Source organism: Pseudomonas sp. BS3767 (assembly GCF_900099665.1).
Lineage (GTDB): Bacteria > Pseudomonadota > Gammaproteobacteria > Pseudomonadales > Pseudomonadaceae > Aquipseudomonas > Aquipseudomonas cerasi.
Window position 1 is genome coordinate 400610 of record NZ_FNCX01000004.1, and the last position, 57671, is coordinate 458280.

Annotated in this window: 47 protein-coding genes, 2 tRNA genes and 1 pseudogene (2 of these 50 running past the window's edge); 40 read left to right on the forward strand and 10 right to left on the reverse strand. The window is 60.3% G+C overall.

Features of this window, described 5'->3' with window-relative positions:
• Together thiC and cytX are read left to right on the forward strand one after the other, a co-directional pair.
• Window positions 1-778, forward strand: the 3' end of a protein-coding gene (gene thiC, locus BLR16_RS14735) for a phosphomethylpyrimidine synthase ThiC (RefSeq protein WP_060708598.1). Its footprint begins 1112 nt before the window's first position; 778 of the gene's 1890 nt are visible here — the last part of the coding sequence; its start codon lies beyond the left edge, outside the window; the stop codon is at window positions 776-778.
• 295 nt (window positions 779-1073) lie between these two features.
• Window positions 1074-2363 carry a putative hydroxymethylpyrimidine transporter CytX gene (gene cytX / locus BLR16_RS14740; protein ID WP_060708599.1) on the forward strand — a complete coding sequence of 430 codons (1290 nt, stop codon included), beginning with the start codon at window positions 1074-1076 and terminating at the stop codon, window positions 2361-2363.
• Here the strand turns inward: cytX and BLR16_RS14745 are convergent.
• Entirely contained in the window at window positions 2332-3078 is a 747-nt protein-coding gene (locus tag BLR16_RS14745; protein WP_003431957.1) for an RsiV family protein, read from the reverse strand. The genes cytX and BLR16_RS14745 overlap by 32 nt on opposite strands.
• Window positions 3079-3285: 207 nt before the next feature.
• Here BLR16_RS14745 and BLR16_RS14750 point away from each other — a divergent pair, with 207 nt between their 5' ends.
• The 11 genes from BLR16_RS14750 (at window position 3286) to BLR16_RS14800 (ending at window position 13539) form a co-directional block, all read left to right on the forward strand.
• Window positions 3286-3903 carry an NUDIX domain-containing protein gene (locus tag BLR16_RS14750; protein WP_003366260.1) on the forward strand — a complete coding sequence of 206 codons (618 nt, stop codon included), beginning with the start codon at window positions 3286-3288 and terminating at the stop codon, window positions 3901-3903.
• Complete coding sequence (locus BLR16_RS14755) at window positions 3894-4346, forward strand: DUF1249 domain-containing protein (protein WP_003431956.1); 453 nt, start codon at window positions 3894-3896, stop codon at window positions 4344-4346. The genes BLR16_RS14750 and BLR16_RS14755 overlap by 10 nt, the downstream gene beginning before the upstream one ends.
• Before the next feature lie 196 nt (window positions 4347-4542).
• Window positions 4543-4950 carry a hypothetical protein gene (locus BLR16_RS28610; protein ID WP_158226018.1) on the forward strand — a complete coding sequence of 136 codons (408 nt, stop codon included), beginning with the start codon at window positions 4543-4545 and terminating at the stop codon, window positions 4948-4950.
• Window positions 4947-5312 (forward strand): hypothetical protein, encoded by a 366-nt coding sequence (locus tag BLR16_RS14765; protein WP_085990815.1) that lies wholly within the window; start codon window positions 4947-4949, stop codon window positions 5310-5312. Before BLR16_RS28610 ends, BLR16_RS14765 begins: the two co-directional genes overlap by 4 nt.
• An 87-nt stretch (window positions 5313-5399) precedes the next feature.
• Complete coding sequence (cpdA, locus tag BLR16_RS14770) at window positions 5400-6206, forward strand: 3',5'-cyclic-AMP phosphodiesterase (protein ID WP_072365015.1); 807 nt, start codon at window positions 5400-5402, stop codon at window positions 6204-6206.
• Between the two features lie 88 nt (window positions 6207-6294).
• On the forward strand, window positions 6295-6912 hold the full coding sequence (locus BLR16_RS14775; protein ID WP_003366268.1) for a YqiA/YcfP family alpha/beta fold hydrolase: 618 nt from the start codon (window positions 6295-6297) through the stop codon (window positions 6910-6912).
• An 85-nt stretch (window positions 6913-6997) separates the two neighbouring features.
• Window positions 6998-8902 carry a DNA topoisomerase IV subunit B gene (gene parE / locus BLR16_RS14780; RefSeq protein WP_003431952.1) on the forward strand — a complete coding sequence of 635 codons (1905 nt, stop codon included), beginning with the start codon at window positions 6998-7000 and terminating at the stop codon, window positions 8900-8902.
• Window positions 8899-9876, forward strand: coding sequence for an esterase-like activity of phytase family protein (locus tag BLR16_RS14785; protein WP_074806784.1), 978 nt, complete (start codon window positions 8899-8901; stop codon window positions 9874-9876). The genes parE and BLR16_RS14785 overlap by 4 nt, the downstream gene beginning before the upstream one ends.
• Entirely contained in the window at window positions 9873-10394 is a 522-nt protein-coding gene (locus BLR16_RS14790) for a retropepsin-like aspartic protease family protein (protein ID WP_054081306.1), read from the forward strand. Before BLR16_RS14785 ends, BLR16_RS14790 begins: the two co-directional genes overlap by 4 nt.
• A gap of 10 nt (window positions 10395-10404) precedes the next feature.
• On the forward strand, window positions 10405-12660 hold the full coding sequence (parC, locus tag BLR16_RS14795) for a DNA topoisomerase IV subunit A (RefSeq protein WP_074806788.1): 2256 nt from the start codon (window positions 10405-10407) through the stop codon (window positions 12658-12660).
• Between the two features lie 183 nt (window positions 12661-12843).
• Entirely contained in the window at window positions 12844-13539 is a 696-nt protein-coding gene (locus BLR16_RS14800) for a PqiC family protein (protein ID WP_024661443.1), read from the forward strand.
• Between the two features lie 394 nt (window positions 13540-13933).
• Here the strand turns inward: BLR16_RS14800 and BLR16_RS14810 are convergent, their stop codons facing one another.
• Window positions 13934-15478 carry a HAMP domain-containing protein gene (locus BLR16_RS14810; RefSeq protein ID WP_003431947.1) on the reverse strand — a complete coding sequence of 515 codons (1545 nt, stop codon included), beginning with the start codon at window positions 15476-15478 and terminating at the stop codon, window positions 13934-13936.
• 130 nt (window positions 15479-15608) lie between these two features.
• Between BLR16_RS14810 and serB the strand changes: the two genes are divergently transcribed.
• Window positions 15609-16823 (forward strand): phosphoserine phosphatase SerB, encoded by a 1215-nt coding sequence (serB, locus tag BLR16_RS14815; RefSeq protein ID WP_003431946.1) that lies wholly within the window; start codon window positions 15609-15611, stop codon window positions 16821-16823.
• A 66-nt stretch (window positions 16824-16889) separates the two neighbouring features.
• Here serB and BLR16_RS14820 read toward each other — a convergent pair whose 3' ends face one another.
• From BLR16_RS14820 to BLR16_RS14835, 4 genes and pseudogenes are all read right to left on the reverse strand, one after another.
• Window positions 16890-18674 carry a hypothetical protein gene (locus BLR16_RS14820; RefSeq protein WP_024661604.1) on the reverse strand — a complete coding sequence of 595 codons (1785 nt, stop codon included), beginning with the start codon at window positions 18672-18674 and terminating at the stop codon, window positions 16890-16892.
• Between the two features lie 255 nt (window positions 18675-18929).
• Window positions 18930-19793 (reverse strand): archaetidylserine decarboxylase, encoded by an 864-nt coding sequence (gene asd / locus BLR16_RS28895; RefSeq protein WP_024661605.1) that lies wholly within the window; start codon window positions 19791-19793, stop codon window positions 18930-18932.
• 156 nt (window positions 19794-19949) lie between these two features.
• Window positions 19950-20762 (reverse strand): annotated as a pseudogene (locus BLR16_RS28900) (rhodanese-like domain-containing protein); the annotation flags it as partial.
• Window positions 20763-20807: 45 nt separating this feature from the next.
• A complete protein-coding gene (locus BLR16_RS14835; protein ID WP_003431943.1) occupies window positions 20808-22343 on the reverse strand; it encodes an HDOD domain-containing protein in 1536 nt (511 codons plus the stop codon).
• Window positions 22344-22550: 207 nt separating this feature from the next.
• Here BLR16_RS14835 and motA point away from each other — a divergent pair, with 207 nt between their 5' ends.
• Together motA and motB are read left to right on the forward strand one after the other, a co-directional pair.
• A complete protein-coding gene (gene motA, locus BLR16_RS14840; RefSeq protein ID WP_003342993.1) occupies window positions 22551-23402 on the forward strand; it encodes a flagellar motor stator protein MotA in 852 nt (283 codons plus the stop codon).
• 3 nt (window positions 23403-23405) lie between these two features.
• A complete protein-coding gene (gene motB, locus BLR16_RS14845; RefSeq protein ID WP_074806795.1) occupies window positions 23406-24461 on the forward strand; it encodes a flagellar motor protein MotB in 1056 nt (351 codons plus the stop codon).
• Window positions 24462-24522: 61 nt separating this feature from the next.
• Here motB and rsgA read toward each other — a convergent pair whose 3' ends face one another.
• The gene (gene rsgA, locus BLR16_RS14850; RefSeq protein WP_003366295.1) at window positions 24523-25554 is read right to left on the reverse strand and encodes a small ribosomal subunit biogenesis GTPase RsgA; all 1032 of its coding nucleotides are present in this window, start codon (window positions 25552-25554) and stop codon (window positions 24523-24525) included.
• A 108-nt stretch (window positions 25555-25662) separates the two neighbouring features.
• Here rsgA and orn point away from each other — a divergent pair, with 108 nt between their 5' ends.
• Complete coding sequence (orn, locus tag BLR16_RS14855) at window positions 25663-26199, forward strand: oligoribonuclease (protein WP_003366297.1); 537 nt, start codon at window positions 25663-25665, stop codon at window positions 26197-26199.
• 94 nt (window positions 26200-26293) lie between these two features.
• Complete coding sequence (locus tag BLR16_RS14860; protein WP_003343002.1) at window positions 26294-26905, forward strand: trimeric intracellular cation channel family protein; 612 nt, start codon at window positions 26294-26296, stop codon at window positions 26903-26905.
• A 101-nt stretch (window positions 26906-27006) separates the two neighbouring features.
• Here BLR16_RS14860 and queG read toward each other — a convergent pair whose 3' ends face one another.
• A complete protein-coding gene (gene queG, locus BLR16_RS14865) occupies window positions 27007-28095 on the reverse strand; it encodes a tRNA epoxyqueuosine(34) reductase QueG (protein ID WP_074806881.1) in 1089 nt (362 codons plus the stop codon).
• A 63-nt stretch (window positions 28096-28158) separates the two neighbouring features.
• Between queG and BLR16_RS14870 the strand changes: the two genes are divergently transcribed.
• The 12 genes from BLR16_RS14870 (at window position 28159) to BLR16_RS14925 (ending at window position 43204) form a co-directional block, all read left to right on the forward strand.
• Window positions 28159-29649, forward strand: coding sequence for a bifunctional ADP-dependent NAD(P)H-hydrate dehydratase/NAD(P)H-hydrate epimerase (locus tag BLR16_RS14870; protein ID WP_074806799.1), 1491 nt, complete (start codon window positions 28159-28161; stop codon window positions 29647-29649).
• The gene (gene tsaE / locus BLR16_RS14875) at window positions 29637-30107 is read left to right on the forward strand and encodes a tRNA (adenosine(37)-N6)-threonylcarbamoyltransferase complex ATPase subunit type 1 TsaE (RefSeq protein WP_010439884.1); all 471 of its coding nucleotides are present in this window, start codon (window positions 29637-29639) and stop codon (window positions 30105-30107) included. The genes BLR16_RS14870 and tsaE overlap by 13 nt, the downstream gene beginning before the upstream one ends.
• A gap of 2 nt (window positions 30108-30109) precedes the next feature.
• Window positions 30110-31537, forward strand: coding sequence for an N-acetylmuramoyl-L-alanine amidase (locus BLR16_RS14880; RefSeq protein ID WP_197676929.1), 1428 nt, complete (start codon window positions 30110-30112; stop codon window positions 31535-31537).
• Window positions 31537-33483: a DNA mismatch repair endonuclease MutL gene (gene mutL / locus BLR16_RS14885; protein ID WP_060708606.1), complete on the forward strand. Its 1947-nt coding sequence runs from the start codon at window positions 31537-31539 to the stop codon at window positions 33481-33483. Before BLR16_RS14880 ends, mutL begins: the two co-directional genes overlap by 1 nt.
• A complete protein-coding gene (gene miaA, locus BLR16_RS14890) occupies window positions 33484-34455 on the forward strand; it encodes a tRNA (adenosine(37)-N6)-dimethylallyltransferase MiaA (protein ID WP_003431938.1) in 972 nt (323 codons plus the stop codon).
• A 92-nt stretch (window positions 34456-34547) separates the two neighbouring features.
• Window positions 34548-34808 (forward strand): RNA chaperone Hfq, encoded by a 261-nt coding sequence (gene hfq / locus BLR16_RS14895; RefSeq protein WP_002551819.1) that lies wholly within the window; start codon window positions 34548-34550, stop codon window positions 34806-34808.
• A 12-nt stretch (window positions 34809-34820) separates the two neighbouring features.
• A complete protein-coding gene (hflX, locus tag BLR16_RS14900; RefSeq protein WP_002551820.1) occupies window positions 34821-36122 on the forward strand; it encodes a ribosome rescue GTPase HflX in 1302 nt (433 codons plus the stop codon).
• Between the two features lie 96 nt (window positions 36123-36218).
• Window positions 36219-37424, forward strand: coding sequence for an FtsH protease activity modulator HflK (hflK, locus tag BLR16_RS14905; RefSeq protein WP_003366313.1), 1206 nt, complete (start codon window positions 36219-36221; stop codon window positions 37422-37424).
• Entirely contained in the window at window positions 37424-38293 is an 870-nt protein-coding gene (hflC, locus tag BLR16_RS14910) for a protease modulator HflC (protein WP_003366315.1), read from the forward strand. Before hflK ends, hflC begins: the two co-directional genes overlap by 1 nt.
• A 270-nt stretch (window positions 38294-38563) precedes the next feature.
• The gene (locus BLR16_RS14915; RefSeq protein ID WP_003431936.1) at window positions 38564-39751 is read left to right on the forward strand and encodes an ATP phosphoribosyltransferase regulatory subunit; all 1188 of its coding nucleotides are present in this window, start codon (window positions 38564-38566) and stop codon (window positions 39749-39751) included.
• A 54-nt stretch (window positions 39752-39805) separates the two neighbouring features.
• On the forward strand, window positions 39806-41098 hold the full coding sequence (locus BLR16_RS14920; protein WP_003366319.1) for an adenylosuccinate synthase: 1293 nt from the start codon (window positions 39806-39808) through the stop codon (window positions 41096-41098).
• Between the two features lie 171 nt (window positions 41099-41269).
• The gene (locus BLR16_RS14925) at window positions 41270-43204 is read left to right on the forward strand and encodes a methyl-accepting chemotaxis protein (protein ID WP_058416242.1); all 1935 of its coding nucleotides are present in this window, start codon (window positions 41270-41272) and stop codon (window positions 43202-43204) included.
• Between the two features lie 124 nt (window positions 43205-43328).
• On the opposite strand, the gene BLR16_RS14930 is transcribed toward BLR16_RS14925, so the two are convergent.
• A tRNA-Leu gene (locus BLR16_RS14930) sits at window positions 43329-43415 on the reverse strand.
• A gap of 160 nt (window positions 43416-43575) precedes the next feature.
• Window positions 43576-43662, reverse strand: a tRNA-Leu gene (locus BLR16_RS14935).
• 225 nt (window positions 43663-43887) lie between these two features.
• Between BLR16_RS14935 and rnr the strand changes: the two genes are divergently transcribed.
• The 10 genes from rnr to BLR16_RS14990 all read left to right on the forward strand — a co-directional run.
• Window positions 43888-46527 carry a ribonuclease R gene (gene rnr, locus BLR16_RS14940; protein WP_074806806.1) on the forward strand — a complete coding sequence of 880 codons (2640 nt, stop codon included), beginning with the start codon at window positions 43888-43890 and terminating at the stop codon, window positions 46525-46527.
• On the forward strand, window positions 46524-47285 hold the full coding sequence (gene rlmB / locus BLR16_RS14945; protein WP_003317206.1) for a 23S rRNA (guanosine(2251)-2'-O)-methyltransferase RlmB: 762 nt from the start codon (window positions 46524-46526) through the stop codon (window positions 47283-47285). Before rnr ends, rlmB begins: the two co-directional genes overlap by 4 nt.
• 214 nt (window positions 47286-47499) lie before the next feature.
• Window positions 47500-47925 carry a 30S ribosomal protein S6 gene (rpsF, locus tag BLR16_RS14950; protein WP_002551828.1) on the forward strand — a complete coding sequence of 142 codons (426 nt, stop codon included), beginning with the start codon at window positions 47500-47502 and terminating at the stop codon, window positions 47923-47925.
• A gap of 28 nt (window positions 47926-47953) precedes the next feature.
• Window positions 47954-48184 (forward strand): 30S ribosomal protein S18, encoded by a 231-nt coding sequence (rpsR, locus tag BLR16_RS14955; protein WP_002551829.1) that lies wholly within the window; start codon window positions 47954-47956, stop codon window positions 48182-48184.
• Window positions 48185-48223: 39 nt separating this feature from the next.
• Window positions 48224-49120, forward strand: coding sequence for a YybS family protein (locus BLR16_RS14960; RefSeq protein ID WP_003366336.1), 897 nt, complete (start codon window positions 48224-48226; stop codon window positions 49118-49120).
• Window positions 49121-49139: 19 nt separating this feature from the next.
• A complete protein-coding gene (rplI, locus tag BLR16_RS14965; RefSeq protein WP_003317208.1) occupies window positions 49140-49586 on the forward strand; it encodes a 50S ribosomal protein L9 in 447 nt (148 codons plus the stop codon).
• Between the two features lie 123 nt (window positions 49587-49709).
• Window positions 49710-51104 carry a replicative DNA helicase gene (gene dnaB, locus BLR16_RS14970; RefSeq protein ID WP_003366338.1) on the forward strand — a complete coding sequence of 465 codons (1395 nt, stop codon included), beginning with the start codon at window positions 49710-49712 and terminating at the stop codon, window positions 51102-51104.
• Between the two features lie 107 nt (window positions 51105-51211).
• Window positions 51212-53521 (forward strand): YgiQ family radical SAM protein, encoded by a 2310-nt coding sequence (locus BLR16_RS14975; RefSeq protein ID WP_074806809.1) that lies wholly within the window; start codon window positions 51212-51214, stop codon window positions 53519-53521.
• A gap of 494 nt (window positions 53522-54015) precedes the next feature.
• Window positions 54016-57294 (forward strand): transglutaminase family protein, encoded by a 3279-nt coding sequence (locus BLR16_RS14985; RefSeq protein ID WP_024663740.1) that lies wholly within the window; start codon window positions 54016-54018, stop codon window positions 57292-57294.
• Window positions 57295-57383: 89 nt separating this feature from the next.
• Window positions 57384-57671: the 5' end (the start) of a circularly permuted type 2 ATP-grasp protein gene (locus BLR16_RS14990; RefSeq protein ID WP_074806816.1), read on the forward strand. It continues 2208 nt past the right edge of the window; the window shows 288 of its 2496 coding nt (coding positions 1-288); the start codon lies at window positions 57384-57386; its stop codon lies beyond the right edge, outside the window.

The following is a 57671-nucleotide window of genomic DNA, read 5'->3' on the forward strand; positions in this document are numbered from 1 at the left end:
AGAAATCTGCGAAATCATGAAGGCCTACGACGTCAGCTTCTCGCTGGGCGACGGCCTGCGTCCAGGCTCGATTGCCGATGCCAACGATGCGGCGCAGTTCGGTGAGCTGGAAACGCTGGGCGAACTGACCAAGATCGCCTGGAAGCATGATGTGCAGACCATGATCGAAGGCCCTGGCCATGTGCCGATGCAGTTGATCAAGGAGAACATGGACAAGCAACTGGAGTGCTGCGATGAAGCGCCGTTCTACACACTGGGCCCGCTGACCACCGACATCGCGCCGGGTTACGACCACATCACCTCGGGCATCGGTGCCGCCATGATCGGCTGGTTCGGCTGCGCCATGCTGTGTTACGTCACGCCCAAGGAGCATCTGGGGCTGCCGAACAAGGATGATGTCAAAACCGGGATCATCACCTACAAGATCGCGGCTCATGCGGCGGATCTTGCCAAAGGCCATCCGGGTGCGCAGATCCGCGACAACGCCTTGAGCAAAGCGCGTTTCGAGTTCCGCTGGGAAGACCAGTTCAACCTCGGCCTGGACCCGGACACCGCGCGTTCGTACCACGACGAAACCCTGCCCAAGGATTCGGCCAAGGTCGCGCATTTCTGCTCCATGTGCGGGCCTAAATTCTGCTCGATGAAGATCACTCAGGAAGTCCGCGAGTACGCCGCCAATCAGCGCATCGAGGCGGTAGACGTCGATGTTGCTAAAGGCCTGGCCGAGCAGGCCGAGCGCTTCAAGCAGGAAGGCAGCCAGTTGTACAAGAGGGTGTAGGTGGCGACAGGTGCACGACAGAGCACCGCTAGCGGTTATCGCTACGCTCCAGCATTGGGCTTTACGACTCGGAGCGTCGCACGATAGTTGAGATTATCGTTCCGCACGCGCCAGCGTGGGAATGAAGTTCTCGACGCTCTGCGTCGTCAAGAGGACGCGGAGCGTCCAGAACGGCATGCGACGCAGAGCGCCGCACGATAATTGCGATGATCCCACGCTCTGCGTGGTGGCGCTGTTCTGGAAGCTCCGCGTCCGATCCCGAATCACCGATCAACACCCCATACGAGACACAAACGTGAACACACCCGGCACCTATTCTCCTGACACCCCTGTACCCGCCAGCCAGCGGGTGTTCGGCGCGCGGGATCTGTTTTCCCTGTGGTTTTCCCTCGGCATCGGTCTGATGGTGTTGCAGACCGGGGCCTTGCTGGCGCCGGGGCTGGGCATGTCCGGCTCGATGCTGGCGATTTTCCTCGGCACGCTGGTGGGCGTCTTGCTGCTCGCCAGCGTTGGTGTGATCGGCAGCGATACCGGCCTGTCGTCCATGGCCGCGCTCAAGCTCAGCCTGGGCAGCAAGGGCGCGTCGCTGCCAGCGGTATTGAACCTGCTGCAACTGATCGGTTGGGGCTCGTTCGAGATCATCGTCATGCGCGACGCAGCCAGTCTGCTCGGCGCGCGGGCTTTTGCAGAGGGCAGCCCGTGGAGCAGTCCGCTGCTCTGGACGCTGTTATTCGGCGCACTGGCCACGCTGCTGGCAGTCAGCGGGCCATTGACCTTCGTGCGCCGTTTTCTGCGCAAGTGGGGCCTGTGGATACTGCTGACGGCGTGTGCATGGCTGACCTGGAATCTGCTGGCCAAGGCTGATCTGACCGCGCTGTGGGCAACCTCCGGCGATGGTTCGTTGCCGTTTGCCTCGGGGTTCGACATTGCCATCGCCATGCCGCTGTCCTGGCTGCCGCTGATTGCCGACTACTCACGTTTCGGGCAACGCGCGAAAAGCGTCTTCGGCGGTACGGCTGCAGGCTTTTTCATCGGCAACTTCTGGTTGATGAGCCTGGGCGTCGCCTACACCCTGGCGTTCGCCCCGAGCGGTGAGGCCAATGCTTTGCTGCTGGCACTGGCCGGCGCAGGTCTGGGGATCCCGCTGCTGCTGATTCTGCTGGACGAAACGGAAAACGCGTTCGCCGATATTCACTCGGCTGCGGTCTCCACTGCTCTGCTGTCACGCATCAAGGTCGAGCATCTGGCGTTGGTGATTGGCGTGATCTGTACGCTGATTGCCTGTCTGGCACCGCTGGCGCAGTATCAGAACTTTCTGTTATTGATCGGCTCGGTATTCGCGCCACTGTTCGGCGTCGTGCTGGTTGACCATTTCATTCTGCGTGGTCGCAGTGGTCAGGCGGCGGAGGGCGGTTTGCGCTGGATGAGCCTGCTGGCGTGGCTCGGCGGGCTCAGCACCTATCATCTGCTGGCCAATCTTTATCCCGAAGTGGGCGCAACACTGCCAGCGCTCATTGTCGCTGGCGTGTTGCAGCTGCTGATCGGCGGTGCGATCAGCCGCGGCCGGGGAACAGTTCCGGCTTGAGGATGCCATTTAGCTGAGGATAAGGAATCTTCAGCTCGATGTGGCCCATCGAATACGGCGCGATGGTATCGACCGAGTACTTGAGGATCACTGCGCCGTAGGTCAGCGCAATATGCGGCGTGCGCTTGAACGGCCAGGTCTTCATGAACTCGCTGTCTTCATTCATCTTGGTCGATACCAGCCAGCCCTGGTGGGCCAGTTGGGCTTTCTGCCAGAACTCGCTTTCCTTGCCCGGGATGATCATGTCAGCCAGGGTCAGGACTTTCTGCTGCTGACGCGAATAGTTGATGAACGCCCGGCCAGGGTTGCCGTGGGCACCGCCGGTATCCAGATAGCTGGACAGTTCGACCACTACGATACCGTCATGCTGTTCGCGTACTTTGGCCTGCAGATAGCTGCTGTTGCGACCCTGGGCCTGGCTCAGGAACTTTTCCTGATAGGCTTTGATCGACGCAGGCGGCGATGCGCTGCTGTCGGCAACGGTCAGTTGCAGCAACGTCTTCTGAACGATGGCGTCCAGTCGCGGCTCATCTGGGAAGTGCACGGTATCGATGTTTACCAACGGGCAGTCGGCCGTGGTGCAGCCCGGCTTGATCAGCTCGGAAGCATCGCGCTGGACTTGCAGCGGTGTGCGCATGTTGGGCGTGAAGAGGCTTTGGCAGGCGCCGAGCAACAGGGCCAGGCAAGCCAGTGAAGTGATCCTCAATAACGACATGTTGATCCTTGGCAGTGTCAGTAAAGGCGGTTGCGTTGTACGTATGCAGGCTGGTTGGACTGTAAACAACGTCTTCGGTTCGATCATGGCAGATTAGAATTGTTTTAAGCCCCGGCCGTCTACCCTGCATGTTCAAGGGGGCTGCATCTGACTGCCGATGCGCGTTAGGATGGCCCGATGTCAAAAACGGCGGCAAGCGAGAAACCCATGACCCAGACCACACGATCTGCACCAAGCGCTTTTGAAACCATAAAGCGTGAAAACTGCTTCAAGGGCTTCTATAAGCTGGACAAGCTGCATGTGCGCCACGAATTGTTCGCGGGCGGGATGAGCAAGGAAATCAGCCGCGAACTGTTCGTTCGCCACGACGCCGTCTGCGTGCTGCCTTATGACGCCAAACGTGACGAAGTCGTGCTCATCGAGCAGTTCCGCGTAGGCGCCATGAAAAAGACCAACAACCCCTGGCTGATCGAGCTGGTCGCAGGTCTGATCGACAAGGATGAACAGCCGGAAGAAGTTGCTCATCGCGAGGCAGAAGAGGAAGCTGGGCTGAAGTTCGAGGCATTGTGGCCAATCACCAAATACTTTCCCTCGCCGGGTGGCAGCGACGAGTTCGTTCACCTGTTTCTGGGGCGTTGCAGCAGTGAAGGGGCGGGCGGATTGCACGGGCTCGAGGCCGAAGGTGAAGACATCCGGGTAACAGTCTGGTCATTCGATGACGCATTGCAGGCGATGAAAGACGGAACAATCAAGAACGCATCGACGATCATCGCCTTGCAATGGCTGGCGCTGAATCGTGCAGAGATAAGGGGTTTATGGTCGTGAATCCAGTGCGCGAACGCTACCGTGTCGATCTTGCCGGACTGCAGGCTGCGTGCGAGGCCAACTACGCGCGCCTGATGCGCCTGCTGCCCGACATGCGCAACGAACAGCGCTCACGCCGCGTCGCCGTTACCCAGGGTGATCAGATGCTGGGCGTGCTGGCAGTCGAAGTGTTGCTCGACTGCCCGTACACCACCACCTTGCAGGTCTGCCAGGAGCACAGCCTGCCCTGGCTGCCGGTGCCCAAGCTCGAAGTACAGGTCTACCACGACGCCCGCATGGCCGAAGTCATCGGCGCCGAACATGCGCGGCGCTTCCGGGGCATCTATCCCTACCCCAACGCCGACATGCACCAACCAGACGAAAAGGCCCAGCTCAACCTGTTTCTCGGTGAATGGCTGAGCCACTGCCTGGCGTGTGGGCATGAGTTTGAGGCCGTGCGCTGATCCATTCGCAATTCTGAATTTTTTATCTCAACCGGCCTCATGACTTGTTTATTCAGTTGTAAATGACTTTGGCCGTCAGTGTTTATGCCTCAGGCATGTAGGTCGTGTCTGAATATATTCAAAGCGAGCAGCGTGTCCTTGAATTTGAAATTCCATGGCTTACATTCGTCATCACTTTCATTTACAGGCATAACGAATGAGCTATTTAGGGAGCCATCTGAATCATTGTCGGGCTGTGCCTTTCAACGGGTACGACACATGGCTTGTAGTGGTAAGCGGTGACGGTCCTAATATCTGTGGGCATGCCTTGTTGAAAGCGGGAGAGTTTTATTTTCATATTGCCGGGTTGACCGAACGGCCGTACTTCATGAGTGAAACTGATTACGGGCGTTATCTCAATGAATCCTCGAAAACAGAGCTGTTCCGTCGAAGAGTACTTCTGAACAAACCCGATGTGGCGCAGCGCAAGCTTGAGGAGCTTAGCGCCAAGCCGTGGCACTGGTTTGGCATCCCCAATAATTGTGTTTCTTATGTCGAAGAGATTTTCAATGCTGGCGGCTCTCGGGAATCCATGATTACCAATTGTCCAGTGAGATGGCGATGATTATCTATCGGGCTTTGATTGGTGGTTTCACTGGACTCATCTTCGGCCTTCTCCTATATGTCGGACTGATAACCCTGACAGGCAGCGCTCTGCGCTGGGAACACTTTCTATATACGGCCATTACCGGAGTGGTCATCGGTATTCTGTCTTTGAGGCTCATGCCATGGATCGTTCATCTGGCTGGATTGGCAGGAATGATTCTTGGCGTTGTACTGGAGCTTTTGTTGGCGGGATATCTCTGGCCTGGAATGCCTTATGAGCGGGTGCTGAGCCATCTCTTGGGTGCGGGACTGGCAGGCATGGTGTCGGCCGGACTTATTGCTTCGATTGTGCTCAAGCACCGAGCGAATCAGCAAATGTGACCAAATGCTCGTCTGCACGCACTTTCCCGGTTTACCCGCCCGTTGCCACATCACATAATCGCGCTGAATCCTCTCTGGGAGACGGTCTTGCCGAGCGCAGCCCTTTCATCGTCAGTTTTGCTGGTGCAGATATCCGACAGTCACCTGTTCGCCGAGGCGGACGAGGCGTTGTTGGGCATGAGCACGCGGGACAGTCTGGAAAAAGTCGTTGATCAGGTGCTGGCCGAGCAGCCGCACATTGATCTTGTGGTCGCCAGCGGCGATATCTCGCAGGACGGCAGTGTCGAGTCTTACGAAGCGTTTCGTCGGATAAGCGGGCGGATCGACGCGCCTGCGCGCTGGTTCGCCGGTAATCACGACGAACTGCCGCAGATGGAGCAGGTTGCGCAGCCTAATGGGTTGCTCGACCCGGTGGTGGATATCGGCCAGTGGCGGGTGACGCTGCTGGATTCGGCAGTGCCCGGTTCGGTGCCTGGTTTTCTCGCGGCTACGCAATTGCAGTTGCTGGAGCAGGCGCTGAGTGAAGCGCCTGAGCGGCATCACCTGATCTGCCTGCACCATCACCCGGTGGCAATTGGTTGTGAGTGGATGGCGCCGATCGGCTTGCGCAATGCCGATGCATTGTTTGCCGTGCTCGATCGTTTTCCGCAGGTTCGCGCGATACTGTGGGGCCATGTGCATCAGGAATTCGATCAGATGCGTAACGGCGTGCGCCTGCTGGCGTCGCCTTCGACCTGCATTCAGTTCGCCCCGGGCAGTGTGGATTTCAAGGTCGACACCGCAGCGCCGGGCTATCGCTGGCTACGACTGCATGACGACGGGCGGCTGGAAACGGCTGTTTCCCGAGTGGTCGGCCTGGAGTTCGAGGTCGATTACGGCGGCACCGGTTATTGATTGGGCTGGCGGATACGTTTCCGGTGAGGTGTTGTAGCGTAAGTCCCTGTAAACTACACGGCTTTGCCTTGCACTCGGGAGCGACAGCGTGACGAGCGACACACCTTCACTGCTATACATCCATGGCTTGAACAGCTCGGCCCTGTCGAGAAAGGCCTGTCAGTTGAGTGCGCTGATGAAGTCTCTGGGTCTGGCTGATCGTCTGCAAGTCCCTGAACTGCATCACCATCCGCGCCAGGCCATGCTCCAGCTTGAAGCGGCTATCACGGCGCTGGGACGGCCATTACTGGTCGGCAGCTCCCTCGGCGGCTACTATGCGACTCATTTGGCGCAGCGGCACGGCCTCAAGGCGGTGCTGATCAACCCGGCAGTCAATCCGCATCAGCTGTTCGACGGGTTTCTCGGCGTGCAACAGAACCTGTACACCGGCGAGCAGTGGCAGTTGACCGAAGACCATATTCGGGCGCTGGCCGAGCTGGAAGTACCCGCGCCACAGGACCCGCAGCAGTTTCAGGTGTGGCTGCAGACCGGTGACGAGACGCTCGATTACCGTCGCGCCGAGAAGTTTTACCGGGCCTGTGCCTTGCGCATTCAGGCGGGCGGCGACCACAGTTTTCAGGGCTTTGCCGAGCGCATGCCGGCACTGCTGACGTTTGCCGGATTTGCTCCCGATCTGTTGCAGAAGATCGACCTGTCGGCGCTGTAAGTGCGGCAGGTGATGGATGTCCGGTCACATGAATGCAAGAACATTGAACCCCCGAAATTCCATGAAAGATTGATAACGAGAACCCATGGCCAATCCCAGCGCTAGCTCTTATAACGCAGACGCCATCGAAGTCCTCTCGGGCCTCGATCCGGTTCGCAAACGTCCGGGCATGTACACCGACACCTCGCGGCCCAACCACCTGGCTCAGGAAGTCATCGACAACAGCGTCGACGAAGCCCTGGCCGGTCACGCGCGTTCGGTACAGGTCATCCTTCATGCCGACAATTCGCTCGAAGTGTCGGACGACGGCCGCGGCATGCCGGTGGACATCCACCCGGAAGAAGGCGTGTCCGGCGTCGAGCTGATCCTCACCAAGCTTCACGCAGGCGGCAAGTTCTCCAACAAGAACTATCAGTTCTCCGGCGGCCTGCACGGCGTGGGCATTTCCGTCGTCAACGCGCTGTCCACCCAGGTTCGGGTGCGGGTCAAGCGTGATGGCAACGAATATGAAATGACCTTCGCTGACGGCTACAAGGCCACCGAGCTGGCGGTCGTCGGCACTGTCGGCAAGCGCAACACCGGGACCAGCGTCTATTTCGCCCCCGATCCGAAGTATTTCGATACGCCGAAGTTTTCCGTCAGCCGTCTCAAGCATGTGCTCAAGGCCAAGGCGGTTCTGTGCCCGGGCCTACTGGTCAGCTTCGAAGACAAATCCAGCGGCGAGAAAGTCGAGTGGCATTACGAAGACGGCCTGCGCTCCTACCTGCAGGACTCTGTCACCGAATTCCTGCGCCTGCCGGACGAGCCGTTCTGCGGCAGCTTCACCGGTAACAAGGAAGCGGTCGACTGGGCGCTGCTCTGGCTGCCCGAAGGGGGCGACAGCGTTCAGGAAAGTTACGTCAACCTGATCCCGACTGCGCAGGGCGGCACCCACGTGAACGGCTTGCGCCAGGGCCTGCTGGATGCCATGCGCGAGTTCTGCGAGTTCCGCAACCTGTTACCGCGTGGTGTGAAGCTGGCCCCGGAAGACGTCTGGGAACGCATTGCCTTCGTCCTGTCGATGAAAATGCAGGAGCCGCAGTTCTCCGGGCAGACCAAAGAACGTCTGTCGTCCCGTGAAGCGGCGGCCTTCGTCTCCGGTGTGGTCAAGGACGCATTCAGCCTGTGGCTCAACACGCACTCCGAACTGGGGTTGCAACTGGCCGATCTGGCGATCAACAACGCCGGTCGGCGCCTCAAGGCGAGCAAAAAGGTCGAGCGCAAGCGCATCACTCAAGGGCCGGCGTTGCCGGGCAAGCTGGCCGACTGTGCCGGGCAGGACCCGGCGCGCTCCGAACTGTTTCTGGTCGAGGGTGATTCTGCCGGTGGTTCCGCCAAACAGGCGCGCGACAAGGAATTCCAGGCGATCCTGCCGCTGCGCGGCAAAATCCTCAACACCTGGGAAGTGGACGGCGGCGAAGTGCTTGCCAGTCAGGAAGTCCACAACATTGCCGTGGCCATCGGGGTTGACCCGGGCGCAGCCGATATCAGCCAGTTGCGTTACGGCAAGATCTGCATCCTGGCTGACGCTGACTCGGACGGTCTGCACATTGCAACGCTGCTGTGTGCGTTGTTTGTGCAGCACTTCCGCCCGCTGGTCGACGCCGGGCATGTGTATGTCGCCATGCCGCCGCTGTACCGGATCGACCTGGGCAAGGAAATCTACTACGCGCTGGACGAAGCCGAGCGTGACGGGATTCTGGACCGTCTGGTCGCTGAAAAGAAACGTGGCAAGCCGCAGGTCACCCGATTCAAGGGCCTGGGTGAGATGAACCCGCCGCAGTTGCGCGAAACCACCATGGACCCGAACACGCGTCGTCTGGTGCAACTCACGCTGGATGATTTCGCCGCCACCTCGGAAATGATGGACATGCTGCTGGCGAAGAAGCGTGCAGGTGATCGCAAGTCCTGGCTCGAGTCGAAGGGCAACCTTGCCGAGGTTCTGACTTGATACGAGCCTGGCTCGCCGCCCTGATCCTGGTTGCCACGCCGGTTGTCGCTGCGCCACTCGAGGCCCTGAAGCTGCAATCCGAGCACCCGGTAGACGACATGGCCGGTGGCAATCTGTCAGGTCTGGCGATGTGCAACGGCCAACTGTGGACCGTGTCCGACCGTGACGATGATGTGCTGTACAGCCTGGATGTGTCGCAAGACACCTGGAAGGCTCAGTCACATCACATTGACGCACCTGCGCCACAAAGCTATCTGCCGTTGAAGTTGCGTTTCATGGCGGGTCTTTCCGCGCTGATACGCGGTGGCAGTCTGGATTTCGAAGGTGTCAGCTGTGACGCCGCGGGCAATCGCTACCTGGTCAGCGAGGCCTACGGCACGGTGCTCAAGGTTCCGGTCAGCGGTAAACCGGTCTGGCTGGATTTGCCGCAAGCGCTGGTGGATCAGGCGCGCGCTCAGGGCATGTTGCAGCGCTTCAACGCGATTTTCGAAGGGATTGCCGTGAGTCCTGCGGGCGACCGTCTCTGGCTGGCGGCCGAACGCGAGAAGCGTGGCTTGCTGGTGGTGCAACGCGACAAGCAGCAGTGGACCTGCGGGCAAAGCTGCGTGCTGCTGTCCGAGTCCGGTCTGGACGCGTTGCCGCCGGAGCAGGGCAGCAAAAAGGTGTCCACGGATTTTTCCGATGTGTCGCTGTACAACGGCAAGCTGTTCACGCTGGAACGCGCGGTGTACCGCATCTGTCTGCGTGATCTTGAGACAGGGCAGGTCGAGCGTTGCTGGTCGTTCGCCAAAGAGGCGATGGTGCCGTCGCGTCGTTACGATCAACCCTACGGCCTGACCGAGGCACTGGTGGTCGACGAGAAGGGCGCATGGATCGGCATCGACAATAACTTCGGTGCACGCGCCGACGGTGAGAAACGCCCGATCGTCTGGCGCTTCGCTGCACCTGAGGCGGGCTGGAGTGCTGGGCAATGAGCGACGTGCAGCCCGGCAAGCGCGCCGGTAAGGTGCTGATGATCGTGGCCTGGGCGGCCGGTCTGTTTCTCGCGACGCGCTTTTTCGGCGATTGGGAAGACCGGCAGCAGAACCCCAACACCGTGGTCACCTCGCAACACGGTGACGGCTATATAGAGGTGCAGCTGGCAGGCAATCGTCAGGGGCACTTCGTCACGACCGGCCAGATCAACGGCCGGACAGTGGAATTCATGATCGACACCGGGGCGACCGATGTGGCCGTACCCGGTGACATGGCTGACCGCCTGGGGCTCAAACGTGGCTATCCGGTCACGGTCAGCACGGCCAATGGCAACAGTCAGGGTTTTCGGACCACGCTTGACCGCTTGCAGCTGGGCGATATCGTCCTGACCAATGTGCGTGCCCTGGTGGCACCCGGTCTGGACGGTGAGCAGGTGCTGCTCGGTATGAGTGCAATGAAACAACTCGAATTCACACAGCGTGGCGGCAATTTGCTGTTGCGCCAGTCAACGAAATGATGAGGCCCGCATGAGCGACTCCCTTGACCTCAGCCTGGATGGTGTAGAACGCCGATCATTGGCTGACTTCACCGAACAGGCCTACCTCAACTACTCCATGTACGTGATCATGGACCGTGCCTTGCCGCATATCGGTGACGGCCTGAAGCCTGTTCAGCGACGTATCATCTACGCGATGAGCGAACTGGGCCTGGGTGCCGACGCCAAGCACAAGAAGTCGGCGCGTACCGTCGGCGACGTGCTCGGCAAGTTCCACCCGCACGGTGACTCGGCCTGTTACGAGGCGATGGTGCTGATGGCGCAGCCGTTCAGCTACCGCTACACGCTGGTAGACGGGCAGGGCAACTGGGGTGCGCCGGATGATCCCAAATCCTTTGCGGCCATGCGCTACACCGAGGCGCGCCTGTCGCGTTACTCGGAGGTCCTGCTCAGCGAGCTGGGCCAGGGCACTGCTGACTGGGTGCCGAACTTCGACGGCACCCTGGATGAACCTGCGGTGTTGCCGGCACGTTTGCCGAACATCCTGCTCAATGGCACCACCGGCATCGCCGTCGGTATGGCCACCGATGTGCCGCCGCATAACCTGCGCGAAGTCGCCAGTGCCTGCGTTCGTCTGCTGGACGATCCCAAGGCCACGGTTCCCGAGCTGTGCGAGCACATTCTGGGGCCGGACTATCCGACCGAAGCGGAAATCATCACGCCGCGTGCCGACCTGCTGAAAATCTACGAGACCGGGCGTGGCTCGGTGCGTATGCGCGCGGTTTACCGCATCGAAGATGGCGACATTATCGTCACTTCACTGGCGCATCAGGTATCCGGTGCCAAGGTACTGGAACAGATCGCCGCGCAGATGCAGGCCAAGAAGCTGCCGATGGTTGCCGACCTGCGCGATGAGTCGGACCACGAGAACCCTTGCCGTATCGTGATCATCCCGCGCTCCAACCGGGTTGAGCTGGACGAGCTGATGCAGCATCTGTTCGCGACCACCGAGCTGGAATCCAGTTACCGGGTGAACATCAACATCATCGGCCTGGATGGCAAGCCGCAGCTCAAAAACCTCAAGACATTGCTCGGCGAATGGCTGACGTTCCGTATCGGTACGGTACGTCGCCGTCTGCAATTCCGTCTGGACAAGGTCGAGCACCGTCTGCACCTGTTGGACGGTTTGCTCACGGCGTACCTGAACCTCGATGAAGTGATTCACATCATCCGTACCGCCGAGCACCCGAAGGCGGAGCTGATCGCGCGTTTCGATCTGTCGGAAATTCAGGCCGATTACATCCTCGACACCCGTTTGCGTCAGTTGGCGCGTCTGGAAGAGATGAAGCTGCGCAGCGAGCAGGATGCCTTGCGCAAAGAGCAGGCCAAGCTTCTGGCGCTGCTGAGCAGCGAGTCCAAGCTGCGCAAGCTGGTGCGTGCCGAACTGATTGCCGACGCTGAAACCTATGGCGACGACCGTCGTTCGCCCATCGTTGCCCGTGCCGAAGCCAAGGCGCTGTCTGAAAATGAACTAATGCCCACCGAGCCGGTGACTGTCGTCCTGTCGGAAAAAGGCTGGGTACGCTGTGCCAAGGGGCACGACATCGATGCGACCGGGCTTTCCTATAAAGCCGGGGACGGTTTCAAGACCTCGTCCATAGGCCGCTCCAATCAGTTCGCCGTGTTCATCGACTCGACCGGGCGCAGCTATTCGGTTGCCGCCCACACCCTGCCCTCCGCGCGAGGCCAGGGCGAGCCGCTGACGGGCAAGCTGCAACCGCCACCGGGTGCGACCTTCGAGTGCGTATTGTTGCCGGAAGACGATGCGCTGTACGTGATCGCGTCGGATGCCGGTTATGGTTTTGTCGTCAAAGGCGAAGACCTGCAAGCCAAGAACAAGGCGGGCAAGGCGCTGCTGAGCCTGCCGGCCGGGGCGAAAGTCATCCTGCCTCGCCCTGTGCCTGATCGTGAGCAGAACTGGCTGGCAGCCGTAACCACCGAAGGCCGTCTGCTGGTGTTCAAGATCAGCGATCTGCCGCAGTTGGGCAAAGGCAAGGGCAACAAGATCATCGGTATTCCGGGCGAGCGAGTAGCCAGCCGTGAAGAGTATGTGACTGATCTTGCGGTGATCGGGCAAGGCGCTACGCTGGTACTTCAGGCGGGCAAACGAACGCTGTCGCTGAAACCTGAAGACCTCGAACATTACAAGGGCGAGCGTGGCAGACGTGGCAATAAACTGCCAAGGGGCTTCCAGAGGGTCGATGCATTATTGGTGGAAAATAGCTGAAAACATTGATCTGGCACCAAGGTTCTTCGTTTTGCCATGAAGTACGATGCATAATCGCTGGAGTCATGGTGCATATTCACGGATGATATGGGGTCTTGGGGTGCATGCGTGGCTCAGTGCCTGCATGGGTCTTGAAAGTACTAATACTGTGGCCTGTCTCTGGACGGCCACCTGGATGGGATGATGAATTTTCTACGCCTTCCCTTGATCCTGCTGATGACTGGCGTTCTGGGTCTGGCTGGTTGCAGTGTGCGCCAGCCGACCGCGCTTTATCAGCTCGATAGCGGTGAGCCTGGTCAGCCGAAACAGAGTAGTGGTCTGGCAGTATTGCTGGGTCCTGTTTCGGTGGCCGACTATCTGCAACGCGAAACACTGCTGCAACGCCAGCCTGACGGCACCTTGACCGCTTCGTCCGATGGGCGCTGGGCGGGCAACCTGTCTTCGGATATCGACCAGTTGCTCTTGCGTCAGCTGGCCTGGAAGCTGGACAGCCAGCGCGTCGTCATGGCGCCTGCGACGGCCAGCTTCACGCCCGATGTTCAGGTCGTGCTGTCCATCACCCGCCTGGACTCCGGTGCCAAACAGCCCGCGGTACTGGACGCGCAATGGCGACTTCTGGACCGCAAGGGTCACGTCCGGGACAGCCGGCTGGTGCACCTGGAACAAGTCCATGCCGGCAGCTCTGCCGATCAGGTCAAGGCTCAGGGCGTGCTGTTGCAGCGCCTGGCTGATCAGGTCAGCACTGCGATCAAACCGATTTCCTGGCAGGCGCTCGACGAGCCGAAAAAAACGCCTGTCGCCAAGGCCAAAGAGCCGGACAAGCCAAGAATTCCACTGGCGTCCCCTATACGCACCGATCTTGAAGTGTTCCGCTTCTAGGGTCGGCCCAACAAAAAGCCCGCAGCGATGCGGGCTTTTTGTTGGGCGCTCATCTGGTTCTCACACCCCGGCGTTCCTGAAGCGCTGCACAGTCAGGATAGGACGCAGAGCGTCCAGAACGGCATTCCCATGCTGGAGCATGGGCACGATGGTGATCTTGCGGACGCCTATCACGCCATACGCTCCGGAACGGCATACCTGCGCTGGCGCAGGGGTACGATGGTGGTCTTGCGGGCACCTATCGTTCCTCACGCTCCGCGTGGGAATGCAGGTCGTGACGCTCTGCGTCACCTGATTGCGCCGGACCAGGTCGGTCAGGATCGGACGTCGAGTGCCCAGAACGGCGTGCCCATGCAGAGCATGGGCACGAGAGAAGAGTGAGCGGAGGAGAAGATCAGGCCTTGTTGGATTCGTGCATGCGCGCCAACTGGCGTTCGAGCATCGAAGGGTAAGGCTCCATCAGGCGTTCTACGCAGCAGGCACCTTCAGGGCTGGCGATCGGGCGGATGCGGGCGCGTTGACGGATCAACGGGTCGTCGTTGATGCGGCGTTCGACCAGCAGCAGGTTGCGGCTGTGCTGAGACAGCGCCAGTGCATCCTGCGCGGTTTCGGTCAGCAACAGATCGATCTGGCTCAGACCGCTCAAGCCTTCGCCCAGCGTCAGGCCCAGTTGCAGTTGCAAGGTGATGCCGCTGTCGGCCACCTCGATCTGCAAGGCATGGCTGAGTGCGCGCAACAGCTCACCGCAGCAGATCGCGTTGGTCAGGTAGTCATCACCGCTTTCGTGGCTGTGGAACAGCATCAGCGTGCTGCCGTCATTCAGCGTGTGCAGCTCGCTTTCATACAGCGAGGCGGCCTGATCGAGGCAGTCGCGGTAGCGTTGCAGCAATTCGGTCAGGCGTGCGCGCGGCAGGCGGCGCAATTGATCCTGCGCACCCAGTTGCACGGCCAGCACTGCACTGTTGTGCGGTTCGACCGGCGCTACCGAGGCAGCCGCCGGGCGAACGGCTGGCGAGTTGTCCGAGTGGTCGCGCAGATCGGCGAACGGATCCTCCTCATCGTCGTCTTCATCTTCCTCGGCAACGATGCGGCGCTGCACCGGTGGTGCCGGCAGGCGCGGTTTTGCTTCGCTGCTGCGTGCCGAAACCTTCGGTGCGGGCTTCTCTTCCGGCTCCAGATAAGGATCTTCGCTGTCGTCTTCCTCGCCGTCATACTCGGGCTCGGGCAGCGGTTCTGGCTCCGGCACCGGCGGCGCGAACGAGGTGCGCAGCTGGCGCGCCAGATCGCCGATTTCATCCTGGCGATCAGTGGCTGGTGTATACGGGTCAATATCCCGCAGCCAGATACGCATCTGCATCAGTGGCGTGGAGATGTGGCGGCCAAGACGCAGGCTCAGCGCCAGCGCCAGGGCCAGCAGGATACCGGCCAGAATGCCCATGCTCTGCAGGCTGATGGTCATCGGCTGCTGGAACTGCGACATGTCGAGGCTGATGCGCAGATGGCCCGCCATCACGTCCTGGAACGTGATCTTGATTTCATACAGACCCTGAGCTTCCCCCAGCAGACCGTTTTTCGGACGCTGGCCGGCCTCCGCGAGGATGCGGTTATCCACACTGTAGATAGCGGCATGCGCTACCAGCGGGTTCTTGACCAGATTGCCCAGCAGCACGTTGAGACTGAGGATGTCGTTGGACACCAACAGCTCGGTAGCCGAGGTGGCGGTCTGGGTGGTCAGGGCCTGCCCCAGCGCATCGGCCTGTTCATGCATGGCCTGCTTGAACTGCAGGCCCATGACACCGGCGTAGATCACCAGCGCCAAAGCGACCAGGATCACGTTATGGCTGGCAATGCGCAAAGCGATCGGTACACGGCGATGACGCAGGGCACGAAAGATGAGCAGGAAGAAATTATCGGTTTTAACGGGCGTGGGCCGGTTCACAGAGCACGGCTCTTTCGGTGAAGTTGTCGCGCAGTATAACGAGCGACCCAGTGGCGGCAAAGCGCTGCCTGTGCCCGGTGGTCACTGAATGTGGTTAGAATGCGGTTTTTTTCCACTGCGGGGGTGCGCCTTGCGCGAAATCGTCCTGATTAACATCACTGGTGTCGACCGTCCCGGTCTCACTGCAGCCATCACCGGCGTCCTCGCCCAGGGTGGCGTGAACATTCTCGATATTGGTCAGGCGGTGATCCACGACACCCTGTCGTTCGGCATCCTGGTTGAAATTCCGGATACCGTGCAGGGATCCTCGGTGCTCAAGGACATCCTGTTCACCGCCTACGAACTGGATCAGCAAGTCCGTTTCACTGCGGTGTCCGAAACCGACTATCAACACTGGGTCGAAGGCCAGGGCAAGGCGCGTCACATCGTTACGCTGCTGACCCGTAAGGTCACGGCCGAGCAATTGCAGTGCGTCAGCGCCATTACTGCCAAGTACGGGCTGAATATCGATCAGATCGATCGGTTGTCCGGTCGTATGCCGCTCGACACCCCGGCCGACAAAGGCAAGGGCTGCATCGAGTTCACCGTGCGCGGCGAGCCTGCCGACCCGAAAGCCATGCAGGCCGAATTTCTCGCGGTTGCCCAGGATCTCAACGTCGATATCGCGTTTCAGCAGGATTCGCTGTTCCGTCGTAACCGGCGCCTGGCGGTGTTCGACATGGATTCGACCCTCATCGAGGCCGAAGTCATCGATGAACTGGCCAAGGCAGCAGGCGTCGGCGAGCAGGTTTCCGAGATTACCGAGCGTGCCATGCGCGGCGAACTGGATTTCAGCGAAAGCTTCAAAGAGCGTCTGGCCCTGCTCAAGGGGCTCGATGTGAGCGTGCTGGATGAAATCGGCGCGTCTCTGCGCTTGACCGAAGGCGCTGAAACGCTGTTCTCCGAACTCAAGCGGCTGGGTTACAAGACGGCGATTCTGTCGGGTGGCTTCACCTATTTCGCCAAGCAGTTGCAAGCAAAGCTGGGCATCGATTACGTCTTTGCCAATGAACTGGAAGTGGTTGACGGCAAGGTCACCGGCGTAGCAGTCGAGCCGATTGTCAATGCGCAGCGCAAGGCCGACCTGTTGCGCGAACTGGCTCACAAGGAAGGGTTGAGCCTGGAGCAGACCATCGCGGTCGGCGACGGTGCCAATGACCTGCCGATGCTGGCGATTGCCGGGCTGGGTGTAGCGTTCCGTGCCAAGCCACTGGTCAAGCAATCGGCCAAACAGGCCATTTCGACGCTGGGACTCGATGGCGTGCTGTATCTGCTGGGTTTCCGCGACCGCGAAGGAAAGCGCTGACGCTCAGGCCGTGGTGGTTTGCCCCTGATTGCGAGGGGCCAATCGCGACGGCTGTCGCAGTGATCGCTACAGCGTGCCCCACAAGGAATCGAATTCCTGATCCGGCCTGGCCTTTTCGGTTTCGGTCGCTTTCGGGGCGTCGTACATCTGATACTCGAACTGATTGTAACTGGCGCTACTGACCTGCCGGTTGCTCAGTGACGCGCGGCGTTCTTCACCGGCGACGTTGATCATCACCTTGTTGCCCTCCTGAAAAGGCAGACGCGGTGCGAGCACGGTGGGCGGTTTTTCCATGGCGCGTACTTCGGGCAGCATCAGGGTTCGCAGGTACTGGCTGTTCTGCTGTTCGCGAATCAGCTGCATGCCGCATGGCTGGGCAAACGGGGCGATCAGTTCGATCCCCATCTGTGTGCCGCCGCTGCGTACCTGGCGGATCCAGCGCACGATGGCAATGCTCCAGCCCTGGCCGGCGTCATCCTGAATACCCACCAGTTCGCCAGCCTGCAACTGCTGAGGTACGTCCTTCTGCCACGCCAGGCAGTATCCGCCCGGGCTGTGGTTGACAATATTCAGGTCGAAGGTCGGAAACGTATGCTGGTTGTTGGAAAGCGAGTCGCTGTCGCCGTCGTTTTTCGGGTATTCGATCTCTTCGTAGGGCAGCAGAACGGATGAAGTCTTGCCGCGCTGAGTGTCGAAGGCAGACGCCCACGGATCGTCCGCGTCATCATTGGCCATCTTCAACGAAAAGCTCGCTGCACTGGTGGCGCTGTTCAACTGCAACAGCTCGCTGAACGACTTCTGGCCAGCGACATAGAAATGCAGCGCGCTCATGCCGATGCACAGTTTCAGCGTGCCCTGACCGGGGGTGCGTTGAAAGGTGCGTTCGGCCACATCACCCCAGGCGACCGCCAGATGTTGCAGCAGGTCGGTGTTGATACCGGTTGGAATCAGCAACGGCGAAGGGGTGCGCTGGTCATCCGGCAGGGCCAGGTACTGATTGATCGCTTCAGCCAGCGCGTAGGTGTTGATACCCAGCAGCCGAGGAGATTGTTCGTCGCTGAACAGGGTGCGGTACAGCGGCGGTTTGTCGACCGTCGGGTCCAGAGCGAAGAGGCTGCTTTCAGTGACCGGCAATTGCAGCTTTACCAGAGGGCTCCAGGCCTCCAGCGCATCGGCCAGTTTGCCGATGTTCAACTGACGCATCTGGTTGCAGCGTGAGCAACCCATCAGCAGCGCGATCACGTAGGTCTGTTCCACGCTCAGCACTTTGCTGTGATGGGCCAGGGGCTCTTCGACCGGCGTGTTGTGCAACTGGTACTGACGGGCAATCTGGTAGATCTGATGCAGCTCGAGCCACAGGCCGTCCTGAACCGGACAGTAAAGCTGGTTGGCGCGTATCAGTGGCCCGTTGAGACCATGCAGTGCGCGTTGCAGCGCAGTGCTGAACAGCCCGGCCTGGTCTCGGGTATAGCGCGGGGCGACCTGCTGAATGATCTGCTTGTAACCGGTTGCGAGATGGTTTTGCAGCGCCTGGCAAAGGTTGGCCACCTTACGTGGTCGCTCGTCCAGCACAATGGCCTGATTGAGAAAGTGACGTTCAAGGTGCTTGCAGACGAAGTACACCTCGGGCCGCAGCAACTCAAGCAATTGCAGGCGGTTCTCGCTCGGGGTGATCAACTGGTTCAGCTCGGTCAGCCCTTGATAGAGCTGGCGCGCCATTTCTCCGAGGTTCGCCTTGGGCAATCTGGAGATCCAGCGTTTGAGGTCGCGGGGGTTGGCTTCACTGAATGTCAGGCTCGACTGCGTCGGCGTGGGGGCACGCAATAGCAGAGGGAGGCTAAAATTACTCATGTGACAGGCAAGCTCCAACAACTCACTGGCGCGGACGATGGCTTCAGATGGGGGCCGAGGTTATCGCGCACCCGCGATGTGCCGAGCATACGCCCATGAAAGTGAGAAGTATCCTACAGCATCGATGTAACGACTTTACCAGTATCGACATCACCCCGCAGCAACTATGGCCTCAGGCCATTACCGTCCGGCGGCACGTTGCATGAGCGCCAATATCCATCATTGGACGCTCATGCAGCGAGGCTCAGGCCGCGATCATGCCTGGGCCGGAACAGCCAGTGACTGTCCCATCTGAACCTTGGAACCCGCCGTCAGTTGTTCGGCCCATTTCACCTGACCTGGACCGAACAGCACGATGGCGGTAGAGCCAAGCTTGAACCGACCCATTTCGGCACCTTTTTCCAGGTGGATCGGCGCGCGCGCCGCTTCGTCGTAGCTGAACGTTTTCAGTTCACGCTTGGGCGGTGTGACCAGCCCGGCCCATACCGTTTCGACAGACGCCACGATCATCGCGCCGACCAGCACCACTGCCATTGGTCCGCGCTCGGTGTCGAACAGGCAGACCACTCGCTCGTTACGGGCGAACAGCTCGGGTACGTTTTCAGCCGTGGTCTGGTTGACCGAGAAGATGCGGCCCGGCACGTAGACCATTTCACGCAGCGTGCCAGCCAGTGGCATGTGGACGCGGTGATAGTCCTTCGGCGACAGGTAGACGGTTGCGAACTCGCCGCCCATGAAGGGCGCTGACAGCTTGGGGTCACCGCCGAGCAGTTCCAGTACGCTGAAGCTGTGGCCCTTGGCCTGGAAGATCCGGCCGTGGTCGATAGGGCCCAACTGGCTGATGGCGCCGTCGGCTGGCGAAAGAATCGCGCCCGGCGTGGTATCGAGCGGGCGGGCGTCGGCCTTCAATGCGCGGGTGAAGAACGCATTGAAGTGCTCGTAGGACGTCAGGTCTTCGACCAGGGCCTGCGACATGTCCACTTGATAACGGCGGGCAAACCACGCGGTGAAAGCGTTTTTGAACCAGCGTACGCGGCATTCGGCAACGCAGCCTGCCAGTCGGGACAGCAGGTGGTGCGGCAGCAGGTACTGGCTGATGATGAACAAGCGGTCTTTCATTGAAGGTCCTGAGGATGAGTGTCCTGAATATTTCTGCGAGGCCTGTCGCGGTTCGCTAGAGCGGACAGGTTCGACGGTTTCGGCTGGTGCTGGCTGCGCAGGCGCGACGGGTTGCGCAACCTCGACTGACTCGGCGGGCACGGTGGCCAATTCCGGAAGTTCTACCGGTGTCTCCGGGTGATTGCCCCATTCACCCCACGAGCCGGCATAGGCCTTGACCCTTGGGTAGCCCAGCGCCTTGGCCACCAGGTAGGTGAAGCCCGAGCGGTGATGGGTCTGGCAATGCGTGATGATTTCCTTGTCGGGCGTGATGCCCAGGTCGCGAAGGATCTCCGGCATGTCCTGGCGAATACGCAGGTTGCGCGCCTTGTCCATGCCCGCCGTCCACTCGAAATTGACGGCGCCGGGTATATGCCCGCCTTTGGCCGCGACCACTTTTTCGCCCGAATACTCGGTCGGTGCACGAGCATCCCAGATCGCCAGATCGGCGGCGCCCAGACGGCTTTGCAGGTACTCGAGTGTGGCGGTAGGTTCGTCGTGCAGCGTCAGCGTTACCGGGGTATCGGCAGCAGGCGGAACGTCGGAGCTCAGTGGCAGCAATTGCGCTTCCCAGGCCAGCAGTCCACCGTCCAGATAGTGATAACGGCTGTGGCCGATAACATCCAGCAACCAGATGAAACGCCCGGCCCAGCCGCCGCCTTCGTCATCGTAGACGACATACACGGCATCGGGGTTGTGGCCCAGTTCGCCGAACAATTGCTCAAGGCTGGCAGTGTCGGGCAGCAGGCCGGGGGCCGGAGGCTTGCCCAGTTGCGTACGTTTCGGATCGACGAAGCGGGCACCGCGAATGTGCCCGGCTTCGTAGCGAGCGCTGCTGGTCAGATCCACGAGGATCAGTTCCGGGGCGTCTAGACGCTCAAGCAGATCGTTGGGTTCGATGACCAGCGACAAGCCAGTGAATGCGGACATTTGCAGCCTCCGATGAAAGGAAAGGGGCGAATTGTACGCCAGGCCTCATGCTTTGCGATGACTAAAGATGCCCAGTGCCCGTTCAATACATTGCGCGGTTTTTCCGAATGCCTGGACGGAAATTTCCGACAAGGCCCCGCCGCCCTGGTCGGCGACCACCAGCAGCATGACTTTGCCGTTGTTGCTCAGCGAGCGAATCAGCCAGTGCTGACCACTGAACAGGGTTTTCAGCGGCGGGGGCAGCAGGGCGGCAAATTGCGCACTGTTGGCGGGTGTCATGCGCAACTGTGTCGGCTGTGTGAGCAGACGCTGCAGTACGGTGCTTTCCTTGATGAACAACTGCAAGGTTGCGGCGTCCTTCGGCAGCCCGGCAGTCTGATTGACGCGCAGCACCGTTGACGTCTTGTCCAGCATCAGCAGCATGACCCGCTCCATGCCACACGAGATAAATGCATCGCGCGCCGAAGTGGTCAGGTGCATGGCGTTGATGAACGGGCTGGGATCCTGCAGCAGCTCGGCACACTGCTTGCGCCACAGTTGCAGGGCGTCTGCCGATGGCGGCGGTGCAGGTTCATTGTCGCGCCTTACGCGGCGTGCGTCCCACGGCCAGATCAGCGATTCGGCCGGGTGCCAGAGGTCTTTTTCCGCATGGATGCGGGCGCTGCTGGCGGCATTCTGGTGCGCCTGTTGTTGTACTTCGCCGATCGACTGTTGCAGGTAAAGGCTGGTCAGCCGTTCCCAGCGCAGGCAGTGCGGGCTGTTCCAGGCATTTTGCGCCGCCAGCGCCAGGCCATTGCCCAGCAACACGGTATTGGCGGGCTGGTTCAGCCAGCGCCGCAGGTTGGGGTCGTCGTCCATGAGTTGTTGCTGGTGCAGTGGGCTGTGTTCTTCGCGGGCGATACGCAGCGCCTTGGCCAGATCGCGTCGCTCGTTGATCAACAGTTTATAGCCGCGCGTGACCCAGATCGGCAGGCGCCAGAACTCGGCGAGTGCCAGGCACAATTCCAGCAGGTTGACGCCGAACAGCTCTTTTTCCACTGCAACGCTGGAATGGCCCTTGTGGATAACCCGCAGCTCCAGTTCTTCGAGCAGCTTCGGATAGGCCAATGCCATCGGCCAGAGCGGTGACAGAAACAGCAGGCTGCCCATGTGGATGTCCTGCCAGAGTCGCGCAAGGCGGCTGGCAAACAGGCCGTTGGCCTGTTGCGTGGCGTGCTGACTGACCAGAATCAGCTGGCGATAGGCCGCAGGAATTTCTTCAGGCGGCTTGGCCGGCAAACGGCCCAGAAGGACTTCGGTGCGCGCCAGACCCAGACGATTGATCGCAATCTCAAGGCTCTCGGCCTGCTCGGTCAAACCGTGCGTGTGGTGATTGGCCTCGCGCATCACGCTCAGCACCAGCGCAGGACTTTCCTGCATCATTTCAGCGATTTCACGCAGTGAGCGACGACTGTCGTTCAAGGCGGAGCGGACGTGTCCATGATTGACGGCAGGGACCGGCAACGCGATACCGTCAAGCAGTTTGACCCAGGCATCCAGCGTCTTCGGAACGAGGTGATGTGCTGCGTGTACTGTCGGCATTCGAGGGCCTGTGCTGCTGATTATCTGAGCTGGAAAACCGCCAGCGTACGGGGCGCTGAGGCCAGTTTCCTCCTTTTATGGAGGCGCATAAATGGGTTTTTCAAAAGAACCGGCTATAGTCTGGCCCAGTTAGGCCGATAAGGAGAAGAAGAGATTCAACAACTTCCGGACTGTCCCTGAACCCGACTCAGTAAAGTATTTTTTCCTATGGCTAAAATCATCGGCATCATTGTCGTTCTCGCAAGTGTCATCGGCGGATATGTGCTGTCCCATGGCAAGGTCATGGCGCTGTTCCAACCGTACGAGGTCTTGATTATCGGCGGTGCTGCACTGGGCGCGTTCCTTCAGGCCAACCCTGGCTACATGTTCATGCACGTGTTCAAGAAGTCGCTGAAGATGTTCGGTTCGCGCTTCACGCATGCCTATTACCTCGAAGTGCTGGGCCTGGTTTATGAAATCCTCAACAAGAGCCGCCGTGAAGGCATGATGGCGATTGAAGGAGATATCGAAGACGCTGCTTCCAGCCCGATCTTCGCCAAATACCCGGGTGTCCTCAAGGATGAACGCATGACTGCGTACATCTGCGACTACCTGCGGATCATGTCGTCCGGCAACATGGCTCCCCACGAGCTGGAAGGTCTGTTCGACATGGAACTGCTGAGCATGAAAGAAGACCTCGAGCATCCATCCCATGCCATTACCGGTATCGCCGACGGTATGCCCGGCTTCGGTATCGTGGCTGCGGTACTGGGTATCGTGGTGACCATGGCGTCGCTGGGTTCCGGCGACAAGGCTGCGATCGGTATGCACGTAGGTGCGGCGCTGGTCGGTACGTTCTTCGGTATTCTCGCGGCTTACGGTTTCTTCGGTCCTCTGGCCACCAGCCTTGCGCATGATGCCAAGGAAGAAATGAACGTTTACGAGGCCATCAAGGCGTCCCTGGTGGCCTCGGCCTCCGGCATGCCGCCTTCGCTGGCTGTCGAGTTCGGCCGCAAGGTTCTCTATCCGCTGCATCGCCCCAGCTTCAGCGAGCTGGAACAAGCGGTTCGCGGTCGCTAAGTCATGGAAAATAATCAGCCGATTATCATCAAGCGCGTAAAGCGCTTTGGTGGCGGACATCATGGCGGTGCCTGGAAAATCGCGTTTGCCGACTTCGCGACGGCGATGATGGCGTTCTTTCTGGTGCTGTGGCTGATGTCGTCCGCCACCCCCGAGCAATTGCTCGCGGTCGCCGGTTATTTCAAGGACCCTGTCGGCTTTTCGGACAGCGGTTCGCCGTATGTGATCGATCTGGGCGGTTCGCCGGAGATGTCGCCGAACCAGACGCTGAACCCCGAGGTAAAGACCACGCCTTCGCCGGACACCGTGCCGCTTGAGGCGGAAACTGCCGAGACCAAGGCTGAAGAGGTAGAGCAGGAGCGTCTGGAGATGCTGCTCCAGGAATTGCAGAACAAGGTCGAGGAAAACCCGCAACTGCAAAAATTCAAGGATCAGATTCTGTTCGAGATCACTCAGGACGGCTTGCGTATCCAGATCATGGATGCGGAAAATCGACCGATGTTCGACTCGGGCAGCGCGCGTCTCAAGCCTTATTTCGAAGACATTCTGCTGGCTCTGGCTGACACCATCAAAAGTGTGCCGAACAAGATCAGCATCAGCGGTCATACCGATGCAACGCCTTTCGTGGGCAGCGGCGGGTTCGGCAACTGGGAGCTGTCGGCCAATCGTGCCAATGCTGCACGCCGCGCACTGGTAGCGGGGACCTATCCGGACTCACAGGTGGCCAGGGTGGTAGGGTACGCATCGTCTGCTCTTTATGATCACCAGAACCCGACCAACCCGGTCAATCGCCGCATCGATATCGTGGTGCTGACCAAAAAAGCCCAGCAGCGTATCGAGGGCGATCAGAACTCCGGCGGCGCGCCAGCCACGCCAGCCACGCCTGGCGCGCCGGCAGCACCCGCACCAGCTCCGGCGGCACCGGCCGTGCCCGCTGCTCCGGGGGCTTCGACAGCGGCGCCGCCAGACCCGCAGGCCTACGCCCAGCCGCGCGAGATCCGGCAGAAGCTGAATATCTTTGACGATGGCAAGTTGCGGGTCGAGCCAGCCCAGAACTGAGCTGCAACCGATACAAAAACGCCGCGATCATCGCGGCGTTTTTGCGTGTGGCGTTCGGTGCTCAGTAACTGTCTTGCGGCAGGCTGGCAATGATCGAGCGATAGCTGTTCATGCGCTGCTGTTGCACGCGGCCGTCCTCAAGCCCCTTGAGCAGGGCGCAGCCCGGTTCGCGGTCATGCTTGCAGTCACGAAAGCGGCAGGTGCCGATCAGGTCGTTGAACTCGATGAAGCCTGCCTCTACGTCAGCACGACTGACGTGCCCCAGGCCGAACTCACGGATACCCGGCGAGTCGATCAGATCGCCGCCACGCGGGAAGTGGAACAGGCGTGCGGTGGTCGTGGTATGCGTGCCCTGACCGGAAACTTCGGACAGCGGGCCGACCCGAGTGTCGGTTTCCGGCAACAGGCTGTTGACCAGCGAGGACTTGCCGACGCCGGACTGGCCGACGAACACGCTGATGTGCCCGTCAAGCTGGCTTTGCAGGCTCTGCATGCCGTCACCGTGGTGCGCGGACACTTCCAGTACTGGATAACCCAGCGTGCGGTAGACCGCCAGCAGGGCGTTGAGCGCGGGCGCATTCTGCTCGTCGATCAGGTCTGCCTTGTTGAGCAGCAGCAAAGGACGAATCCCGGCATGCTCGGCGGCCACCAGATAACGGTCGATCAGGTTGGCATGCGGCTCGGGCATCGGCGCGAAGACGATCACGATCAGGTCGACGTTGGCAGCCACAGGCTTGAGCTGGCCGCGTGAATCCGGGCGGCGCAGTTCGGTGGTGCGGGGCAGTTGCGCGACGATGACGCCAATGCCCTGATTGCCGGCGCGCCATACGACGCGATCACCGGTCACCAGTGCAGGCAGGTTGGCGCGCAGGTGGCAACGGAAGACCTGACCGGTCACTTCGCCTTCCTGGGCCTCGACTTCGACTTGCACGCCGAAGTGAGCGATGACCAGCCCCGTCTGCTCGGGGCCGAGGTCGCCACCCTCGAGTGTTTCAAGCGTAGCGGACTCGCGTTTTGCCGCGCGGGCAGCACGCTCGCCCTGAATTTTTTCGATGCGCCAGTTTTGACGACGATTGAGTTGGCGTTTGGCCATGGGTGTTCCGATGTGATGTAACCGATGAATTAGGCAGTACGATGGATCGGCAGGAGTCTAGCACGGCAGGGTGAGCTAAACTGCGCGCCTACGCTGAGGAGTCGACACATGCAGAACAAGCAGAACCTGATCTGGATCGATCTGGAAATGACCGGTCTTGACCCTGATACCGATGTCATTATCGAAATGGCCACGATCATCACCGATAGCGAGCTGAACACCCTGGCTGAAGGCCCGGTGATCGCTGTGCATCAGAGCGACGAGACGTTGGCGAAGATGGATGAGTGGAACACTCGCCAGCACGGCGGTTCGGGCCTGACCCAGCGCGTGCGGGAAAGTACCGTCAGCATGGCTGAAGCCGAGACGCAGACCCTTGAGTTCATCAAGCTGTGGGTCCCCGAGCGCAGTTCGCCGATCTGCGGCAACAGCATCTGCCAGGATCGCCGCTTCCTGTACCGCCACATGCCGACGCTGGAAAACTACTTCCACTACCGCAATCTGGATGTCTCGACCCTCAAGGAACTGGCGGCGCGCTGGTCCCCCGAGCTGAAATTCAAGAAAGGCAGCACCCACCTGGCGCTCGATGACATCCGCGAGTCGATTGCCGAGCTGCGCTTTTATCGTGAGCACTTCATCAAGGCCTGAGCGAGACGCGCGTGCAGTGAATAATCTTCGCTGCACTCTTTCAGTGCGTTGGTCGGCTGGTTAGACTGCGCGCCTTTGTCGCAGAGTCGCCGCCATGTTGCTGATGCTTTATCTGATCGCTATCACTGCTGAAGCCATGACGGGAGCCCTGTCTGCGGGGCGGCGCGGGATGGACTGGTTCGGCGTGGTGCTGATCGCCTGCGTCACGGCGCTGGGTGGCGGGTCGGTGCGCGACGTGCTGATCGGTCATTACCCGCTGACCTGGGTCAAGCACCCGGAATACCTGGTCCTGACCAGTGTGGCGGCGCTGGTGACGATCTTCATTGCGCCACTGATGCGCCACCTGCGCTCACTGTTTCTGGTGCTCGACGCACTGGGGCTGGTGGCCTTTACCCTGATCGGCTGCATGACCGCGCTCGAGGCCGGGCACGGTCTGCTGATCGCGTCAGTGTGCGGCGTGATCACCGGGGTCTTCGGTGGCATCCTGCGCGACATCTTTTGCAACGACATCCCGCTGATCTTCCGCCGCGAGCTGTACGCCAGTGTGTCTTTTCTGGCAGCGTGGTGTTTTCTGCTGTGTCAGTACCTGCAACTGCCCAACGAACAAGCGGTGCTGATCACCCTGTTCGGCGGCCTGCTGCTGCGCCTGCTGGCGATTCGTTTCCGCTGGGAAATGCCCAAGTTTGTCTACAAGGACGAGCCCTGAGGCGTACGCAGGGCGCAGGCACAATAGTTGAAAAATTATCGTTCCTCACGCTCCAGCGTGGGAATGCCTTTCGTGACGCTCCGCGTCACACGCCTGCAGGTTTAAAGCGGCGCCACGCCATGCCTCTGCAGCGCCCATTCCACATGCTCCCTGACCAGTTCCGAGGGATAGTCGCGCCGTGCGTGCAGGGCTTCGATCACCGGGATGGTGGAGGGCGCGTTGCCCAGCCCCACGGCCAGGTTGCGTAGCCAGCGCTCATAACCCGCCCGGCGCAGTGGTGAACCTTCGGTGCTGCCGAGGAATTTCTCTTCGTCCCACAGGAACAGTTCGGCCAGCCCTGCATTGTCCAGATTGTGGCGCGGCTGAAAGTCGCTCTGCTCGGTTGGCCGGGCGAAGCGGTTCCACGGGCAGGCGATCTGGCAATCGTCGCAACCGAACACCCGGTTGCCGATCAGTGGCCGCAGCTCTTCTGGGATCGCGGTCTTCAGCTCGATGGTCAGATAAGAAATGCAGCGTCGCGCGTCCAGCACATAAGGCCCGATAAACGCCGCCGTCGGGCAGATGTCCAGGCAGGCCGTGCAGCGCCCGCAATGCTCGGTTGCATGAGGTGCGTCGACCGGCAACGGGATATCGACAAACAGCTCGCCAAGAAAGAAGAAACTGCCCGCCTTACGGTTGAGCACCAGCGTGTTTTTGCCGATCCAGCCGAGCCCGGCCTGTTCGGCGATGGCTTTTTCCAGCACTGGCGCGCTGTCCACGAAGGCTCGAAAGCCAAACGGCCCTACGGCCTGCTGAATACGCTCGGCCAGTTGCTGCAGGCGCTTGCGGATGAGTTTGTGATAATCACGGCCCAGCGCGTAACGTGAGACGTAGGCTTTTTCCGGCTCGGTCAGGCGCTGCGCCATTTCGGTGTCGCCCGGCAGATAATCCATGCGCAGCGACACCACGCGCAACGTTCCCGGGACCAGCTCATCGGGGTGGGAACGTTTGCTGCCATGGGCTGCCATATAGTCCATTTCCCCGTGATAGCCTGCATCGAGCCAGCGTTGCAGATGCTGTTCGTGCTCTGCCAGGTCCAGGCCGCTGATCCCGACTTCCTGAAAGCCCAGCTCACGCCCCCACGCCTTGATTGAGATGGCAAGGGCGGCGAGATCATCGGAACTAGGAAGTACAGCACTAATAGCGGACATGCGCAGAGAGAAACCGGGACCAAGGTGCGTATAATTCTGCCAGACATCGGAGCCCATAGACGCATGTTCGACACTAAACCTCATTTACCCGACGCGCTGTACAGTGCTGCGCAGGTCCGCGACCTCGATGCACGGCTGGTTGCTGCAGGCACACCCGGCCTGGAATTGATGCTGCGCGCTGCGCAGGCGTTATGGCATACGATACTTCGGCGCTGGCCGGAGGCGAATGAACTGACCGTATTGACCGGGCGGGGCAACAACGCCGGTGACGGGTATCTGGTGGCTGCCATGGCGCACAAGGCCGGCTGGCAGGTCAGGGTGCTGGCCGTCGGCGATCCGGCCGCACTGACCGGTGATGCTGCTGCGGCGCATGCTGCGGCTTTCGGTATTCATATTCAGGCATGGGCCGGGCAGCCGCTGGCCGGTATCGTACTGGATGCCTTGCTGGGCACCGGTCTCGATGGCGAGGTGCGCGAGCCCTACGTCTCGGCCATCAACGCTATCAACGACAGCGGTCTGCCCGTCGTTGCGGTGGATATTCCATCCGGCTTGAGCGCAGATACTGGCCAGACGCTGGGTGTCGCGGTGCGTGCCGAAGTGACCGTTACGTTCATTGGCCTCAAACTGGGTTTGTTGACGGGCGACGCGGCAGATCTGGTGGGTGAGCTGATGTTCGACGACCTGCGCGCAGCCCCGGCGCTGGTGGCGCAGGTGCCGTTCAGCGCGAAGCGCCTCGATAAACATAACCTGCCGCAACTGGCAGCACGCCCGCGAACCGCCCATAAAGGCCTGTTTGGCCGGGTTCTGGTTATCGGTGGCGATCACGGTTTTGGCGGCGCAGCGTTGCTCAGCGCCGAAAGCGCCCTGCGCAGCGGTGCAGGCATGCTGACGCTGGCAACGCGGCCCGAGCATGTTCCGGCTGCTCTGACGCGTATGCCGGAAATCATGAGCGCGGCGATCCACTCGGCCAACCAACTGATGGGCTTGATCGAGCCGGCCAGCGTGTTGGTGGTCGGCCCCGGCCTGGGGCAGGCGGCCTGGGGGCGCAGCCTGCTGTCGGCGGCCGCCAACGCGGATCGTCCGCAGGTGTGGGACGCCGATGCGCTGAATATGCTGTCCGCCGGGCTGGTCAGCCTGCCCAAAGGCAGTGTCATCACCCCGCATCCGGGCGAAGCGGCACGCTTGCTGGGTGTGGGCATCAAGGACGTTCAGGCTGACCGGGCCGCTGCGGTGCGGGCGTTGGCGCGTAAATTCGACACGGTTTGTGTGCTCAAGGGCTCTGGCAGTCTGATTGCCGATGCACACGGGCAACTGGCGTTGTGCGACCGCGGCCATCCGGCCATGGCCACCGCAGGACTGGGTGATGTGCTGGCCGGATTGATCGGCGCGTTGATGGCGCAGCACCTCAAACCTTTCGACGCGGCCTGTCTTGCCGTGTGGCTGCATGCAAGCGCCGGTCAGAAAGCCGGTGAGGGCGGTCGCGGGCTGGCTGCCAGCGATATTATTCCTGCCATTCGTCAGTTACTGGAGGAGCTGCAACCGTGTCTGATTTAACGCTGCATGTGGTTGGCGAAGAGGCAATGATGGATTTTGGTGCACGCCTGGCCAGGGTGACAGAAGGCCTTGGCGTCATCTTTCTGGATGGCGATCTGGGCGCTGGAAAAACCACGCTTTCGCGGGGATTGATTCGCGGCTTCGGGCATGTCGGGGCCGTCAAGAGTCCTACTTTCACGCTGGTCGAACCTTACGAAATCGGCGCGATAAAGGTGTTTCACTTTGACCTTTACCGGCTGGTCGATCCGGAAGAGCTCGAGTACATGGGGGTGCGTGATTACTTCGACGGCGACGCACTTTGTCTGATTGAATGGCCCCAGCGTGGTGCAGGCTTTTTGCCAAAGCCCGACCTGACCATTACCATTGGGCCGCACGGAGAAGGTCGTTCCGTGATATTGAGCCCGCTGGGCTCGCGTGGCGAACGTTGGTGTGCCACTTTGGCTTTGGAATTCAAATAGATATGGGGTTAGGTATGCGCATGCGCGCGCTGGTTACTGTAGTTGGTCTGCTGTTGATGGCCCTGGCTGTCGAGGCGGTTGCCGCTACGCAAGTACGAAGTGTCCGCTTATGGCGAGCACCGGACAACACGCGTCTGGTATTCGACCTGTCCGGGCCAGTCCAGCACAGCCTGTTTACCCTGACTTCGCCTGACCGTCTGGTGATCGATATCAATGGTGCGACGCTTGGCGGCCCCTTGAACGTACCAACGGCCAATACGCCGATCAGCAGCATGCGTTCTGCGCAGCGCACGCCTACCGACCTGCGCGTGGTCATCGACCTGAAAAAGGGTGTGACCCCGAAGAGCTTCACGCTGGCGCCGAATCAGCAATACGGCAACCGTCTGGTGGTCGACCTGTACGACAACGCCGCCGATGCCAATCCGACACCGGTCATTCCGGATACCGCCGCCAACACCGCGCCTGCTGTCCCGGTCAGCCCGGCCAAGCCTGAAATCAAGCTGACCCCGGTGCCGAACGGCAAGCGCGACATCGTCGTGGTGATCGATGCCGGGCACGGCGGGGAAGACCCCGGTGCCTCGGGCGGTGCCGGTCAGAAAGAGAAAAACGTGGTGCTGTCGATTGCCAAGGAGCTGCAGCGCCAGGTCAATGCCGAGAAAGGCTACCGCGCCGAACTGACGCGGACCGGCGACTACTTTATTCCGCTGCGCAAACGGACCGAGATCGCCCGTTCCAAGGGCGCCGACCTGTTCGTGTCGATCCACGCCGACGCCGCGCCGTCCTCTGCGGCGTTCGGCGCATCGGTGTTCGCCCTGTCCGATCGCGGTGCCACTTCCGAAACTGCACGCTGGCTGGCGGACAGTGAAAACCGTTCCGACCTTATCGGTGGTGCTGGCGCTGTCAGCCTGGATGACAAGGACCGCATGCTAGCGGGTGTGTTGCTGGACTTGTCCATGACCGCTTCGCTGTCGTCGAGCCTGAACGTTGGTCAGAAGGTATTGAGCAATATTGGCCGCGTGACCTCGCTGCACAAGTCACGTGTCGAGCAGGCGGGCTTCATGGTGCTCAAGTCGCCGGATATCCCGTCGATCCTGGTGGAAACCGGCTTTATCTCCAATGCCAACGAGGCCAACAAGCTCGGTTCGGCGTCGCATCAACAGGCGTTGGCGCGTTCGATCACGTCGGGCGTCAAGCAGTTCTTCCAGCAGAACCCGCCGCAGGGCACTTATATCGCTTGGCTACGTGACAACGGCAAGCTGGCCCAAGGGCCGCGCAATCATGTCGTTCGTTCCGGCGAAACCCTGGCCATGCTCGCTGCGCGCTATGACATGAGCATCGCCACCTTGCGCAGCGCCAACAATCTGAAGTCGGATGAATTGAAGATCGGCCAGGACCTGCGTATCCCAAGTTCCGAGGTGGCGACTCAGTAATGACCGATCTCCTGCTCGACGGCGCCGAAGCCGATAACGCTCAGACTGCCCTGAACGCAGCGCGCATTGAACTGCTCAGTCCGCGTCTGGCCAACCAGATTGCGGCGGGCGAAGTCGTCGAGCGCCCGGCTTCCGTGATCAAGGAGCTGCTGGAAAACAGCCTCGATTCCGGCGCGCGGCGCATTGATGTCGACGTCGAGCAGGCCGGTATCAAATTGTTGAAAGTGCGTGACGATGGCAGCGGTATCTCTTCGGACGATCTGCCATTGGCGCTGGCACGTCACGCGACCAGCAAGATTCGCGACCTGGAAGACCTCGAGCGGGTCATGAGCCTTGGGTTTCGCGGCGAAGCGCTGGCTTCGATCAGTTCCGTAGCGCGCCTGACGCTGACCTCCCGCACCCGCGACGCCGATCAGGCATGGCAGGTCGAAACCGAAGGTCGGGACATGGCGCCGCGCGTGCAGCCAGCCGCGCATCCGGTAGGCACCTCCGTTGAAGTGCGCGACCTGTTCTTCAACACGCCGGCCCGGCGCAAGTTTCTGAAAGCCGAAAAAACCGAATTCGATCATTTGCAGGAAGTCATCAAGCGCATGGCGCTGGCGCGTTTCGACGTGGCCTTCCACCTGCGTCACAACGGCAAGACCGTGCTGAGCCTGCATGAAGCGCATGACGACACCGCCAGGGCGCGACGTGTCTCGGCAATCTGCGGGCCTGGCTTTCTGGAGCAGGCGCTGCCCATCGAGATCGAGCGCAATGGTCTGCATCTGTGGGGCTGGGTCGGGCTGCCGACCTTTTCGCGCAGCCAGGCCGACCTGCAATATTTCTTCGTGAATGGCCGCGCAGTGCGCGACAAGCTGGTCGCCCACGCAGTGCGTCAAGCGTATCGCGACGTGCTATTCAATGGCCGTCATCCGACCTTCGTGCTGTTCTTCGAGGTCGATCCGGCCGCTGTGGACGTCAACGTTCACCCGACCAAACACGAAGTGCGCTTCCGCGACGGGCGCATGGTGCACGACTTTCTGTATGGCACCCTCTACCGCGCGCTGGGCGATGTGCGCCCTGAAAATCAGCTGGGTGGCAGCGTGCCGGTTGTCGCCGAGACACGCCCGAGCGGGCCTGAAGCGGGCGAATTCGGGCCGCAGGGTGAAATGCGTCTGGCCAACAATGTGCTGGAGCAGCCCCAGGGCGAGTCGTTTGCCCGGCCTGCTGCCGGTGGCGGCGCTGGCAGCGGTTATCAGTATCAATACACGCCTCGGCCCACCGCTGGCGTGCCGGTGGCCGAAGCGCAAAGTGCTTATCGTGAATTCTTCGCGCCGCTGCCCAGTGCTGCGCCCGCGCCGCTGCCTGAATCGCCCGGGGATATTCCGCCGCTGGGTTATGCGCTGGCGCAGCTCAAGGGTATCTACATCCTTGCTGAAAACGCTCACGGCCTGGTGCTGGTGGACATGCACGCCGCTCACGAGCGGATCATGTACGAGCGACTGAAAATAGCCATGGCCAACGAAGGTTTGAGCGGCCAGCCATTGCTGGTGCCCGAGTCCATTGCGGTCAGCCAGCGTGAAGCGGACTGCGCCGAAGAGCATCTTGCGACCTTCCAGCGCCTGGGCTTCGAGCTTCAACGGCTCGGCCCGGAAACCTTGGCGATCCGCCAGATCCCCGCGTTGCTCAAGCAGGCCGAAGCCAACCGGCTGGTCAGCGATGTGCTGGCCGACCTCATGGAATACGGCACCAGCGACCGGGTGCAGGCGCACATGAACGAGTTGCTCGGGACCATGGCCTGCCACGGCGCGATTCGCGCCAATCGGCGTCTGGCCATCCCGGAAATGAACGGCCTGCTGCGTGACATGGAAAACACCGAGCGCAGCGGGCAATGCAACCACGGTCGTCCTACCTGGACCCAGATGGGTCTCAATGATCTGGATAAATTATTCCTGCGCGGTCAATGAATGAACGCTTTACCTCCGGCCATCTTTCTCATGGGGCCTACCGCTGCAGGCAAGACCGACCTTGCGATAGAACTGACCAAAGTGCTGCCCTGCGAGCTGATCAGCGTCGACTCTGCGCTGGTCTATCGCGGCATGGACATCGGTACCGCCAAACCGTCGAAGGCTCAGCTGGCTGAATATCCTCACCGTCTGATCGACATTCTCGACCCGGCGCAAAGCTACTCCGCCGCCGATTTTCGCAGTGACGCCCTGGCGGCCATGGCGGAAATTACTGCGCGCGGAAATATTCCTTTGCTGGTCGGCGGCACTATGTTGTATTTCAAGGCTCTATTGGACGGGCTGGCGGATATGCCGGCGGCCGATGCGCAGGTCAGGGCGCAGCTTGAGGCGGATGCAAAGGCCTTCGGCTGGCAGTCATTGCACGATCAACTGGCGGTGGTCGATCCCGTTTCGGCGGCACGTATTCACCCCAATGATCCGCAACGGCTGATCAGGGCACTCGAGGTGTATCGCGTCAGCGGAATGAGCATGACGGCACACCGCGAGCAACAAACTGCGCAAAGTACCGAAGCAGCCGCATCAGGGCGCCAGCAATTGCCCTATACTGTTGCGAACCTTGCCATCGCTCCGGCTGATCGCAAGGTGCTGCACCAACGCATCGCGCTACGTTTCGAGCAAATGCTGGATCAGGGGTTTCTGGACGAAGTACTGGCATTGCGCTCAAGAGGTGATCTGCATTCAGGGTTGCCATCGATAAGAGCTGTCGGTTATCGCCAGGTCTGGGATCACCTGGATGGGAAACTGACGCGGGATGAAATGCAGGAGCGCGGCATCATTGCGACGCGCCAGCTGGCCAAAAGGCAGTTCACCTGGCTACGTAGCTGGGACGACTTGCACTGGCTGGACAGCCTGGCCAGCGACAATCTGTCGCGCGCCTTGAAATACCTGGGATCGGTCTCCATATTGAGCTGAGTCCCTGCAATAGCCGTCTATCCTTGGGGGGTGGCCGGTAAGCCAATCGAATTCGATTTATTATTTTATTGATCCTTAAAGGAGTGCGGCACATGTCAAAAGGGCATTCGCTACAAGACCCTTACCTGAATACCTTGCGTAAAGAGAAGGTCGGGGTATCGATCTATCTGGTCAACGGTATCAAGCTGCAGGGTACGATCGAGTCTTTCGACCAGTTCGTCATTTTGCTGAAGAACACGGTCAGCCAGATGGTCTACAAACACGCTATTTCCACCGTCGTACCGGTTCGCCCGATCCGCCTGCCAAGCGCTACAGACGCTGACGGCGCGGACGCCGAGCCAGGTAACGCCTGATAGGAGTCTGCCTTGTTCTTTGAGCGCCACAGTGGTGGTGAACGTGCAATTCTCGTTCATCTGGATGGTCAGGACCCTGAGGCGCGCGAAGATCCGCAGGAGTTTCAGGAATTGGCCATCTCGGCCGGTGCCGATACCGTTGCGTTTATCAACGTTCCGCGTCATCGGCCTTCGGCCAAGTACCTGATCGGCTCTGGCAAGGTCGAGGAGCTTCGCGATCAGGTCAAGGCCGAGCAGGCCGATCTGGTCATCTTCAATCACACCCTCACGCCCAGTCAGGAACGCAACCTCGAACGCGTTTTCGAGTGTCGTGTGCTTGATCGTACCGGTCTGATTCTCGATATCTTTGCGCAACGGGCGCGTACTCACGAAGGCAAGCTGCAGGTCGAACTGGCCCAGCTTGAGCACATGAGTACCCGTCTGGTCCGTGGCTGGACTCACCTTGAGCGACAGAAAGGTGGTATCGGCCTGCGCGGTCCGGGTGAAACCCAGCTCGAAACCGACCGACGTCTATTGCGGGTTCGCCTGCGGCAGATCAAGGGACGGCTGGAGAAGGTTCGCAGTCAGCGGGATCAGGCCCGTCGTGGGCGTCGTCGCGCGGATATTCCATCGGTTTCATTGGTGGGCTATACCAACGCCGGCAAATCGACCCTGTTCAACTCGGTAACCGATTCGGATGTGTTCGCGGCAGACCAACTGTTCGCCACGCTCGATCCGACCCTGCGTCGTCTGCAGCTCGATGACCTGGGACCGATCGTGCTGGCCGATACCGTGGGCTTCATTCGCCATCTGCCACACAAACTGGTCGAGGCCTTTCGCGCGACGCTTGAAGAATCGAGCAACTCCGATTTGCTGCTGCATGTGATCGACTCCCACGAGCCGGATCGCATGTCGCAGATCGAGCAGGTCATGGCCGTGCTCGGCGAGATCGGAGCCGAGGGCTTGCCGATCCTCGAGGTCTATAACAAACTCGATCTGCTTGAAGGCGTAGAGCCTCAGATACAGCGCGATGCCGACGGCAAGCCGCAGCGTGTCTGGGTTTCTGCCCGTGATGGTCGGGGGCTTGATCTGCTCAAGCAGGCTATCGCCGAATTGCTCGGCGACGACCTGTTTGTCGGCACGCTGCTTCTGCCTCAAAGTCTCGCCCGGCTGCGTGCCCAGTTCTTTGAGCTGGGTGCGGTGCAGAGCGAAACGCATGACGAGGAAGGTGCCAGCGTGTTGGCCGTACGACTGCCGCGCGTTGAACTCAATCGACTGGTGAGTCGCGAAGGATTGCAGCCGCTGGAGTTCATCGAGCAACACACTTTGCAATAAAAGCACGAGAAAGCCGTTGTACGGCTTTCGCGAGCATTCTGTAGCATTGGTCGGCGCGCCGCGGGCGCGTCTTTGCTTTATCAGATGGAGAGCGCTATGGCTTGGAATGAGCCGGGTGGCAACTCGAATAATCAAGATCCCTGGGGTGGCAAACGCCGTGGCGGCGACCGCAAGGGACCACCTGATCTCGACGAGGCCTTCCGTAAGCTGCAGGAAAGCCTGAAGGGGTTGTTCGGCGGCGGTAACAAACGCGGCAGCGATGGCGGCAGCAGTGGCAGTGGTGGCGGCTCGGGCAAGGGCGGTGGCTTCGGCCTGCTCGGCATCGGGCTTGTCGTACTGGTCGCTTTCTGGCTTTACAGCGCTATCTATGTGGTTGACGAGCAAGAGCAGGCTGTCGTGCTGCGTTTCGGTCAGTACCACGAGACCGTGGGCCCGGGCCTTAACATCTACTTCCCTCCGTTCGATCGCAAGTACATGGAGAACGTGACTCGCGAGCGTGCTTACAGCAAGCAAGGCCAGATGCTCACCGAAGACGAGAACATCGTCGAAGTGCCGCTGACCGTGCAGTACAAGATCAGCGACCTTCAGGCGTTCGTGCTGAACGTCGACCAGCCTGAAATCAGCCTGCAGCACGCGACTGAAAGTGCGTTGCGCCATGTCGTGGGTTCCACGGCCATGGATCAGGTGCTGACTGAAGGCCGTGAACTGATGGCCAGCGAAATCAAGGAGCGTCTGCAACGTTTCCTCGATACCTACCGTACCGGCATCACCGTCACTCAGGTCAACGTACAGAGCGCTGCCGCGCCGCGTGAAGTTCAGGAAGCCTTCGATGACGTGATCCGCGCCCGTGAAGACGAGCAGCGTGCGCGTAACCAGGCTGAAAGCTATGCCAACGGTGTGATCCCGGAAGCCCGTGGTCAGGCTCAGCGTATTCTCGAAGATGCCAACGGTTACCGCGATGAAGTGGTTTCGCGCGCCAAGGGTGAGGCGGATCGCTTTACCAAGCTGGTTGCCGAGTACCGCAAGGCTCCTGAAGTTACCCGCCAGCGTCTGTATCTGGACACCATGCAGGAAGTCTTCAGCAATACCAGCAAGGTTCTCGTGACCGGCGACAAGGGGCAGAACAATCTGCTTTATCTTCCGCTCGACAAGATGATCGAGAGCAGCCGCAGCAGTAACGGCAATGGCTCCAATTCAGGTACGCCATCGCAGTCGGCCAATGATGCTGCCGCTGCTGCCGCCGCTGCCCGGGCGAATGAGGCTCAGCAGCGTGGTGAAGTACGTACCAGGGAGACTCGCTGATGAGTAACAAATCACTGATCACCCTTATTGTCGGCGTGGTACTGGCGGTCATCGCCTGGAACAGCTTTTACATAGTGTCCCAGACCGAGCGCGCGGTTCTGCTGCAATTCGGTCGTGTGGTCCAGGCTGACGTTCAGCCGGGTCTGCATGTGAAGGTTCCTTACGTGAACCAGGTGCGCAAGTTCGACGGTCGTTTGCTGACCCTCGATGCACCGACCCAGCGCTTCCTGACGCTGGAAAAGAAAGCGGTCATGGTCGATGCCTACGCCAAGTGGCGTGTGAAGGATGCGGAGCGTTTTTACACCGCGACTTCCGGCCTCAAGCAGATTGCCGACGAGCGTCTTTCGCGTCGTCTGGAATCCGGCCTGCGTGACCAGTTCGGCAAGCGCACCCTGCACGAAGTCGTGTCGGGCGAGCGGGACGCGCTGATGGCGGACATCACCGGTTCGCTGAACCGCATGGCCGAGAAAGAACTGGGTATCGAAGTGGTCGATGTCCGGGTCAAGGCCATCGATCTGCCGAAGGAAGTGAATCGCAGCGTTTTCGAACGCATGAGCACTGAGCGTGAGCGTGAAGCCCGCGAACACCGTGCCAAGGGTAACGAGCTGGCTGAAGGCATCCGTGCCGACGCCGATCGTCAGCGTCGTGTGCTGCTGGCCGAAGCCTATCGCGAGTCGGAAGAAGCGCGTGGTGATGGTGATGCCCAGGCTGCCGCGATCTACTCCAAGGCGTATGGTCAGGACCAGGAGTTCTATGCGTTCTATCGCAGCCTGCGTGCCTACCGCGAAAGCTTTGCGAACAAGAGCGACGTGATGGTGCTTGATCCGAACAGCGAATTCTTTCGCTACATGGAAAAAGCCAAGCCGTAATTAATCACCCGCCGGGCGGCAAAACCGCCCGGTGGGGTGAACGTACGGTGAAACGTGTGTATCATGCGGCAGCCGGGAAATTCCCGGCTTTTTTGCGTCTGCACGATTGATTGGCCGTATCTGAATCGGAACGCGGCAAGATTTTTCGAGGAAAGTGGTCTGCAAGGCCTGTCTCGGGCATTTGTCGTGCCCGTCATACGGCGCACCACTTTCTGCTTCACTCAAGGTCGGCCTGTAGGCTGGCCGCCTGGATCACAGGGGAATGGCGTAATGGCAACGGTCGACCGCTGGCTGCTACCAGATGGCATCGAAGAAGTACTGCCACCGGAAGCGGCGCGCATTGAAGTAGCGCGCCGTCAGGTGTTGGATCTGTTTCAGAGCTGGGGCTATGAGTTTGTCGTCACCCCGCATATCGAGTATCTCGAGTCGCTGCTGACTGGCGCGGGTTCGGATCTGGATCTGCGTACCTTCAAGGTTATTGACCCGCAATCGGGCCGGCAGATGGGCTTTCGCGCCGACATCACGCCACAGGTTGCACGTATCGATGCTCACACCCTGAAACGTGAAGGCCCGAGCCGTCTGTGCTACGCGGGCAGCGTTCTGCACGCTCAGCCGCGCGCGCTGTCGTCCTCGCGCAGCCCGATACAACTGGGTGCCGAACTTTACGGCGATGCGAGCCCGAGCAGCGATGTTGAAGTCATCAGTCTGATGCTGGCCATGCTGCAACTGGCCGATGTGCCGGATGTGCACATGGACCTCGGGCATGTCGGTATCTATCGCGGTCTGGCGCGGGCCGCCGGCCTGTCGGGTGAAGTCGAGCAGCAGTTGTTCGATGCACTGCAGCGCAAGGCCATCGATGAAGTGATTGCCCTCACCGCCGATCTGCCGCCAGAGCTGGCCGCCATGCTGCGCGCACTGGTTGATCTGTGCGGTGGTCGTGAGGTGCTGGACGCCGCACGCGATCGTCTGGCCGGCGCACCGGCGCCAGTGCTGGCCGCTCTGGACGACCTGCTGTCGATTGCCGAGCGTCTGGCTGCGCGTTTCCCGCAGCTGCCGCTGTACTTTGATCTCGGCGAGCTGCGCGGTTACCACTACCACACCGGTGTGGTGTTCGCGGTGTTCGTGCCGGGCGTGGGCCAGTCGATCGCTCAGGGCGGTCGTTACGATGACATCGGTGCCGACTTCGGTCGTGCCCGTCCGGCGACCGGCTTTTCCACCGACCTGAAAACCCTGGTTACCCTGGGGCAGGCAGAAATCGTCTTACCGTCTGGTGGCATCTGGGTGCCGGACAGTACGGATGCGGCACTCTGGCAGATGGTTTGCCAGTTGCGCAGTGAAGGTCAGCGTGTGGTTCAGGCGTTGCCTGGGCAGCAGGCGAGCGCCGCGCGTGAAGCCGACTGTGACCGGCAATTGATTCAGCATGGCGAGCACTGGCAGGTAATGCCGCTGGCTTCTTGAGTATTCCTGCCGGCCGCCGCCGGCACCAAGTTTGCGTGAATGAGGACAAGTGTTATGGGTAAGAATGTCGTAGTCCTGGGCACTCAATGGGGTGATGAGGGCAAAGGCAAGATCGTTGATCTGCTGACCGAACATGCTACCGCCGTAGTTCGCTATCAGGGTGGCCACAACGCCGGCCACACACTGGTGATCGACGGTGAGAAAACCGTATTGCACCTGATTCCGTCCGGTGTGCTGCGCGAAGGCGTGCAGTGCCTGATCGGTAACGGTGTGGTGGTTGCTCCCGACGCGCTCCTGCGCGAAATCGTCAAGCTGGAAGAGAAAGGCATTCCGGTGCGTGAGCGTCTGCGCATCAGCCCGTCCTGCCCGCTGATCCTGTCGTACCACGTGGCACTCGACCAGGCGCGTGAAAAAGCCCGCGGCGAGTTCAAGATCGGCACCACCGGTCGTGGTATCGGCCCGGCCTACGAAGACAAGGTCGCACGTCGCGGTCTGCGTATCGGCGACCTGTTCCATCGTGAGCGCTTCGCCGCCAAGCTGGGCGAACTGCTCGACTACCACAACTTCGTGCTGGTCAATTACTACAAAGAGCCTGCCATCGACTTCCAGAAGACGCTCGACGAGTGCATGGAATACGCCGACATGCTCAAGCCGCTGATGCTCGACGTCACCGCTGCGCTGCATGAGATGCGTCGCGACGGCAAGGACATCATGTTCGAAGGTGCCCAGGGTTCGCTGCTGGACATCGACCACGGTACCTACCCGTACGTCACCAGTTCCAACACCACGGCGGGCGGCATTGCCACCGGTTCCGGTTTTGGTCCGATGTACCTGGATTACATCCTGGGTATCACCAAGGCCTACACCACGCGCGTGGGTTCGGGTCCTTTCCCGACTGAGCTGTTCGATGACGTCGGTGCCTTCCTGGCCAAGCGTGGGCATGAGTTCGGTGCCACCACCGGTCGTGCACGCCGTTGCGGCTGGTTCGACGCCGTCATCCTGCGTCGCGCCATCGAAATCAACAGCATCTCGGGCCTGTGCCTGACCAAGCTGGACGTGCTCGACGGTCTGGAAACCATCAACATCTGTGTGGGCTACGAGAACGAAGAGGGTGCCGTCATCGACGCGCCTACCGACGCTGACAGCTATCTGGGCCTGCGTCCGGTCTACGAGCAGATGCCAGGCTGGAGCGAATCCACGCTGGGTGCCAAGACCCTCGAAGAGCTGCCTGCTGCCGCTCGCGCTTACATCAAGCGTGTTGAAGAGCTGGTGGGTGCGCCTATCGACATCATTTCGACCGGTCCTGACCGCAACGAAACCATCGTGCTGCGTCATCCGTTCGGCTGATACGTCACCGGGCTGTGCCAAAAAGGGTCGCATGTGCGGCCCTTTTTTATTGTCGCACCGACGGCAGGGAAGCTCAGAAAAGTGAGACTTGTGTCACGGCACGGCGCTTGCTACAAAGATGACAGAAAAGTGCCATCATTTTAATGGCGCTGAGGGTGGAGGGATTCTCCTGTGTCTGCTGTCTTATCTCTATTGCAAAGCCGTCTGCTGCGCCCGGTCTTCATTGCGCTGGGTATCGCTCTTTTGGTGCAGGTGGTGGTGGCGGTTGCGCTTACCCGGAGCACAGTCACTGCGCTTGAGGCCGATCTCGCCAATCGTCTGGGGGTAGATTCGCAACATCTGTCCTCAGAGCTGGAGTCGGCGAGTAGCGAAGTGACATCGAGCCTCGATGCATTGTCAGCCAGCACTCGACAGCGCCTGAGCGTCGGGCTCTCTACCCGTCTGAAGGAAGAGCAGGCTCAACTGCGTGCCACGCTGGAGAAAGACCTGCGCGAGTCCGCGACCGACATGGCCGAATTGCTGGCTGCCGTTGCTCCGCGCGCCATGTGGGACAACGACACGCCAACGCTTTCCGAATTCGCACGCCGTGCCCAGCGCAATCCCAACGTACTGTTCGTCGTTTATGACGACGCTGCAGGTGAGCACCTCACGCGTTACATGAACCGTGACAATCCGCTGGTCAAGGCTCTTTTGGCCAAGGGCGAAGGCGAGCGGGCGATGGACAAGGTCCTCAATGCGGCGAAAAGCGACCCTTCGGTGTATTACGTCGAGGCATCCATCAGCCCTAACGGCGTAGAGATCGGCAAGGTGCGCATGGGTGTGTCCACGGCAACGGTCGAAGAGAATCTTACTGCCCTGGACAAGCGTTTCGCGACTCTGATCACCAGTGGTGAGCAGTTGGTGTCTGACAGCCTTGCCAGTGCCTCGAAGGACAGCTCTGCCGCGCTACGCACGCGCCTGCAGTCGGCTCAGGCGGCGGGAGCGGCAATGACCGCCAACACGCGTGTGGCGGTTCAGGAAGCTGCCGAAACGCTGCGCTGGAGAATCGGCATGGGGCTGGCCCTGGTCGGCCTGGGTGTATTGTTGTTACTGGCGGTGGTGCTCGGGCGTCGGGTCGTCAGCAAGCTGCATCTGCTGATCGCGGCACTCAATGATCTGGCGGCGGGCGAGGGCGATCTGACCAAGCGCGTCAAGCTGGACAGCAACGACGAGATTGGCGACATGTCGGCGGCGGTCAACCGCTTCATCGACAAGTTGCAGCCTATCGTTCGTGAGGCGGGCGAGGTGGCGCAGCGCACCGGGCAGGAAATCGGTGTCATGAGCGAGCGTAACGCCGGTGCCGATGCGGCGGCCGAATTGCAGCGGGACCAAGTGGCGGCCAGTCTGAAAGCGCTGGAGCAGATGGCCGACGAGGCGCAGTCGGAAAGCCAGGCGATGCAGGCAGCCTTGCGTCAGGTGATCGATATCAAACAAGCGACCGATGAAAACACCCGCACGTCCAATCAGGTCGGCGGTTTGATCGAGGCGCTGGCCGGGCAGGTTGAAACCGGTGCGCAGGTCATTGAGCGTCTGGCGCAGCAAAGCCAGCAGATCGAGGTCGTGCTGGAAGTTATCCACGGTATTGCCGAGCAAACCAACTTGCTCGCACTCAACGCAGCCATTGAAGCCGCACGCGCGGGTGAAACGGGCAGGGGCTTTGCCGTGGTGGCTGACGAAGTGCGGGCGCTGGCCAGCAAGACGCAAAGCTCGACGGGCGATATTCAGGAACACATCGTGGCCTTACAGCGCGGTGCAAAAGAAGCGGTGGCCGCCATCGGCATCGCTGGCCGACAGGCCAAGGAAGGGCTGGAGGTATTACGCGACAGCGCCAAGCGGCAGCAGACCGTGCAGGCCTCCGTCGAGCAGGTGCATGCGGCCATTGGTCTGGCGACCAAGGCGGCCGTTCATCAGGCTGAAGGTGCCCAGGCGGTGCGCGGTCGGGTAGAGGTGATCCATGCTCAGGCCGAGCGTGCTGCCAAGGCTGTGGTGGAAACAACCGCCAGTGGCAAAGTGCTCAACGGACTGGCTGCGCAGTTGAAGGCGAGCCTGGGGCAATTCAGGGCTTGAGGCTTTCGTAGGGCGCCACCTAATGTGGCGCTGTACACGCGCAGGGTCATAACACTTTCAGACCCCGGAAAGTTCAAACCACTGAAAGCACAAAACCGAGCCAGTGGCTCGGTTTTGTTTGAATTGGTGCCCAGAAGAAGACTCGAACTTCCACGACCTTGCGGTCACCAGCACCTGAAGCTGGCGTGTCTACCAATTTCACCATCTGGGCAGCATCAGCAGCGTCTCCGCCGTTGATGGGGCGCACTATACGGCGATCATTTTGCTCTGTAAACCCCTGTTTTGATTTAATAATCAAAACCTGAAAATGCAAAAACCCGCTTTCGCGGGTTTTTGTGAGGCTTGAGACTGTTGTAGTCTGTTGCCTGAATTGGTGCCCAGAAGAAGACTCGAACTTCCACGACCTTGCGGTCACCAGCACCTGAAGCTGGCGTGTCTACCAATTTCACCATCTGGGCAGTATCGGAAGGCATCAACCTGCCGATGGCGCGCACTATACGGAGCGCCTTTTAGGCTGTAAACCCCGGCGATGAAAAAAATTCGAAAAAATTCGCGGGCGGTGTGTTTCGGGTGTTGCAGCGTGGTCAGGGAGGCTTTTTGTCGAGTGGTTTGAGCGTGAAATTTCCCGTTTCATGAGGTCTATGCCAAACTAACCCCTATATATACAAGGTGAAAACTATCTAATGGCCGATTGGCAGTCCCTCGATCCCGAGGCCGCTCGTGAAGCGGAAAAATACGAAAACCCTATTCCCAGCCGCGAGCTGATCTTGCAGCACCTTGCCGAGCGCGGTTCGCCGGCCAGTCGCGAGCAACTGGTCGAAGAGTTCGGCCTGACCACCGAAGATCAATTCGAGGCTCTGCGCCGCCGCCTTCGGGCGATGGAGCGTGACGCCCAGTTGATCTACACCCGTCGCGGCACTTATGCACCGGTAGACAAGCTTGACCTGATCCTGGGTCGCATCTCCGGGCATCGCGATGGCTTCGGCTTTCTGGTTCCAGACGACGGTTCCGATGACCTGTTCATGAGCCCGGCGCAAATGCGTCTGGTATTCGACGGTGACCGGGCGCTGGCGCGTGTTTCCGGCCTTGACCGTCGCGGTCGTCGCGAAGGCGTTATTGTCGAAGTGATCTCGCGTGCTCACGAAACCATCGTTGGTCGCTACTTCGAAGAGAGCGGCATTGGTTTTGTTGTACCCGACAACCCGAAAATCCAGCAGGAAGTGCTGGTGACGCCGGGTCGCAACAACGGCGCCAAGATCGGTCAGTTTGTCGAGGTGAAAATCACCCATTGGCCGACGCCGCGCTTCCAGCCGCAAGGCGACGTGATCGAAGTGGTGGGCAACTACATGGCGCCCGGTATGGAGATCGATGTCGCGCTGCGTACCTACGATATCCCGCATGTTTGGCCCGAAGCAGTGCTCAAAGAGGCTGCCAAGCTCAAGCCGGAAGTCGAAGAGAAGGACAAGGAACACCGCGTCGATCTGCGCCATCTGCCGTTCGTGACCATCGACGGTGAAGATGCTCGCGACTTCGACGATGCGGTCTATTGCGAAGCCAAGCCGGGCAAGCTGCGTTTGTTCTCCGGTGGCTGGAAGCTCTACGTGGCGATTGCCGACGTATCGAGCTACGTGAAGATCGGCTCGGCGCTGGATGCAGAGTCCCAGGTGCGCGGCAACTCGGTGTATTTCCCCGAGCGCGTCGTGCCCATGCTGCCTGAGCAATTGTCCAACGGCCTCTGCTCGCTGAACCCGCATGTCGATCGTCTGGCCATGGTCTGCGAGATGACCATCTCCAAGACCGGCGAGATGACTGACTACGTGTTCTACGAAGGCATCATCCACTCCCACGCTCGCCTGACCTACAACAAGGTCAGCACGATTCTGGAACAGCCGAAAACCGCTGAAGCCAAAAGCCTGCGTGGTGAATACGGCGATGTGGTGCCGCACCTCAAACAGCTTTATGCCATGTACAAGGTATTGCTGGGCGCGCGTCATGTGCGCGGTGCGATCGATTTCGAAACTCAGGAAACCCGGATCATCTTCGGTTCCGAGCGCAAGATTGCCGAAATCCGTCCGACCACTCGCAATGATGCCCACAAGCTGATCGAGGAATGCATGCTGGCCGCCAACGTGGCCACCGCGCAGTTCCTGAAGAAGCACGAAATTCCTGCGTTGTACCGCGTCCACGATGGTCCGCCGCCGGAGCGCCTGGAAAAACTGCGTGCGTTCCTCGGTGAGCTGGGCCTGACGTTGCATAAAGGCAAGGAAGGTCCGACACCGAAGGATTATCAGGCGCTGCTTGAAACCGTTCGTGATCGTCCTGACTACCACCTGATCCAGACTGTGATGCTGCGTTCGTTGAGCCAGGCGGTCTACAGCTCGGACAACAACGGTCACTTCGGTCTGAATTACGAAGCGTACACGCACTTCACATCGCCGATCCGTCGTTATCCGGACCTGCTGACCCATCGTGCGATTCGCAGTGTCATTCGCTCCAAGCAGGATACGCCGCACGTTCGTCGTGCCGGCGCTGCCACGATCCCGAAGGCGCGCATCTACCCATACGACGACGCGCTGCTCGACCAGTTGGGCGAACAATGCTCGATGAGCGAACGCCGTGCCGACGAGGCTACGCGCGACGTGGTCAACTGGCTCAAGTGCGAATACATGAAGGATCGCGTCGGCGAGTCGTTCCCGGGCGTGATCACCGCTGTAACCGGCTTTGGTCTGTTCGTCGAGCTGACCGACATCTATGTCGAGGGCCTGGTCCACGTGACCGCCTTGCCGGGTGACTACTACCACTTCGATCCGCTGCACCACCGCCTTGCCGGCGAGCGTACCGGGCGTAACTTCCGCTTGGGCGACACCGTTGAAGTGCGCGTCATGCGCGTCGATCTGGACGAGCGCAAGATCGATTTCGAGATCTCCGAAGCGGCAGCGGCTGCAAAGCCGACGGCTCGCAAGCGTCGTGGTCATGACACCGCGGCACCTGCTGCCACGACCACGACCACGGCTGAGAAGGATAGGGCGCCTGCCAAGTCCGGACGCCGTAGCGCTTCGACCAAGGAAAGCAGCACCGAAGCGTATCGCCCGAGCGATGCCGCCGCGAAAAACGCAGAAGTGCGTAAAAGCCGCGAGCTGAAAAAAGCGCTTCTGGCAGACGCGAAGGGTGGTAGCAAGGCATCGTCGGGAAAGTCTGACAGGTCGGGTTCTGCGCCCTCATCGGGCAAACCGGCCAGCAAACACCGTAAAGGCTCGTCAAAAACGGGCTCCGCGCCAGCTGCGAAAAGCAGCGGCGCTCGTAAACCCAAGGCCAAGTCATGAGTCAGCTGGAAAAAATCTACGGCGTTCACGCCGTAGAAGCGTTACTTCGTCATCATCCGAAACGCGTCAAGCACATCTGGCTGGCCGAGGGTCGTAACGACCCTCGCGTCCAGACGCTGGTGGCGCTGGCAGCCGAAAATCGCGTCACCATCGGGCAGGCCGAGCGCCGCGAAATGGATGCCTGGGTCGAAGGCGTGCATCAGGGTGTTGTTGCCGATGTGAGCCCGAGTCAGGTCTGGGGCGAGGCTATGCTCGACGAGCTGCTGGACCGCAGTGAGGGCTCGCCGCTGCTGTTGGTGCTGGACGGCGTGACCGATCCGCACAACCTTGGCGCCTGCCTGCGTACTGCCGATGCGGCAGGTGCGCTGGCGGTCATCGTGCCCAAGGACAAATCCGCAACCCTGACGCCAGCCGTGCGCAAGGTCGCCTGCGGTGCAGCCGAGGTCATTCCGCTCGTGGCAGTGACCAACCTGGCGCGTACCCTGGAAAAACTGCAGCAGCGCGGATTGTGGGTGGTCGGTACTGCGGGCGAGGCCGAGGTCGAGCTGTATCAGCAGGACCTGACCGGGCCGACCATTATCATCATGGGCGCGGAAGGCAAGGGCATGCGTCGCCTGACCCGTGAGCATTGTGATTATCTGGTGCGCCTGCCGATGGCGGGCAGCGTCAGCAGCCTCAACGTGTCGGTCGCGACTGGCGTGTGTCTGTTCGAAGCGCTGCGCCAGCGCAGTGTCAAGGCTGCCGGCAAAAAAGCCTGATTGCGGCTTCTGGCCAGAGTGAGCAGGTCGCGCCATGCGATCTGCTCATTAATTCACCAATTGCCTTGCGCCTCCCCCGACCCTTCTCTACAATTGCGCCCCTTGCTGTCACGGCAGGCGCGCATGTGCCTGTCCCTGAGCAAGACCAACAGTGTCATTCACTCCTTGTCTGACCGCTATTTGAGCGGCAGGCTACAACCCGTAAGGAGCATTCATGCGTCATTACGAAATTATCTTTTTGGTCCACCCGGATCAAAGCGAGCAAGTCGGCGGCATGGTAGAGCGTTACACCAAGCTGATCGAAGAAGACGGCGGCAAAATCCACCGTCTGGAAGATTGGGGCCGTCGTCAACTGGCTTACGCAATCAACAATGTTCACAAGGCTCACTACGTGATGCTGAACGTTGAGTGCACTGGCAAGGCTCTGGCCGAGCTGGAAGACAACTTCCGTTACAACGATGCTGTGATCCGTAACCTGGTCATCCGTCGCGACGAAGCCGTAACCGGCCAGTCCGAGATGCTCAAGGCTGAAGAGAACCGCAGTGAGCGCCGTGAGCGTCGTGACCGTCCTGAGCACTCCGACAGCGCCGATGGCGATGACGGCGACAACAGCGACGTTAGCGATAACGCTGACGAGTAATCCACGGACCTTTTGAGGAGCCAATTACATGGCACGTTTCTTCCGTCGTCGTAAATTCTGCCGCTTCACCGCTGAAGACGTCAAAGAGATCGATTACAAAGATCTCAACACTCTGAAAGCCTACGTATCCGAGACCGGCAAAATCGTTCCAAGCCGTATCACTGGTACCAAAGCACGTTATCAGCGTCAGCTGGCCACCGCTATCAAGCGTGCCCGCTTCCTGGCCCTGCTGGCCTACACCGACAGCCACGGCCGCTGAGACCAGGTAGTCGACAAAACGTAACAAAGGATAGAAAGCATGCGTGCCCTGGCTGAATTCATCATGCGCGGCCGTATGCAGGCCACTCTCGTAGTGGCTGGATGTGCGGCATTGCCGCTGTTGTTCTGGTTGAGTGCTGCCGCAGGGTGCCTTGTGCTCCTGCGACGCGGGTTCAGTGATGCCGTTGGTGTCCTGTCCTGGGCTCTGCTGCCGGCTTTGGTCTGGTGGTATTTCGGTGAACCTCGTACAGCCATGGTGCTGGCGGGATCACTGAGTTTGGCAATGGTTTTGCGTGCCAGCGAGTCCTGGGTCCGTGTGCTGCTGGTCAGCGTGGCGTTGGGTGTGGTGTATGCAGTAATTCTGGGCACGGTTTTTCGCGAACCTCTGGAAGCAATGTCGCAGGAGTTGCAGAAACATCTGCCGACAATGCTGGCCGGGCTCTACGAGCAGTTGAACGTAGAAGAGCGAGCGCGTCTGGGGGCACTGATTGCACCCGTCCTGAATGGCCTGATAGCGGCTGTGCTGCAAATCGTCAGTGTGCTGTGCCTGATTCTTGGGCGGTACTGGCAAGCTATGTTGTACAACCCTGGTGGTTTCGGGCGCGAATTTCGCGCCGTGAAACTCCCGCTGGTGCCGGCGTTGGTGCTGGTGGTGTGCATGCTGGTGGGGCCGAATTTCGGTCCGCAGATAGCGATGCTTACACCGCTGTGCAGCGTACCGCTGGTCTTTGCGGGCCTGGCCCTGATTCACGGACTGGTCGCTGAAAAGCGTCTGTCCAGGTTCTGGCTGGTGGGGATGTACATCACGCTGCTGGTGTTCATGCAGCTGATTTATCCGTTGCTCGTGGTAATTGCCATTGTCGACAGCCTGATTGATTTTCGCGGTCGCCGGAGCTCGAAAGATCCCGGCAATGGTCCTGCGAACGGTGAAGGTTAAAAGTTAAGAGGATTTCCACATGCAACTGATCCTTCTGGAAAAAGTCGCCAACCTGGGCAACCTGGGCGACAAAGTAAACGTTAAGGCCGGCTACGGTCGTAACTACCTGCTGCCTTACGGCAAAGCAACCGCTGCAACCGCTGCCAACGTGGCTGCGTTTGAAGAGCGTCGTGCCGAGCTGGAAAAACTGGCTGCAGACAAGAAAGCATCTGCCGAAACTCGCGCTGCCCAACTGGCTGAGCTGGAAGTGACTATCACTGCCACTGCTGGTGACGAAGGCAAGCTGTTCGGTTCGATCGGCACCCACGACATCGCTGATGCACTGACCGCCTCTGGCGTTGAAGTTGCAAAAAGCGAAGTTCGTCTGCCGAACGGCACTATCCGCAACGTTGGTGAATTCGACGTAGCCGTGCACCTGCACAGCGACGTAGAAGCGACCGTACGCGTTGTCGTAGTGGCTGCTTAAGCAACACGTAATCGTCTGGCGGCATTGACGTCAGAGGATTAACATCGGGCACGATCCTGTTCACAGGTCGTGCCCTTTGTCTTTGTGCCATCCCCATTCTGCAAACCCCGAATTGAAGTGGCCATGAACGATATTTCCGCCCCCGAACAATACGATCTGCAAACCGCTGCCCTGAAAGTGCCGCCGCATTCCATCGAGGCCGAACAGGCTGTACTCGGTGGCTTGATGCTGGACAACAACGCCTGGGAGCGGGTGCTCGATCAAGTTTCCGATGGTGATTTCTATCGACATGACCACCGCCTGATATTCCGCGCCATCGCCCGCTTGGCCGACCAGAACAGCCCGATTGACGTGGTCACGCTGGCTGAACAGCTGGACAAGGAAGGGCAGACCTCGCAAGTAGGCGGCCTGGGCTACCTCAGTGAGCTGGCGAAAAACACGCCTTCTGTCGCCAACATCAAGGCTTATGCGCAGATCGTCCGGGCCCGGGCCACGCTGCGGCAATTGATCGGCATCAGTACCGAAATCGCCGACAGTGCGTTCAATCCCGAAGGCCGGACCGCCGAAGAGATTCTTGACGAGGCTGAACGGCAGATCTTCCAGATCGCCGAAGCGCGCCCCAAGACTGGCGGCCCGGTCAGCGTCAATGACCTGCTGACCAAGGCCATCGACCGTATCGATACCCTGTTCAACAGCGACAACGCCATTACCGGTCTGTCGACCGGATATACCGATCTCGATGAAAAAACCAGCGGATTGCAACCCGCCGACCTGATCATCGTTGCCGGACGTCCGTCGATGGGTAAGACCACCTTCGCCATGAACCTGGTCGAGAACGCAGTGCTGCGCAGTGACAAGGTCGTACTGGTCTACTCGCTGGAGATGCCAGGCGAATCGCTGATCATGCGTATGTTGTCGTCGCTGGGGCGCATCGACCAGACCAAGGTGCGGGCCGGCCAGCTTGATGACGATGACTGGCCGCGTCTGACATCGGCGGTCAATCTGCTCAATGACCGCAAGCTGTTCATCGACGATACGGCCGGTATCAGCCCGTCTGAAATGCGCGCGCGGACGCGGCGGATCGTGCGTGAGCATGGCGACATCGCCATGATCATGATCGACTACCTGCAGTTGATGCAGATCCCTGGTTCCAGCGGTGATAACCGTACCAACGAGATTTCCGAGATCTCGCGCTCGTTGAAAGCGCTGGCCAAGGAATTCAACTGCCCGGTCATTGCCCTGTCGCAGCTCAACCGCTCTCTTGAGCAGCGTCCCAACAAGCGCCCGATCAACTCCGACCTCCGGGAATCCGGAGCGATCGAGCAGGATGCCGACGTCATCATGTTCGTTTACCGGGACGAGGTGTATCACCCGGAAACCGAGCACAAGGGCATTGCCGAGATCATCATCGGCAAGCAGCGTAACGGCCCCATCGGCACCACGCGTCTGGCGTTCATCGGCAAATACACGCGCTTCGAGAACCTGGCGCCGGGCAGTTACAACTTCGACGACGATTGACTTCGGGTCGACTCCATCAAATCCGACCACCGTGGTCGGACTTGATCAAAAAATGTGCTATATTCCGCGCCCGCGATTTTTCCAACGTGCAAACGTAGGTCCTGAACATGCAATCAGCCAAGCCGTTATTTGACTATCCCAAGTACTGGGCCGAATGTTTCGGACCAGCACCTTTCCTGCCCATGAGCCGGGAAGAAATGGATCTGCTTGGCTGGGATTCCTGCGACATCATCATTGTTACCGGTGATGCGTACGTGGATCACCCGTCTTTCGGCATGGCGATCATCGGTCGTCTGCTCGAATCCCAGGGCTTCCGGGTCGGGATCATCGCGCAGCCCAACTGGCAGTCCAAGGACGACTTCATGAAGCTCGGCGAGCCGAATCTGTTTTTCGGTGTCGCTGCCGGCAACATGGACTCGATGATCAACCGCTATACCGCGGACAAGAAGATTCGCTCCGATGACGCCTATACCCCTGGCGGCATGGCTGGCAAGCGTCCGGACCGCGCAAGTCTGGTCTACAGCCAGCGCTGCAAGGAAGCCTACAAGCATGTACCGATCGTGCTGGGCGGCATCGAGGCTTCGCTGCGCCGAATCGCGCACTATGACTATTGGCAGGACAAGGTTCGCAACTCGATCCTGATTGACGCCTGCGCCGACATCCTGCTGTACGGCAATGCCGAACGCGCGATCGTCGAAGTCGCCCAGCGTCTGTCCTACGGCCACAAGATCGAAGACATCACCGACGTGCGCGGTACGGCGTTCATTCGTCGTGACACGCCGCAGGGCTGGTATGAGGTCGACTCCACGCGTATCGACCGTCCGGGCAAGGTCGACAAGATCATCAACCCGTACGTCAACACCCAGGACACGCAGGCCTGCGCCATCGAGCAGGAAAAAGGCAACGTCGAGGACCCCAACGAAGCCAAGGTGGTGCAGATTCTCGCCAGCCCGCGCATGACCCGCGACAAGACGGTCATCCGCCTGCCATCGGTGGAAAAGGTCCGTAACGACGCTGTGCTGTATGCCCACGCCAACCGCGTGTTGCACCTGGAGACCAACCCGGGCAACGCTCGCGCGCTGGTGCAGAAACATGGCGACGTGGACGTCTGGTTCAACCCGCCGCCCATTCCGATGACCACTGAAGAAATGGACTACGTGTTTGGCATGCCTTACGCGCGCGTCCCGCATCCTGCGTACGGCAAGGAAAAGATCCCTGCCTACGACATGATTCGTTTCTCGGTGAACATCATGCGTGGCTGCTTCGGCGGCTGCACCTTCTGCTCGATCACCGAGCACGAAGGGCGGATTATTCAGAACCGCTCCGAAGAGTCGATCATTCGCGAAATCGAAGAAATCCGCGACAAGGTGCCGGGCTTTACCGGGGTTATTTCCGACCTGGGCGGGCCGACCGCGAACATGTATCGCATCGCCTGCAAAAGCCCGGAGATCGAGTCGGCCTGCCGCAAGCCGTCCTGCGTATTCCCGGGTATCTGCCCGAACCTGAATACCGATCACTCGTCGCTGATCCAGCTGTATCGCAGCGCGCGCGCCTTGCCGGGCGTGAAAAAGATCCTGATCGCCTCCGGCCTGCGCTACGACCTCGCGGTCGAGTCGCCGGAGTACGTCAAGGAACTGGTTACTCACCACGTAGGTGGTTACCTGAAGATCGCCCCGGAACACACCGAGGAAGGTCCGCTCAACCAGATGATGAAGCCGGGCATTGGCAGCTATGACAAGTTCAAGCGCATGTTCGAGAAGTACACCAAGGAAGCCGGCAAGGAGCAGTACCTGATTCCTTACTTCATCGCCGCCCACCCGGGCACCACCGATGAAGACATGATGAACCTGGCGCTGTGGCTCAAGGGCAATGGTTTCCGCGCGGACCAAGTGCAGGCGTTCTACCCGTCGCCGATGGCTACGGCCACCGCCATGTACCACTCGGGCAAGAACCCGCTGCGCAAGGTCACCTACAAGAGTGATGCGGTCACCATCGTGAAAAGCGAAGCGCAGCGTCGTTTGCACAAGGCTTTCCTGCGCTATCACGACCCGAAAGGCTGGCCGATGCTGCGTGAGGCACTGGAACGCATGGGCCGTGCCGACCTGATCGGGCCGGGCAAGGATCAACTGATCCCGTTGCATCAGCCGGCTACTGACAGCTATCAGAGCGCGCGCCGCAAGAACTCGACGCCAGCGGGCAGCCACAAGGTTGCGAAAAATGCCAAGACCACGCTGATCCAGACCCAGCACACCGGCCTGCCGCCACGCGGAAGCGATGGCAGCAAGCCGTGGGACAAGCGTGAAGAGGCCAAGGCTGCCGCCATCGCGCGCAACAAGCAGGCCGCCAAGGAGCGCATGGATGCAGCCAAGGGCAAAGGCACCAAACCGCCCAAGCGCAAGCCAGTAGTGCCACGCTAAGGCGAGGTATCCGCGCAGACGCAGAGCGTCGCACGATAGTTGGTATTATCGTCCCTCGTTCTGTGGGTGTACCTATCATGTGCTCGTGTGCTGATAGTGCCGGAAATGTAGGGTCGGGCAGTGCTGAAAACCCACCTGCAATCCCTTGTGGGAGCGAGCTTGCTCGCGAAAGCGGTGGTTCAGTGATGACGCCTTCGCGAGCAAGCTCGCTCCCACGGGGTGGGAATGCCTTGGGTGAAGCTGCGCGTCTTACACCTGCAACGCGCCGCATGCGTATCCAAACGCCTTCACAATTCTTCACCCCCCACTCAATCCCTCTGCCACACTGTCTGCCTTATTACTGTGCGACCCTTGCACCGTTGGCTTCGGCCGGCACGATTTTGGTGCTGCGCCTGTTCAGGCGGGGAATGCCACTCTCGTTGGCGCACGACTTTGACCGGATGGCATAAGTCTTGCGCGGCTCAATTACCGTTCAGGCTCGCAGGAGGCACGCCGTGTCGATTCATATTGCCTTGCACCATGTCACGCACTATCGCTACGACCGCGCGGTCGAACTGGGTCCGCAGATCGTTCGCCTGCGTCCAGCCGCTCATAGCCGCACACGCGTGCTGTCTTATTCGCTGAAAGTCCTGCCTGAAAACCATTTCATCAACTGGCAGCAGGACCCTCAAGGCAATTACCTCGCGCGTCTGGTCTTCCCGGAAAAGACCGACGAATTCCGTGTCGAAGTCGATCTGGTCGCCGAGATGGCGGTGTTCAATCCGTTCGACTTCTTCCTGGAGCCCTACGCCGAGAACATTCCGTTCACCTACGCCAGCGAAGAGCAGCGCGAGCTGGCGCCGTACCTCGAAAAACTGCCGCTGACCCCGAGATTTCAGGCGTATCTGGACAGCATCAGTCGCGAGCCGATTCCGGCCATCGACTTCCTGGTCGGCCTCAACCAGCGCCTGAGTCAGGACGTCGCCTACCTGATCCGCATGGAACCCGGCGTTCAGACCCCGGAATTCACCCTGGAAAACGCATCGGGCTCGTGCCGCGACTCCGCATGGCTGCTCGTGCAGCTATTGCGTCATCTGGGCATGGCGGCGCGCTTTGTGTCGGGCTACCTCATTCAGCTCAAGGCCGATGTCGAGGCGCTCGACGGGCCGTCCGGTACGGATGTCGACTTCACCGACCTGCACGCCTGGTGCGAGGTCTATCTGCCGGGCGCAGGCTGGGTCGGGCTGGACGCCACGTCCGGCCTGTTCGCTGGCGAAGGACACATTCCTCTGGCGTGCAGCCCCGAGCCTTCCTCGGCAGCACCGATCAGTGGTCTGGTCGAGCCGTGCGAAACCGATTTCAGCCACGAAATGTCGGTCGAACGCATCTGGGAGGCGCCGCGCGTCACCAAGCCTTACACCGAAGCGCAATGGCAGGACATTCAGGCGCTTGGTCGACAGATCGACGCCGATCTGCTGCGCGACGATGTGCGTCTGACCATGGGCGGCGAGCCGACCTTCGTGTCCATCGACGACCGCGATGGCGCCGAATGGAACACCGCCGCGCTGGGGCCGCGCAAGCGCGAGCTGTCCGCCGAGCTGTTCCAGCGCATGCGCGGGCATTACGCGCCGCTGGGCATCGTGCATTTCGGGCAAGGCAAATGGTATCCAGGTGAGCAACTGCCGCGCTGGTCGCTGAACTGCTTCTGGCGCAAGGACGGCCAGCCGGTGTGGCGCAATAATGCGCTGATCGCCGATGAAACCCGTGACTACGGTGCTACGGGCGAACTGGCAGGGCGTTTTCTCGCCAGTGTTGCCGAGCGCCTGAAGCTGCCGGCCCGCTTCGTTTTCCCGGCTTACGAAGACAATTTCTACTACTTGTGGCGCGAAGGCGCATTGCCGGTCAACGTCACCGCCGAAGATTCGCGGCTGGGTGACGAGCTGGAGCGGGCCCGTCTGCGCAAGGTCTTCGCTCAGGGGCTGGACAAGATGATCGGTCAGGTTCTGCCGCTGGCTCGCAACGCGGACGGTGACAGCTGGCAGAGTGGCCGCTGGTACTTGCGTGACGAGCATTGCCGTCTGGTGCCGGGGGATTCTGCGCTGGGCTATCGATTGCCGCTGGCGTCGCAGCCTTGGGTCAAGGCGGCGGAATACCCGTTCATTCATCCGACCGACCATAACCAGGACTTCCCCGAACTGGCCGACAGCGACTCGTTGACCTCAGCGCTCAAGTCCACAGACACGGACGCCGAGCGCCCGCCGAAGATCGACGAGTCGGCCGACTGGCTGACCCGCACGGCGCTGTGTGCCGAAGCGCGCGAGGGGCGGCTGTACCTGTTCATGCCGCCGCTGCAAAAGCTTGAGGAATACCTTGAACTGGTGGCGGTGATCGAGGCGACTGCAGAGGAACTGCAGTGCCCGATCCTGCTGGAAGGCTACGAACCGCCGAGCGATCCGCGGCTGTGCAATTTCCGGATCACGCCGGACCCCGGTGTGATCGAGGTCAACGTGCAGCCTTCGGCGAGCTGGGACGAACTGGTCGAGCGCACCGAGTTTCTCTATGAACAGGCGCGCCTCACGCGTCTGACCACCGAGAAGTTCATGATCGACGGCCGTCATACTGGCACCGGCGGGGGCAACCATTTCGTGCTGGGCGGCGCAACGCCGGCAGATTCGCCGTTTCTGCGGCGTCCGGACCTGCTGCGCAGCCTGATCAGCTACTGGCACAACCATCCTTCGCTGTCGTACCTGTTTTCCGGCCTGTTCATCGGCCCGACGTCTCAGGCACCGCGCATCGACGAAGCGCGCAATGATTCGCTCTACGAGATGGAAATCGCTTTTGCACAGATGCCGAAGCCAGGCGAGCAGGTTGCGCCGTGGGTGGTGGACCGTCTGCTGCGTAACCTGCTGATTGACGTCACCGGCAATACCCACCGTGCCGAGTTCTGCATCGACAAGCTTTACTCGCCCGATGGCGCAACCGGACGCCTGGGGCTGCTCGAGCTGCGCGCCTTCGAGATGCCGCCGCATGCGCGCATGAGCCTGGCGCAACAGTTGCTGCTACGGGCGCTGGTGGCGCGCTTCTGGCGTGAACCCTACGCACCCGCGAAGCTGGCGCGCTGGGGCACGCAACTGCATGACCGCTTCATGCTGCCGCACTTCATCGAGCAGGATTTTGCCGATGTGGTCGCCGATCTCAACGCGGCAGGCTACCCGGTGCAGGCCGACTGGTTCTCTGCGCACCTGGAATTCCGCTTCCCGAAAGTGGGCGATTACGCCGTCAACGGCATCGAGCTGGAGCTGCGTCAGGCGCTGGAGCCCTGGCATGTCCTGGGTGAAGAGGGCTCGGCCGGCGGCGCGGTGCGCTACGTCGATTCATCGCTGGAGCGTCTGCAAGTGCATATCAGCGGGCTGCCACCGCAACGCTACGTGTTGACCTGTAACGGTGTCGCAGTGCCCCTGCAGCCGACCGGACGGGTCGGTGAGTTCGTCGCGGGTGTGCGTTATCGCGCCTGGCAGCCGGCCAATTGCCTGCAACCGACCATTGGCGTGCATGCGCCACTGGTTTTCGATCTGCTCGACACCTGGATGCACCGCTCTCTGGGTGGCTGCGAGTATCATGTCGCCCATCCGGGCGGCCGTAACTACGAAACCTTGCCGGTCAACGCCAACGAAGCGGAAAGCCGTCGCCTGTCACGTTTCTTCCGCATCGGCCACACCCCAGGCAAACTGGACGTTCCGTCGCTCAACATTAACGACGAGCTGCCGATGACGCTGGATATGCGTCTGCATTAAAAAAACAGTGGCTCTGTGCGTCAGATGCACACGGACGTGACATCTGACTGCACTAATCTGAAGTCCTTACGTTGCCTGCCGAGCCTTCCATGCCCGACCTGCTTGACCACTACCCGCTGTCCGAGGGTACTTACCACGAAATGCTCGACGCCGACGGAGCCGTTCGCCCGCACTGGCGTCGTCTGTACGAGCACATGCGGCGCAGCAGCGCGGCGCAACTGATCCAGCGCCAGGCCCTGCTGACCCGGCAGATTCAGGAAAACGGTGTCACCTACAACGTCTATGCCGACCCCAAGGGTGCCGATCGCCCGTGGGAGCTGGACCTGTTGCCGCACATCATTGCGGCGGATGAATGGCAGCACGTGGCGGCAGGGATT

Coding starts and splice junctions, on each gene's coding strand:
- BLR16_RS14975 (WP_074806809.1), top strand. CDS start 51,212: ATGCAATCAGCCAAGCCGTTATTTGACTATCCCAAGTACTGGGCCGAA.
- BLR16_RS14820 (WP_024661604.1), bottom strand. CDS start 18,674: ATGAGTAATTTTAGCCTCCCTCTGCTATTGCGTGCCCCCACGCCGACG.
- BLR16_RS14860 (WP_003343002.1), top strand. CDS start 26,294: ATGTTGCTGATGCTTTATCTGATCGCTATCACTGCTGAAGCCATGACG.
- BLR16_RS14790 (WP_054081306.1), top strand. CDS start 9,873: ATGAGCGACGTGCAGCCCGGCAAGCGCGCCGGTAAGGTGCTGATGATC.
- orn (WP_003366297.1), top strand. CDS start 25,663: ATGCAGAACAAGCAGAACCTGATCTGGATCGATCTGGAAATGACCGGT.
- BLR16_RS28610 (WP_158226018.1), top strand. CDS start 4,543: ATGAGCTATTTAGGGAGCCATCTGAATCATTGTCGGGCTGTGCCTTTC.
- parE (WP_003431952.1), top strand. CDS start 6,998: ATGGCCAATCCCAGCGCTAGCTCTTATAACGCAGACGCCATCGAAGTC.
- BLR16_RS14765 (WP_085990815.1), top strand. CDS start 4,947: ATGATTATCTATCGGGCTTTGATTGGTGGTTTCACTGGACTCATCTTC.
- motB (WP_074806795.1), top strand. CDS start 23,406: ATGGAAAATAATCAGCCGATTATCATCAAGCGCGTAAAGCGCTTTGGT.
- rpsR (WP_002551829.1), top strand. CDS start 47,954: ATGGCACGTTTCTTCCGTCGTCGTAAATTCTGCCGCTTCACCGCTGAA.
- BLR16_RS14755 (WP_003431956.1), top strand. CDS start 3,894: ATGGTCGTGAATCCAGTGCGCGAACGCTACCGTGTCGATCTTGCCGGA.
- rnr (WP_074806806.1), top strand. CDS start 43,888: ATGGCCGATTGGCAGTCCCTCGATCCCGAGGCCGCTCGTGAAGCGGAA.
- parC (WP_074806788.1), top strand. CDS start 10,405: ATGAGCGACTCCCTTGACCTCAGCCTGGATGGTGTAGAACGCCGATCA.
- BLR16_RS14915 (WP_003431936.1), top strand. CDS start 38,564: ATGGCAACGGTCGACCGCTGGCTGCTACCAGATGGCATCGAAGAAGTA.
- hflK (WP_003366313.1), top strand. CDS start 36,219: ATGGCTTGGAATGAGCCGGGTGGCAACTCGAATAATCAAGATCCCTGG.
- rsgA (WP_003366295.1), bottom strand. CDS start 25,554: ATGGCCAAACGCCAACTCAATCGTCGTCAAAACTGGCGCATCGAAAAA.
- BLR16_RS14870 (WP_074806799.1), top strand. CDS start 28,159: ATGTTCGACACTAAACCTCATTTACCCGACGCGCTGTACAGTGCTGCG.
- hflC (WP_003366315.1), top strand. CDS start 37,424: ATGAGTAACAAATCACTGATCACCCTTATTGTCGGCGTGGTACTGGCG.
- BLR16_RS14920 (WP_003366319.1), top strand. CDS start 39,806: ATGGGTAAGAATGTCGTAGTCCTGGGCACTCAATGGGGTGATGAGGGC.
- BLR16_RS14835 (WP_003431943.1), bottom strand. CDS start 22,343: ATGCCGACAGTACACGCAGCACATCACCTCGTTCCGAAGACGCTGGAT.
- rplI (WP_003317208.1), top strand. CDS start 49,140: ATGCAACTGATCCTTCTGGAAAAAGTCGCCAACCTGGGCAACCTGGGC.
- queG (WP_074806881.1), bottom strand. CDS start 28,095: ATGTCCGCTATTAGTGCTGTACTTCCTAGTTCCGATGATCTCGCCGCC.
- BLR16_RS14745 (WP_003431957.1), bottom strand. CDS start 3,078: ATGTCGTTATTGAGGATCACTTCACTGGCTTGCCTGGCCCTGTTGCTC.
- BLR16_RS14880 (WP_197676929.1), top strand. CDS start 30,110: ATGGGGTTAGGTATGCGCATGCGCGCGCTGGTTACTGTAGTTGGTCTG.
- mutL (WP_060708606.1), top strand. CDS start 31,537: ATGACCGATCTCCTGCTCGACGGCGCCGAAGCCGATAACGCTCAGACT.
- dnaB (WP_003366338.1), top strand. CDS start 49,710: ATGAACGATATTTCCGCCCCCGAACAATACGATCTGCAAACCGCTGCC.
- asd (WP_024661605.1), bottom strand. CDS start 19,793: ATGAAAGACCGCTTGTTCATCATCAGCCAGTACCTGCTGCCGCACCAC.
- BLR16_RS14750 (WP_003366260.1), top strand. CDS start 3,286: ATGACCCAGACCACACGATCTGCACCAAGCGCTTTTGAAACCATAAAG.
- motA (WP_003342993.1), top strand. CDS start 22,551: ATGGCTAAAATCATCGGCATCATTGTCGTTCTCGCAAGTGTCATCGGC.
- BLR16_RS14800 (WP_024661443.1), top strand. CDS start 12,844: ATGAATTTTCTACGCCTTCCCTTGATCCTGCTGATGACTGGCGTTCTG.
- rlmB (WP_003317206.1), top strand. CDS start 46,524: ATGAGTCAGCTGGAAAAAATCTACGGCGTTCACGCCGTAGAAGCGTTA.
- BLR16_RS14960 (WP_003366336.1), top strand. CDS start 48,224: ATGCGTGCCCTGGCTGAATTCATCATGCGCGGCCGTATGCAGGCCACT.
- rpsF (WP_002551828.1), top strand. CDS start 47,500: ATGCGTCATTACGAAATTATCTTTTTGGTCCACCCGGATCAAAGCGAG.
- hfq (WP_002551819.1), top strand. CDS start 34,548: ATGTCAAAAGGGCATTCGCTACAAGACCCTTACCTGAATACCTTGCGT.
- miaA (WP_003431938.1), top strand. CDS start 33,484: ATGAACGCTTTACCTCCGGCCATCTTTCTCATGGGGCCTACCGCTGCA.